Source organism: Arthrobacter sp. AOP36-A1-22 (assembly GCF_052377615.1).
Lineage (GTDB): Bacteria > Actinomycetota > Actinomycetes > Actinomycetales > Micrococcaceae > Arthrobacter_H.
In genome coordinates this window covers 1-57,500 of sequence record NZ_JBQSWX010000020.1, presented here as the reverse complement: position 1 = coordinate 57,500, position 57,500 = coordinate 1, and the positions used below count along the sequence as shown (strand labels likewise).

53 protein-coding genes, 2 tRNA genes, 1 pseudogene and 1 riboswitch (1 of these 57 running past the window's edge) are annotated in these 57,500 nt (G+C 64.7%); of the genes and pseudogenes, 29 read left to right on the top strand and 27 right to left on the bottom strand.

Going from position 1 to position 57,500, the window contains the following annotated elements; all coding sequences use genetic code 11:
• Nucleotides 1-103, top strand: partial view of an ABC transporter ATP-binding protein gene (locus tag ACT3S2_RS12095; protein WP_441356572.1) — the 3' end only. Its footprint begins 749 nt before the window's first position; 103 of the gene's 852 nt are visible here — the last part of the coding sequence; its start codon lies off the left edge, out of view; it ends in the stop codon at nt 101-103.
• Nucleotides 104-274: 171 nt separating this feature from the next.
• On the opposite strand, the gene mobF is transcribed toward ACT3S2_RS12095, so the two are convergent.
• The gene (gene mobF, locus ACT3S2_RS12090; RefSeq protein WP_441442611.1) at nt 275-3,730 is read right to left on the bottom strand and encodes a MobF family relaxase; all 3,456 of its coding nucleotides are present in this window, start codon (nt 3,728-3,730) and stop codon (nt 275-277) included.
• 219 nt (nt 3,731-3,949) lie between these two features.
• On the opposite strand from mobF, the gene ACT3S2_RS12085 reads away from it, so the two are divergent.
• On the top strand, nt 3,950-4,357 hold the full coding sequence (locus ACT3S2_RS12085; RefSeq protein ID WP_444554470.1) for a RidA family protein: 408 nt from the start codon (nt 3,950-3,952) through the stop codon (nt 4,355-4,357).
• Nucleotides 4,358-4,393: 36 nt separating this feature from the next.
• Here ACT3S2_RS12085 and ACT3S2_RS12080 read toward each other — a convergent pair whose 3' ends face one another.
• Both ACT3S2_RS12080 and ACT3S2_RS12075 read right to left on the bottom strand, forming a co-directional pair.
• On the bottom strand, nt 4,394-4,876 hold the full coding sequence (locus tag ACT3S2_RS12080; protein ID WP_441442608.1) for a GNAT family N-acetyltransferase: 483 nt from the start codon (nt 4,874-4,876) through the stop codon (nt 4,394-4,396).
• A gap of 18 nt (nt 4,877-4,894) precedes the next feature.
• The gene (locus tag ACT3S2_RS12075) at nt 4,895-5,590 is read right to left on the bottom strand and encodes a hypothetical protein (protein WP_441356576.1); all 696 of its coding nucleotides are present in this window, start codon (nt 5,588-5,590) and stop codon (nt 4,895-4,897) included.
• A gap of 421 nt (nt 5,591-6,011) precedes the next feature.
• Between ACT3S2_RS12075 and ACT3S2_RS12070 the strand changes: the two are divergent.
• A pseudogene (locus ACT3S2_RS12070) lies at nt 6,012-7,052 on the top strand (recombinase family protein); the annotation flags it as partial.
• A gap of 360 nt (nt 7,053-7,412) precedes the next feature.
• Here the strand turns inward: ACT3S2_RS12070 and ACT3S2_RS12065 are convergent.
• The 12 genes from ACT3S2_RS12065 to dnaA form a co-directional block, all read right to left on the bottom strand.
• Nucleotides 7,413-7,613, bottom strand: coding sequence for a hypothetical protein (locus ACT3S2_RS12065; RefSeq protein WP_441356577.1), 201 nt, complete (start codon nt 7,611-7,613; stop codon nt 7,413-7,415).
• Between the two features lie 43 nt (nt 7,614-7,656).
• Nucleotides 7,657-7,729: transfer RNA gene (locus tag ACT3S2_RS12060), tRNA-Ala, on the bottom strand.
• A 10-nt stretch (nt 7,730-7,739) separates the two neighbouring features.
• Complete coding sequence (locus tag ACT3S2_RS12055; protein ID WP_444554469.1) at nt 7,740-7,856, bottom strand: DLW-39 family protein; 117 nt, start codon at nt 7,854-7,856, stop codon at nt 7,740-7,742.
• Between the two features lie 37 nt (nt 7,857-7,893).
• Nucleotides 7,894-7,967, bottom strand: a tRNA-Ile gene (locus tag ACT3S2_RS12050).
• Nucleotides 7,968-8,077: 110 nt separating this feature from the next.
• Entirely contained in the window at nt 8,078-8,629 is a 552-nt protein-coding gene (locus ACT3S2_RS12045) for a DUF3566 domain-containing protein (protein WP_444554468.1), read from the bottom strand.
• Entirely contained in the window at nt 8,626-11,316 is a 2,691-nt protein-coding gene (gyrA, locus tag ACT3S2_RS12040; RefSeq protein ID WP_444554467.1) for a DNA gyrase subunit A, read from the bottom strand. Before gyrA ends, ACT3S2_RS12045 begins: the two co-directional genes overlap by 4 nt.
• 49 nt (nt 11,317-11,365) lie before the next feature.
• Nucleotides 11,366-13,561, bottom strand: a complete 2,196-nt coding sequence (gene gyrB / locus ACT3S2_RS12035) for a DNA topoisomerase (ATP-hydrolyzing) subunit B (protein WP_444554466.1) — start codon at nt 13,559-13,561, stop codon at nt 11,366-11,368.
• Nucleotides 13,562-13,822: 261 nt separating this feature from the next.
• Entirely contained in the window at nt 13,823-14,380 is a 558-nt protein-coding gene (locus ACT3S2_RS12030; RefSeq protein WP_444554465.1) for a DUF721 domain-containing protein, read from the bottom strand.
• Entirely contained in the window at nt 14,377-15,564 is a 1,188-nt protein-coding gene (gene recF, locus ACT3S2_RS12025) for a DNA replication/repair protein RecF (protein ID WP_444554464.1), read from the bottom strand. The genes ACT3S2_RS12030 and recF overlap by 4 nt, the downstream gene beginning before the upstream one ends.
• A gap of 15 nt (nt 15,565-15,579) precedes the next feature.
• Entirely contained in the window at nt 15,580-16,467 is an 888-nt protein-coding gene (gene gnd / locus ACT3S2_RS12020) for a phosphogluconate dehydrogenase (NAD(+)-dependent, decarboxylating) (protein WP_444554463.1), read from the bottom strand.
• Nucleotides 16,468-16,510: 43 nt separating this feature from the next.
• Nucleotides 16,511-17,632: a DNA polymerase III subunit beta gene (dnaN, locus tag ACT3S2_RS12015; RefSeq protein ID WP_444554462.1), complete on the bottom strand. Its 1,122-nt coding sequence runs from the start codon at nt 17,630-17,632 to the stop codon at nt 16,511-16,513.
• Between the two features lie 405 nt (nt 17,633-18,037).
• A complete protein-coding gene (gene dnaA / locus ACT3S2_RS12010) occupies nt 18,038-19,453 on the bottom strand; it encodes a chromosomal replication initiator protein DnaA (protein ID WP_444554461.1) in 1,416 nt (471 codons plus the stop codon).
• A 519-nt stretch (nt 19,454-19,972) separates the two neighbouring features.
• Here dnaA and rpmH point away from each other — a divergent pair.
• The 8 genes from rpmH to ACT3S2_RS11970 all read left to right on the top strand — a co-directional run bounded on the left by rpmH (nt 19,973) and on the right by ACT3S2_RS11970 (nt 26,014).
• Nucleotides 19,973-20,110, top strand: a complete 138-nt coding sequence (rpmH, locus tag ACT3S2_RS12005; protein ID WP_444554460.1) for a 50S ribosomal protein L34 — start codon at nt 19,973-19,975, stop codon at nt 20,108-20,110.
• A 70-nt stretch (nt 20,111-20,180) separates the two neighbouring features.
• A complete protein-coding gene (gene rnpA / locus ACT3S2_RS12000; RefSeq protein ID WP_444554459.1) occupies nt 20,181-20,576 on the top strand; it encodes a ribonuclease P protein component in 396 nt (131 codons plus the stop codon).
• Nucleotides 20,563-20,940, top strand: a complete 378-nt coding sequence (yidD, locus tag ACT3S2_RS11995) for a membrane protein insertion efficiency factor YidD (RefSeq protein WP_444554493.1) — start codon at nt 20,563-20,565, stop codon at nt 20,938-20,940. The genes rnpA and yidD overlap by 14 nt, the downstream gene beginning before the upstream one ends.
• Nucleotides 20,941-20,946: 6 nt before the next feature.
• Complete coding sequence (gene yidC / locus ACT3S2_RS11990) at nt 20,947-21,906, top strand: membrane protein insertase YidC (RefSeq protein ID WP_444554458.1); 960 nt, start codon at nt 20,947-20,949, stop codon at nt 21,904-21,906.
• 69 nt (nt 21,907-21,975) lie between these two features.
• Nucleotides 21,976-22,482, top strand: a complete 507-nt coding sequence (locus ACT3S2_RS11985) for a Jag family protein (RefSeq protein ID WP_444554492.1) — start codon at nt 21,976-21,978, stop codon at nt 22,480-22,482.
• Between the two features lie 45 nt (nt 22,483-22,527).
• Nucleotides 22,528-23,178, top strand: coding sequence for a 16S rRNA (guanine(527)-N(7))-methyltransferase RsmG (rsmG, locus tag ACT3S2_RS11980; protein ID WP_444554457.1), 651 nt, complete (start codon nt 22,528-22,530; stop codon nt 23,176-23,178).
• A 228-nt stretch (nt 23,179-23,406) separates the two neighbouring features.
• The gene (locus tag ACT3S2_RS11975; RefSeq protein WP_444554491.1) at nt 23,407-24,360 is read left to right on the top strand and encodes a ParA family protein; all 954 of its coding nucleotides are present in this window, start codon (nt 23,407-23,409) and stop codon (nt 24,358-24,360) included.
• 535 nt (nt 24,361-24,895) lie between these two features.
• Entirely contained in the window at nt 24,896-26,014 is a 1,119-nt protein-coding gene (locus ACT3S2_RS11970) for a ParB/RepB/Spo0J family partition protein (RefSeq protein WP_444554456.1), read from the top strand.
• Between the two features lie 1,214 nt (nt 26,015-27,228).
• Here the strand turns inward: ACT3S2_RS11970 and trxA are convergent.
• The 5 genes from trxA to ACT3S2_RS11945 all read right to left on the bottom strand — a co-directional run bounded on the left by trxA (nt 27,229) and on the right by ACT3S2_RS11945 (nt 32,623).
• Nucleotides 27,229-27,552 carry a thioredoxin gene (trxA, locus tag ACT3S2_RS11965; protein ID WP_444554455.1) on the bottom strand — a complete coding sequence of 108 codons (324 nt, stop codon included), beginning with the start codon at nt 27,550-27,552 and terminating at the stop codon, nt 27,229-27,231.
• Nucleotides 27,553-27,580: 28 nt separating this feature from the next.
• Nucleotides 27,581-28,561, bottom strand: coding sequence for a thioredoxin-disulfide reductase (gene trxB, locus ACT3S2_RS11960; protein ID WP_444554454.1), 981 nt, complete (start codon nt 28,559-28,561; stop codon nt 27,581-27,583).
• A gap of 114 nt (nt 28,562-28,675) precedes the next feature.
• Nucleotides 28,676-30,304 (bottom strand): ABC transporter substrate-binding protein, encoded by a 1,629-nt coding sequence (locus ACT3S2_RS11955; protein ID WP_444554453.1) that lies wholly within the window; start codon nt 30,302-30,304, stop codon nt 28,676-28,678.
• A 98-nt stretch (nt 30,305-30,402) separates the two neighbouring features.
• Nucleotides 30,403-32,106, bottom strand: a complete 1,704-nt coding sequence (gene murJ / locus ACT3S2_RS11950; RefSeq protein WP_444554452.1) for a murein biosynthesis integral membrane protein MurJ — start codon at nt 32,104-32,106, stop codon at nt 30,403-30,405.
• A complete protein-coding gene (locus ACT3S2_RS11945) occupies nt 32,096-32,623 on the bottom strand; it encodes an NUDIX hydrolase (protein ID WP_444554451.1) in 528 nt (175 codons plus the stop codon). Before ACT3S2_RS11945 ends, murJ begins: the two co-directional genes overlap by 11 nt.
• 97 nt (nt 32,624-32,720) lie before the next feature.
• On the opposite strand from ACT3S2_RS11945, the gene ACT3S2_RS11940 reads away from it, so the two are divergent.
• The 4 genes from ACT3S2_RS11940 to ACT3S2_RS11925 all read left to right on the top strand — a co-directional run bounded on the left by ACT3S2_RS11940 (nt 32,721) and on the right by ACT3S2_RS11925 (nt 37,351).
• Nucleotides 32,721-34,184, top strand: a complete 1,464-nt coding sequence (locus ACT3S2_RS11940; RefSeq protein ID WP_444554450.1) for a CCA tRNA nucleotidyltransferase — start codon at nt 32,721-32,723, stop codon at nt 34,182-34,184.
• Entirely contained in the window at nt 34,177-34,767 is a 591-nt protein-coding gene (locus ACT3S2_RS11935) for a histidine phosphatase family protein (RefSeq protein ID WP_444554449.1), read from the top strand. Before ACT3S2_RS11940 ends, ACT3S2_RS11935 begins: the two co-directional genes overlap by 8 nt.
• A gap of 365 nt (nt 34,768-35,132) precedes the next feature.
• Nucleotides 35,133-35,285, top strand: coding sequence for a hypothetical protein (locus ACT3S2_RS11930; protein WP_444554448.1), 153 nt, complete (start codon nt 35,133-35,135; stop codon nt 35,283-35,285).
• Between the two features lie 404 nt (nt 35,286-35,689).
• Nucleotides 35,690-37,351 (top strand): formate--tetrahydrofolate ligase, encoded by a 1,662-nt coding sequence (locus ACT3S2_RS11925; RefSeq protein ID WP_444554490.1) that lies wholly within the window; start codon nt 35,690-35,692, stop codon nt 37,349-37,351.
• Between the two features lie 67 nt (nt 37,352-37,418).
• Here the strand turns inward: ACT3S2_RS11925 and ACT3S2_RS11920 are convergent, their stop codons facing one another.
• From ACT3S2_RS11920 to ACT3S2_RS11890, 7 genes are all read right to left on the bottom strand, one after another.
• Entirely contained in the window at nt 37,419-38,504 is a 1,086-nt protein-coding gene (locus ACT3S2_RS11920) for an inositol-3-phosphate synthase (protein ID WP_444554447.1), read from the bottom strand.
• Between the two features lie 101 nt (nt 38,505-38,605).
• On the bottom strand, nt 38,606-39,850 hold the full coding sequence (locus ACT3S2_RS11915) for a DUF6716 putative glycosyltransferase (RefSeq protein ID WP_444554446.1): 1,245 nt from the start codon (nt 39,848-39,850) through the stop codon (nt 38,606-38,608).
• A complete protein-coding gene (locus tag ACT3S2_RS11910) occupies nt 39,847-40,881 on the bottom strand; it encodes a hypothetical protein (RefSeq protein ID WP_444554445.1) in 1,035 nt (344 codons plus the stop codon). Before ACT3S2_RS11910 ends, ACT3S2_RS11915 begins: the two co-directional genes overlap by 4 nt.
• Nucleotides 40,882-40,900: 19 nt before the next feature.
• On the bottom strand, nt 40,901-42,292 hold the full coding sequence (locus tag ACT3S2_RS11905; RefSeq protein ID WP_444561748.1) for a polysialyltransferase family glycosyltransferase: 1,392 nt from the start codon (nt 42,290-42,292) through the stop codon (nt 40,901-40,903).
• Nucleotides 42,289-43,290, bottom strand: coding sequence for a glycosyltransferase family 2 protein (locus tag ACT3S2_RS11900; protein WP_444554443.1), 1,002 nt, complete (start codon nt 43,288-43,290; stop codon nt 42,289-42,291). Before ACT3S2_RS11900 ends, ACT3S2_RS11905 begins: the two co-directional genes overlap by 4 nt.
• 15 nt (nt 43,291-43,305) lie before the next feature.
• Nucleotides 43,306-44,202 carry an N-acetylneuraminate synthase family protein gene (locus tag ACT3S2_RS11895; RefSeq protein ID WP_444554442.1) on the bottom strand — a complete coding sequence of 299 codons (897 nt, stop codon included), beginning with the start codon at nt 44,200-44,202 and terminating at the stop codon, nt 43,306-43,308.
• A gap of 26 nt (nt 44,203-44,228) precedes the next feature.
• Nucleotides 44,229-45,440: a cytidylyltransferase domain-containing protein gene (locus ACT3S2_RS11890; RefSeq protein ID WP_444554441.1), complete on the bottom strand. Its 1,212-nt coding sequence runs from the start codon at nt 45,438-45,440 to the stop codon at nt 44,229-44,231.
• Nucleotides 45,441-45,558: 118 nt separating this feature from the next.
• On the opposite strand from ACT3S2_RS11890, the gene ACT3S2_RS11885 reads away from it, so the two are divergent.
• From ACT3S2_RS11885 to ACT3S2_RS11820, 14 genes are all read left to right on the top strand, one after another.
• Entirely contained in the window at nt 45,559-47,088 is a 1,530-nt protein-coding gene (locus ACT3S2_RS11885) for a glycosyltransferase family 87 protein (protein WP_444554440.1), read from the top strand.
• 9 nt (nt 47,089-47,097) lie between these two features.
• A complete protein-coding gene (locus tag ACT3S2_RS11880; RefSeq protein WP_444554439.1) occupies nt 47,098-48,399 on the top strand; it encodes a sensor histidine kinase in 1,302 nt (433 codons plus the stop codon).
• Nucleotides 48,392-49,027, top strand: a complete 636-nt coding sequence (locus tag ACT3S2_RS11875) for a response regulator (RefSeq protein WP_444554438.1) — start codon at nt 48,392-48,394, stop codon at nt 49,025-49,027. Before ACT3S2_RS11880 ends, ACT3S2_RS11875 begins: the two co-directional genes overlap by 8 nt.
• A 124-nt stretch (nt 49,028-49,151) precedes the next feature.
• Nucleotides 49,152-50,105, top strand: coding sequence for an ABC transporter ATP-binding protein (locus tag ACT3S2_RS11870; RefSeq protein ID WP_444554437.1), 954 nt, complete (start codon nt 49,152-49,154; stop codon nt 50,103-50,105).
• On the top strand, nt 50,102-50,959 hold the full coding sequence (locus ACT3S2_RS11865) for an ABC transporter permease (RefSeq protein WP_444554436.1): 858 nt from the start codon (nt 50,102-50,104) through the stop codon (nt 50,957-50,959). Before ACT3S2_RS11870 ends, ACT3S2_RS11865 begins: the two co-directional genes overlap by 4 nt.
• A 130-nt stretch (nt 50,960-51,089) precedes the next feature.
• Nucleotides 51,090-52,394 carry a sensor histidine kinase gene (locus ACT3S2_RS11860; protein ID WP_444554435.1) on the top strand — a complete coding sequence of 435 codons (1,305 nt, stop codon included), beginning with the start codon at nt 51,090-51,092 and terminating at the stop codon, nt 52,392-52,394.
• The gene (locus ACT3S2_RS11855; RefSeq protein ID WP_444554434.1) at nt 52,391-53,167 is read left to right on the top strand and encodes a response regulator; all 777 of its coding nucleotides are present in this window, start codon (nt 52,391-52,393) and stop codon (nt 53,165-53,167) included. The genes ACT3S2_RS11860 and ACT3S2_RS11855 overlap by 4 nt, the downstream gene beginning before the upstream one ends.
• Nucleotides 53,168-53,170: 3 nt before the next feature.
• A complete protein-coding gene (locus tag ACT3S2_RS11850) occupies nt 53,171-53,356 on the top strand; it encodes a hypothetical protein (protein ID WP_444554433.1) in 186 nt (61 codons plus the stop codon).
• Nucleotides 53,357-53,381: 25 nt separating this feature from the next.
• Entirely contained in the window at nt 53,382-54,704 is a 1,323-nt protein-coding gene (locus ACT3S2_RS11845) for a M18 family aminopeptidase (protein ID WP_444554432.1), read from the top strand.
• A gap of 195 nt (nt 54,705-54,899) precedes the next feature.
• Nucleotides 54,900-55,205, top strand: a complete 306-nt coding sequence (gene rpsF / locus ACT3S2_RS11840) for a 30S ribosomal protein S6 (RefSeq protein WP_444554431.1) — start codon at nt 54,900-54,902, stop codon at nt 55,203-55,205.
• A 41-nt stretch (nt 55,206-55,246) separates the two neighbouring features.
• Nucleotides 55,247-55,822: a single-stranded DNA-binding protein gene (locus tag ACT3S2_RS11835; protein WP_444554430.1), complete on the top strand. Its 576-nt coding sequence runs from the start codon at nt 55,247-55,249 to the stop codon at nt 55,820-55,822.
• Between the two features lie 68 nt (nt 55,823-55,890).
• Nucleotides 55,891-56,130, top strand: coding sequence for a 30S ribosomal protein S18 (gene rpsR / locus ACT3S2_RS11830; RefSeq protein WP_007269381.1), 240 nt, complete (start codon nt 55,891-55,893; stop codon nt 56,128-56,130).
• Between the two features lie 15 nt (nt 56,131-56,145).
• Nucleotides 56,146-56,601, top strand: a complete 456-nt coding sequence (gene rplI, locus ACT3S2_RS11825) for a 50S ribosomal protein L9 (RefSeq protein ID WP_444554429.1) — start codon at nt 56,146-56,148, stop codon at nt 56,599-56,601.
• 215 nt (nt 56,602-56,816) lie between these two features.
• Nucleotides 56,817-56,931, top strand: a riboswitch (SAM riboswitch).
• A gap of 52 nt (nt 56,932-56,983) precedes the next feature.
• Nucleotides 56,984-57,490 carry a flavin reductase family protein gene (locus ACT3S2_RS11820; RefSeq protein ID WP_444554428.1) on the top strand — a complete coding sequence of 169 codons (507 nt, stop codon included), beginning with the start codon at nt 56,984-56,986 and terminating at the stop codon, nt 57,488-57,490.
• Nucleotides 57,491-57,500 lie beyond the last annotated feature (10 nt).

Genomic DNA, 57,500 nt, shown 5'->3' with positions numbered 1-57,500 from the left:
ACTGCTCCGCGATGTGTTCGGCATCGAGGCACGCATCCTTCACGACCCGGAACTCACAGCCCCTGTCATCGTCCCCCTCACCAGCGTCGCGAACACGCGATGACAATGAGAGCTGGTCGCGCCGTCCTTGCTCGCGGCGCGCGCCGACGGCTGCATCCGGTCGGTAGTTAGCCCCCGAGACCGGGAGATCAGCGTTGCGAACGGATTACTCGGGGTTGATAATCGCCTGCGGAAGCGCCCCAGAAGTATAAGAACACTCATGCCACGGCTCGGCTCACCGGCCCAGGCTTGGCCCACCACGGCGTGGATCGGTGGAGGCAAATCGGGAGGCGCGTAGTTGGCGCTCGCGCTCGGCAAGCATGCGGGCAGCCTCGCGCTTAGCCTCCTCCGATGCACGAGTCTGCCTAATCCGTTCGACCGCCTCGGCCGGGGTCAGCGTGCAAAGCGCATCTGCTTCGGCACGGGCGTGCTGAGCGGTGCGGGTCGCGTCTTCGACCAGGCGTGCGGGGCGCGCGTTGACGTACGCGCCGGGGTTCTGCCGCACGGTCTCTTCTCCGAAGATGCGGGCGTAGACGCCCAGGCTGGGCCACGGGTTCGGTTCCAGCGCGGCATGCAACGCCTGCGCAGCGGTCGCGTGCTGTTGCTCGGCTTCGATCACGCGCGGGTCGGCATCGATCCGGGGACGGGTGACGCGCTCGACCCACGCATTCTCCCCCTCGTTCCATCGGGGCAGATCACCCCACGCTCTCTTGAGCACCCGCTCCACGTCTCGGGCGACACCTCGCGCGGCGTCGTGTTCGGCAGTCGCGCGACGCTTCTTGAGCCTCCCCACGATCCACGCCTTCTCGTGGGCGGTCTTCTCAGCGGCATCGGCGGCTTGCCAATTGGTGAACGCTTCCCGTGCCTGCGCGGTCAGCGGCTCGGCGACCTCAGAACGTACGAGTTCAACCTGCTGCTTAGCTTCCTTGTTCGCCTGGACTACATGGTCGCGTTCGGCGCGCTGCCGCGTGTATAGGTCGTCCAGGGCTTCGGCGGCTTGCTGCCACTGTGCCGCTCGAGCCTCGGCTTGTTCGGCACGTCGAATCAGCGCAACTACTTCGGTGCTGACGAGTTTCGCGGGGCCGTCATCCACGAGACCGCGCACGGCTTCTGCTGCTTGCTGTGTGGCGTGGGGGAGTCCTCGGTCTGCGCGGTCGCGTTCGAGTGCGTCAATGAACTGCTCACGCGCGGCGGGCAGACTCTCGGCGATGATGTGTAGCTGGTTCTCGCTGGTGCCTCGGGTCATGCCGACGTACACGGCGGCTCCGCTCATCGCGTCGCTAAGGATCGTGTGCGACCCCTTGGCGGTGACGCCCTGCACCCCGTACGCGGTCGAAGCATAAGCAAGATGCGCATGCCCGGCGACATACGCGGCAGGCAGGCGCACGGAGTGCTCGCGTTTGCGGTCACTGCTTCCTTCGGCCGCCCACACGGTGCCGTCAACCTCGACGTGCTGCACGATCCACAGTTGCCGGTTCGCGACCCCCAGGATGGTGTCGTTCTTCCGCGTCTGGATCAGATCACCGCAACTAATGGGGAGGCCGTCGCTGCCTGTCATAGGCGCGGCGTCGTCCACGGCCCCAGCACCTGCGCGTTGGTCGCGGATGTGCTCGTTCAGGCGGGCGGCTTCGTCGTTGGTGGCGACCGTGACCGCCTCCCCATCCTTCCGGTTGCGGGCGATGTGCTCGTGCAGGTGCTCGGCGTCGGCGTGTAGGCGGATCAGGCCGAGCGCGGCAAGTTGGTCGAAGACCTTGCCGGGATCGTTCCGTTCCCGCAACCGCACCGACAGTTCGGCGTAGGCGGGATCGGTGAAGCGGTGGACTTCGGCCATGTCGATGGTGCGGCCGCGAATCTGCGCGGCCATATCGAGCACCCCGCCTCTGCCGACGGCTGGCAGTTGCGCCCGGTCACCCACAAGCGCAACCGTCGCGCCCGACTCGGCGGCAACGGTGAACAGGGCGATGGCACTGTCCTGGTCGAGCATGCCCGCCTCGTCCACGACAATCCGCTCACCCGCTCGGAGGCATGCCGCATCGGGTGGGCCGGTATAGGTGCGTCCGGTCTCAGGATCGGTGTCGCCGGGTTCCAGGCGTGTCCATACGCCATCGGCGTTCCAGCGGTAGCCATGCGCGTGGACGAGCGCCGCCACCGAATCCGCAGGAACCCCGAGCGTCTGGTGTGCGACGTCGGCGGCCTTCTTCGTCGGCGCAACCACCCGCGTTGCTCGACTTTCCCGCTCGGCAGCTTGGATGGCCGTGGCAAGCATGGTCGTCTTCCCACTGCCCGCTGCCCCTTCCACGACCACCAGCGGATCAGCCGATGCGAGTGCTGCTGCCGCTTCCGTCTGCCCGACGTCGAGGCCGGCGGCCTGCGCCAACTGGCGCACGTCCGGCACTGCCGGCTCGATCTTGGGTATGCGGGCGGTGAGGAGGTCGCGCAGTTCGGTTTCGGCTTGCATGACGCGCACGCTCGTCAGATGCGCCACATGCTCCAGCGCAGGCTTGTCCGGTGGGAGGATCGAGAAGCAATCCTCCAACGCCAACCGCGACGCCGCCGTGATGAACTCTCGTATCTCGGCAGGAGATGCTTGCACGCCGTACTGGGTCATGATCCGCGCCGCGTGCTCAGTCACCGTGTGCGCCGTCCACGCGGAACTGGAAGCGGCGCAACGATCCAGCGCGCGGGATGCAACCTCCTGCACACTCAACTCGTCCAATCGCACCGATGCGCGCGGCGCTGGCCGTTGCAATGTTGCGGGGTCGTATCCGGCCTCGCGCAGCTCCGTCACCCAGCCGGTTTCCTCGGCGAGGGAGGTGGGTTTCTTCGCAGGCCGCTGGTAGGCCCATGCTTCGGCTTGCAGCCGGGTGGCGACGACCGGCCCCATGCTTTCGCCGGGGTGCGCGTGATCCCATTCGGTTTCGAGGCGTTCGAGGTTCTCGCCTACTTGCTTGCCGCGCTTCGACATGAGCGCGTTGAACGGCTGCAACTGGGCCACCTCGCCGGTCACGGGGTCGAGAGTCAGGCCGTGCCGGTCAAGCACAGCATGCAGTTCGGGGCTGGCGGCGATCACCGCGGTGCCCAGGGCGCGGATCGCGCTCTGCTGCTTGAACAGCGCGGCGGTGAACAGGCCCCGCCATTTCCCGGCCGCCCATACCCTTGTGCCGATCTGCATGTGAATGTGCCGGTGCGGATCACCCGCTCTGCTCGTTCTGTGGGTGATGCCGACGACGTGCATCTGCTCGACGGGCACGACCTCCTGCGCCCCCAGCGACCCCACGCGAGTCACGGAGTGGAGGGCGAGCCAGCGCCGAATCTCCGCCAAAGCGTCCTGCTGGGCGGCATCGAGAGCGTCGGAGACCTCCGGGTGCAGAGCGGCGGCGATCGACAGCGACTTGGGCGTGTTGATGACCATCTCCATGAACCGGGGCGACGCCTTGCGATCCGACCCCGCACCCCGAGGTCTTCCCATCGACTCACCCGTGAGCGGGTTCACCCAGTCCACCCACCCCGCATACGCGGCAGGGTCAAGGGCCAGCTCAGCGGTCACCGCGCCCGATCCGTCGAGCGCCGCGAACTGCGCGACGGTCGTCTCCGCGCCGAGGTAGTAGTCGTCGGCGCGGGAGCGGTCGGACTCGACATAGCGCAGCGCATCAGCCCCGGTGCCCCGGAACGGGATCACGCCGCCATGCATCCCGACCACCGCCCTTCCGCCGCCTCATTGGGCATCTAGCGTATCAGCAACTACGGCACTTAGGATACGTTCATTCTGAGATTGGGGCGAGAGAATGGGTGCTGGGGTGGAAGGCGGGGTACATAGGTGGCGCGTGCGGAGCGTGCTCGGCAAGGTCGGCGGCACGGGGTCAGGTGGCGCGGACATGACGGCGGCGACTGTCCTGAGAGAATGAGGGGCATGCCGAGTTCCGTTCAGTTGATCCTCGCTTCCGACCTCTCAGACGTCGCCGAGTACGCGTATGCGGCCACAGCACCGAAGGACTCTCGGTTGATCTTCCTCGCCGGATCGTGCCCGCTTGACGAGCACGGTACCACCGTCGCGGTCGGCGATTACGCGGGCCAGGCTGCCGCATGTATCGAAACGATGAAGCGTGCTCTCGCCGCTTCTGGCGCGACGATCCAGGATGTCATCAGCACTCGCGTGCTGGTCGCATCTTCTTCGCAGAGCAATCTTGTTACGGCCTGGGAGGTCGTGCGCGATGCCTTCGGAGAACACGACGTGCCGAGCACGTTGATGGGCGTGACGGTGTTGGGCTACGACGACCAGCTGGTCGAGATCGAAGCGGTTGCCGCCGTCATTGACTGACTGCGAAGCCCGCCGGTAGGTGGCGAAAAGCTTGCGTCAGAGTTCCATGAGCAGGCAGCCCGGCACACCGTTCGGGGCAGGTCGGAAGCCGTGCCGGGCGTAGAGTCTCGCGGCGGGGTTGCCGTCCTCGACGGAGAGGCTGATCGCCGCGACGCCACGGGATCGAGCTGTCTCGGAGATTCGATGCAGGAGCAGTCCACCAATGCCTTGGCCTCGATGCGCGGCGCTGACCCAGATGCTCAGCTCCGGGATGGTGTCCGCGACGAATCCGTAGCCGGGGTCTTGGGCGGTGAAGTAACGTAGCCAGACCACTGCGACGACCATTCTGTCGGCGTCCTCAGAGACGAGGCCGAAGTCCTCATCTCTTGGCCACTCGTCGTAGTAGTGGCGGAACTGCGGGGTGTCCTCGACCTCACGCATGGTGAAACGCGGGCCGTTCCAGTTCAGGTTGTCGAGCGTCGCCCGCGCGAGCAGCCCACGGTCTGCCGCCGTCGCTTCTCTCACGAAATCAAAGGTCATGCTCTGCGTTTCGTCCAACTATCCCGCGCGTCCGCGTCGTCCAGGCGGGAGCAACCCCTTCGAGCGGGCGCGGGCGACCCAGCCTTGTGCGGTGGAGAGGGGTACGCGGCTGATTTCTGCCATCTTCGCGGTCGGGTTTGTCTCCCCGTCGTCTACGAGGCGGGTGTGTTGGAGGGCGACGACTTCGTAGAAGTCCGCGATCCGCTTCGGGTTCCCCAACGGCTGCATGACCTCTGAGGAGTGGAGAATGCGACCCGAGGGCATGGTGAGTGTGCCGCCCTCGAAGCGGGTGGCTCCGGTGACGGTGAACTGGCGGCGGTTGATCGCCGCCTCAATCCGGGAGGTCGGCAAGTTCCGAAGGATCGGGCTGGCCACCGGGTCGCCCGCCAGCTCGGGCAGGTAGACGATCCCCGTGATCCGCACTTCACCCATTGGCTCTTGGTGCATGAGGTATTGGCGTTGCAGGCGTAGCAGCACGCGGGTACGGGACTGGGTGTGCTCGATGAGGAACCAGCGACCGTCGCGACCATCGTTATACCCGCTCAGGTTCCCGTCCGACCCCGGCGTGGGGTATGTCCGCTTGTCGTACTTGAGCGCGGCATCGATGGCTACCGAGTCGGCAGAAGAGGCGATCACGGGAGGATCAGGCATCACCCAGCCTGCTGGCAGGTCTTCGGGGACCAGCAGCGGCATGTCCTCCACGTCTTGACTCATGCCTCTGATCGTAGTGGAACCACCACTTCATCTCAAACAATGGCCGTTACGCGAGGAGTGTGCTACCTTGGTTCTGGCGTATCTGCTTTTGTATGAGATTGGTGGTGAGTGGCCTGACCCCAGCCCCGACCCGTGAGCGCCCACCACACGCGGCGCAAAGCCGGGCTGCGCTCGGGGCAGGGGCGGGGAGCGATCCGGGGCAGCTCCGTCTCCGCACGATCCGCCGTGCCGAACCCGACATGGGGAAGCTCGTGGAGTGGGTGCTGAACATCACCCAGGCGCGTTGGGAGGCTTACCGGGCCGGGGAACCTGACCCTTACGACCTCCCGATGCCTGCGAATCTGAGCCTGATGTCAGATGCGCGCGGCAGAGTAGAAGAGCATGAAGAACCCGAGCTGTTGCACCGACGAAAGAGCACCGCATGACCACCACCGCTCCCACAGTCATCCCGACCAACGCGCAAGCGGACGATCGGCCGGTGCTGCTGGCTGTGTCCTATCTCCGCGTCTCGACCCGTGAGCAGGCTGAGCGGGGCGGAACCGAGGAGGGGTTCTCGATCCCCGCGCAGCGAGAGGCCAACGCGAGGAAGGCCAACGAACTGGGCGCGCGGGTTGTGCGGGAGTTCGTGGATGCCGGGGAGTCTGCGAGGTCTGCGGATCGGGATGGGTTGCAGGAGATGTTGGCGTTCATCGCCGCCACCCGGATCACGTTCTGCATCGTCCACAAGCTCGACCGGCTCGCCCGCAACCGTTCGGACGATGTGAAAATCCACGAAGCACTCATAGGCGCAGGCGTCACCCTGGTGTCGGCGACCGAGAGCATCGATCAGACGCCGTCGGGGATGCTCGTGCACGGCATCATGTCGAGTATTGCGGAGTTCTACAGCCGCAACCTCGCCACCGAAGTCACCAAGGGCCTCACCCAGAAGGTCGCCCAGGGCGGCACCCCGATGCGCGCCCCCATCGGCTATTTGAACGTCCGCAAGACGGACGACAACGGGCGGGAGGTTCGCACGGTCGAGGTCGATCCCGAACGAGCACCGCTCATCACCTGGGCGTTCGAGCACTACGCCGAAGGCGAGACCTCCGTCACCGGCCTCCTCCGCGACCTCACCGCACGGGGGCTACTCACGGTGCCGACGCCGAAGCGTCCGTCGAAGCCGTTGGGGAAGAACACGCTCTACAAGCTCCTGACGAACCCGTACTACGCGGGAGTGATCCGCTACAAAGGTGCGCTGCATCCGGGCGCGCATGATCCCATCGTGGAGCCTGCGCTGTTCGACAAGGTGCAGTCGCTGCTCCGGGCGCGGACGGCGAAGATGACCCGGCACGTCCAGCACGCCCACCACCTCAAGGGCCTGCTGCACTGCGGCACCTGTGGGTCGCGGATGCTGCTCGACTTCGCCACCAACCCACGCGGTGTCACCTACGCCTACTTCATCTGCTCCGGCCGCGCTGCGAAGAAGACGACCTGTACCAGACGCGCGGTTCCCGTCGCGGTCGCGGAACGTCTCGTCGCGGACTCCTACGCGAGCATCACGATTAGTGACACCACCTACCAACGAATCGCGGCCGACGTTGATGCGGCATTCGACAAGCGCAACACCAGCCAAGACCAGAAACTTGCCGATCTGACGGCGAACCGAGCCAGGTTGGAATCCGAGTCCGACAAGCTCCTCGCCGCGCACTTCGCCGACGCCATCGACCTCGACACGTTGAAAAGGCACCAAGACCGCATCCGCGCGGGCCTCGCCGATGTGAACCGCCGACTCGCTGAACACAGCGAGCACCACACCGGCGGGCGCGCCTTCCTCCACGACTCGCTACGGCTGCTCACCGACGCGCACCGTGCCTACACGCGCTCCGGAGACGCTGACAGGCGACTCGCGAACCAAGCGTTCTACACGCGCCTCGACATCACCGACGACGAACAGCTCCGTCCCACGCTGGCCGAACCTTTCGCGACGATCTTCCGCGAAGCGCACCAGGGCGGCGACGAAGGCAAGGAAGCGAAACGGGAACACACAACATCTTTCGATGTCGCGTGTTCCCGTAAGACACTTTGGGTGGAGGTAAGGGGACTCGAACCCCTAACCCCCTGCTTGCAAAGCAGGTGCGCTACCAATTGCGCCATACCCCCGTGACGGGAATCAATCGAGTTGATCCGTCGATGCCTTCCACACGGATTTCTCCGATTCGGAGGCCTTCCATCTACGGTAGACGACCACGGAGGCGGCGGCCACGACTGCGACCAATAATTTCCGCATGCATTCTCCACAGTTCCTGGAAGATGGAGGGATTCCGTGGGCGTACCAGGACTTGAACCTGGGACCTCTTCGTTATCAGCGAAGCGCTCTAACCGCCTGAGCTATACGCCCTCATTGTCCCTTCAGGACGAGATATGACTTTACCGGACCGGTCGCCGGGAAAACAAATCGGCTTCCGCGGCGTGGTGGACACGACGCCGCGGAAGCCGATCAGTACCCGATCAGTCGTCGGTGAGGGTGACCCCGATTCCACCGACCAGGGTGGAGGAAATGTTATAAAGCACGGCAGCGAGCATCGACATGGCCGTGAGCAGCACCACGTTCACAACGGCGATGATGGTCGCGAAGGAGGCAACCTGGCCCAGGGAAACTAGCTCCTTGAGGTCGAATCCTGACTCCGAACCGATCACCTCCCCGAGAAGATCGTTCACTCGATCAAAGATGCCGGTCAGATCCAGGACGGTCCACAGTACGACGGCCGCCACGACGGTGACGATCCCCAACGCCACCGACAACAAGAACGCCATCTTCAGGATCGACCAGGGATCGACCTTGCTGATGAGCAGTCGGGCCTTACGGACCTTCGCTTTGGGCGCCGGCCGCACGAGCTGCTGGGTCCCCTTCTTCTGGGCGGGGCTCCTGCCTGCGGCTGACTGGCCCGAAGGACGCTGGCCACCGGAGGCAGGTCGTTGCGTGGGAGCGGTCGGGCGTCCCTGCTGTCCGCCGGGCTTTTGCCGCGGCGCCGCTGGGCGCGGGTTGTTCGGGGTGCTCACGCATTACCTCCGTCGATTTCGGTCTCATCAGCAGCCTGGGTGGCTTCCACGGACTCCGCGGCAACGGAGCCGGTTTCACCATCGGCCGGTGCCCCGTCCACTACCGGTGCCCTCTGCTGAGAATCTTCAGGATCCAACGGTACTTCATCCTCGTCCTCATCGACTCCCAGCCCACGCTCAGCATTCTTGGCCACTGCGATGATCCGGTCCTTCTTATCCGGCTTCGCGAAGATGACCCCCATGGTGTCGCGTCCCTTGGCCGGCACCTGCGTGACCTTGGACCTGACGACCTTCCCGCGCTGCATGACCACGAGCACTTCGTCGGTTTCCTCGACGATGAGGGCCCCGGCCAGGACTCCGCGTTCGTCGGCCAACTTAGCCACCTTGATGCCGATGCCGCCCCGCGTCTGCACACGGTATTCCTGCACAGAGGTCCGCTTGGCGTAGCCTCCCTCCGTGACGGTGAAGACATAGGAGTCTTCTCCCACGACGCCCGCGGTCAGCAAGACGTCGTCATCACGGAACTTCATGCCGGTGACTCCCGACGTGTTCCTGCCCATCGGACGCAACGCTTCGTCGGTGGCTGTGAACCGCACGGACTGTCCGTGGCGTGAAACGAGCATCAGATCATCGGTTTCCGAGATCAGCTGCGCCGACACCAGCTCGTCGCCTTCCCGCAGGTTCACGGCGATCACCCCGGCGGAACGGTTCGTGTCGTAGTCGGTCAGTCGACTCTTCTTCACCAGTCCCCGGCGGGTTGCCAACACCAGATAGGGCGACTGCTCGTAATCGCGCAGGTCCAGGACCTGGGCAATATGCTCATCCGGTTGGAAAGCCATCACGTTCGCCACGTGCTGGCCCTTGGCATCGCGACCGCCCTCGGCCAGCTCGTAGCACTTCGCCCGGTACACGCGCCCGTGGTTGGTGAAGAAAAGCAGCCAGTTGTGCGTGGTGGTGACGAAGAAGTGCTCGACCACGTCGTCCCCACGCAACTGGGCGCCCCGGATCCCCTTGCCACCACGGTTTTGCGAGCGGTAGTTGTCGCTTCGGGTCCGCTTGATGTAGCCGCCGCGGGTGATGGTGACCACCATTTCCTCTTCGGGGATGAGGTCTTCCATCGACATGTCACCGTCATAGCCGGCGACGATCTGCGTACGACGGTCATCCCCGTGGCGCTGGACGATTCCGTCGAGCTCCTCGGAAATGATCTCGCGCTGACGCACCGGATCGGCCAGAATGATCTTGTATTCGGTGATCTCGGCCTCCAGCTTCGCGTGCTGGTCCTGGATCTTCTGGCGCTCCAGGGCTGCTAGTCGACGCAGCTGCATGTCCAGAATGGCCTGGGCTTGGAGGTCGTCGATATCGAGCAGGTCCTTCAGGCCGTTACGCGCGTCCTCGACGGTCGGAGACCGGCGGATGAGGGCAATGACCTCGTCCAAGGCGTCCAGCGCCTTGAGAAGTCCCCGCAAAATATGGGCCTGCTCTTCGGCCTTGCGCAGCCGGAACTGTGTTCGCCGGACGATGACATCGATCTGGTGGTTGACCCAGTGACGGATGAAGGCATCCAAGGACAAGGTACGCGGTACGCCGTCCACGATGGCCAGCATGTTTGCCGAGAAGTTCCCCTGCAGCTCCGTGTGCTTATAGAGGTTGTTCAACACCACCTTGGCGACGGCATCACGTTTGAGGACGATCACCAGACGCTGGCCGGTCCTGCCGGACGTCTCGTCACGGAGATCTGCGATGCCACCCATCTTGCCGTCCCTGACGAGCTCGGCGATCTTGATGGAAAGGTTGTCCGGGTTGGCCTGGTACGGCAATTCGGTGATGACCAGGCAGGTCCGCCCCTGCAGCTCCTCGACATTGACCACGGCACGCATGGTCACCGAGCCACGTCCGGTCCTATAGGCATCCTCGATACCGCGGCGGCCCAGGATGAGTGCCCCGGTGGGGAAGTCCGGTCCCTTGATGTGTTGCATCAAGGCTTCAAGCAGCTCTTCCTTCGTCGCCTCCGGATTCTGCAGGTACCACTGCGCACCGGCGGCCACTTCACGCAGGTTATGCGGAGGGATGTTGGTGGCCATTCCGACGGCAATGCCGGAGGAGCCGTTGACCAACAGGTTCGGGAACCGTGCCGGCAGAATCGTCGGCTCCTGGTTCTTCCCGTCGTAGTTGTCCTGGAAGTCGACGGTCTCCTCGTCGATTTCGCGAACCATCTCCATGGCCAGGGGAGCCATCTTGGTTTCCGTGTACCTCGGGGCCGCGGCACCATCATTGCCCGGGGAGCCGAAGTTCCCCTGTCCCAGGGCCAACGGGTAGCGCAAGGTCCAGTCCTGGATAAGCCGGACCAGGGCATCGTAGATCGCGGTGTCACCGTGGGGATGGTACTGACCCATGACCTCGCCGACCACACGCGCGCACTTGTTGTAGGACCGTTCCGGGCGGTAGCCGCCGTCGAACATCGCGTACAGGACGCGGCGGTGGACCGGCTTGAGCCCATCCCTGACGTCGGGCAGGGCACGGCCGACGATCACGGCCATCGCGTAGTCGAGATACGACCGTTGCATCTCGGTCTGCAGGTCGATGGGTTCGACCCTGTCGATGGTGGCCGCGGCCAGGGGCTGGTCCGGCTGCACGACGTCCTCGTGCTCCGGGTCGTGGGGGTTTTCTGGCGTCTCGTCGCTCATCGGTTTCTTCCTCTATTCAAAGCTGCGTCGGAACGTGGGGACGGTTTCCTCAGATATCGAGGAAGCGCACGTCCTTGGCGTTCTGCTGGATGAAGTTACGGCGGGATTCAACGTCCTCGCCCATGAGCACCGCGAAGATCTGATCCGCTGCGGCGGCGTCTTCCATGGTGATCTGACGCAGGGTCCGGTGGTCCGGGTCCATGGTGGTGTCCCAGAGCTCGGAGTAGTCCATTTCGCCCAGGCCCTTATAGCGTTGGATGGCGTTGTCCTTGGGGAGGCGCTTATTGGCCGCCGCACCAGCGGTCAGGGAGGCATCCCGCTCGGCATCCGAGAAGACGTATTCATGAGCCGAGTTGGACCACTTGATCCGGTACAGCGGTGGCTGCGCCAAGTACACGTAGCCATTTTCGATCAGCGGACGCATGTACCGGAAGACCAGGGTCAGCAGCAGCGTGGTGATGTGCTGGCCGTCCACATCGGCATCGGCCATCAACACGATCTTGTGGTACCGGAGCTTGGCCATATCGAATTCCTCGCCGATGCCCGTTCCGAAGGCCGTGATCATCGATTGGACCTCGGCATTTCCCAAGGCCCGGTCCAGGCGTGCACGCTCCACGTTCAGGATCTTCCCGCGCAACGGCAGGATGGCCTGGGTCCGGGGATCACGACCGCGTTTGGCCGAACCACCGGCGGAATCACCCTCCACGATGTAGACCTCGCACTCGGAGGGGTTCTTCGAGGAGCAATCCGAGAGCTTGCCCGGCATCCCGAATGACTCCAGCGGGGATTTGCGACGGGCATTGTCCCGGGCCTTCCGAGCCGCCATACGGGCCTGGGCGGCAAAAAGGGACTTCCTGATGATGTCCTTGGCCGTCGAGGGGTTGCGCTCGAGCCAGTCTCCAAGTTCGTCGTTGACCACACCCTGGACGAACCCCTTGGCCATGGAGTTGCCCAGCTTGGTCTTGGTCTGGCCCTCGAACTGCGGTTCTCCCAGCTTGATGGAGATCACCGCCGTGAGGCCTTCCCGGATGTCGTCACCGGTGAGGTTGTCATCCTTGTCCTTGAGGATGCCTTTTTCCTTGGCGTAGCGGTTGATCAGCGAGGTCATCGCCGCCCGGAAGCCCTCTTCGTGCGTTCCGCCCTCATGGGTGTTGATCGTGTTGGCGTAGGTATGGACGGATTCCGAATAGGCGGTCGTCCACTGCATCGCGACCTCAACGGAAATCATCCGTTCCGTGTCTTCGCTTTCGAAGGCGATGACGTCAGGGTGGACGAGGTCGGCCTTCTTCGACGTGTTGAGGTACTCCACATAGTCGAGCAACCCGTTTTGGTAGCAGTAGTCGACGAACCGGTGCTTGGGTTCCTCGGCCTCGTGGGCCCGTTCCTCAGTGTCGTCCTCGGCGATCTCATCGGCCGAATCATCGAGCGTGCGCTCATCGGTCAGGGAAATACGCAGACCCTTATTCAAGAAGGCCATCTGCTGGAAACGTATGCGGATGGTCTCGAAGTCGAACTCGGTGGTATCGAAGATCCCCGCATCCGGATAGAACGTGATCGTCGTTCCGGTCTTTTCGGTTTCCTCGCCCTTGACCAGTTCGCCCTGGGGCTTCCCGCCATCAGCGAATGACATCCGGTAGACGTTGCCCTGCCGATGAATCTCGGCGTCGACGCGGCTGGAAAGGGCATTGACGACCGAGACACCCACCCCGTGCAGACCGCCGGAAACGGCATAGCCGCCTCCACCGAACTTGCCACCGGCGTGCAGAATGGTCATGACGACCTCGACGGTCGGCCGTCCTTCGGTCGGGTGCATGTCCACGGGGATGCCACGTCCGTTGTCTTCGACCCGGACACCGCCGTCCTCCTGCAGGGCCACCTTGATGGTGTCGCAGTATCCAGCCAGAGCTTCGTCGACGGAGTTGTCGACCACCTCATAGACCAGGTGATGCAAGCCGCGCGGCCCCGTCGAGCCGATGTACATGCCGGGCCGTTTACGAACGGCCTCCAGGCCTTCCAGGACCGTGATGTCGCTGGCTCCGTAAGCGTGTTCGACCCGGTGGGAATTCTCGTGTGGTTCCTGCTCCACTACTGATTCCGGTTCTACGGCCGGACCGGGTTCCTGGGCCGCTATCGGCTCCTGTGGTGCTGTGGAATTCTCGTCCTCGGGGGTGGTGTTCTCAGTATCCACAGGCGGTGCAGACTCCTTGTGCGTTCTCGGAGGACGCCGATCCGGTAGATCGGGCATCCATGAACCGGCGCCCTGACCGTGGACGGGCGGGCACCGTAACTACAATTCTACCGTGTTTCTCAGCCGTGGTGGGGTAAATCAGCCCCCAATTGCCTCTCATTGGCAAAAAAACCGGCCTAGAAGCCTCTCCAGTGCCCTTGAGTGAGGCCCTATGTGCCGATGGGGCTCCCAGTGCCTCTGTAGCCGGTTCCCTGTCGGTAACTTCCGGGGGCGGTCGGTCTTCCATGACCGAAAAGCTTCTTCCTGGATGATCCGCAGCTATCCGTAGGTGTCCCGGGGCCCACGGCCAGCAACCCGGCGCATCCCCTTTTTCCAGCTGGGGGCCGAAGGGCCAAGGACTTGGATGACGGTGACCACTCCGGGCCCAAGCTTCTCGTCGAAGGTCTTGAGCAGGCTGTGGCTCAGGAGCCGGACCTGGGTCGCCCACGCAGTCGAATCACATCTGACCACGACGGTCGTGTCCTCGAAGCTTTCCGGCGTGCAGTGGGCATTGATTTGCGGTCCCACCAATTCGGTCCACCGGGACATCACCGATCCAACGGCCACCGGGGATGTCCACCCCCTATCACGGACCATTCGTCCGAACACCGTCCCGATGCCCTGTGGATCCCGGCCGTCCTCGTAGGAGACACCAGTGGGTGAACGGCGCCGCATCTCCCGGGCCTGCGCGCTACGTTCTCCTGCCCGCCGGGCCCTGGCTGCATCTATCCTGACTTCTCCCCGGGCCACGGCATTCTGACGCATGCGATTCAACATGGTCCGGGCAGCATCGAATTCCGCCGGCCCTTCCCCGGGGGTCTTATCGGCCGGGCTCATGCCGATACCGTTCCTGGACCCACGGTCAGCACCCGCCCACCCAACTCATCCGGGACGTCGCCGACGACCGCGGCCGTCACGATGACCTGTTCGGCGTCGGCGACCACCGCCGCCAATTTTTGTCGCCGTGAAAGGTCGAGCTCGGCGAACACGTCATCAAGGATGAGGATCGGCTTCGCACCGGGTCGCGCGTCGTCTTCACACAGGGCACGGTAGACCGCCAATCGAAGCGACAGGGCGAGGGACCACGTTTCACCATGGGAGGCATATCCCTTGGCCGGCGCCTGTCCAAGACCGAGAACCAGATCATCCCGATGTGGTCCAACCAGAGTCAGTCCCCGTTCGAGTTCCTTCTTGCGCTGGGACCCCAAGGACGCCAGGAAGGCCTCGTGGAGCTCCTCCAGATCGAGCTCGGCCAGCGGGCTGCGTTCCCCGGCGGCCAGCGGTTGCTCCCCGTTGTTGTCTTCGGCGGGGAGGACACCACCAACCGTGGACGTATAAATAACCGTGGCGGGTTTCGAGCCGTCCGTCAGCCCCGCATAGGCATCCGAAATATGTCCTTCGATGGTGGCCACGACATCCAACCGACCGCGCAACAGTTTTGCCCCGGCCGATGCCAGATGCTGATCCCACACGGCAAGCGTGGCTTCATGGGAGGTGGACAATCGTCCAGACGAACGGGCCGATTTCAGCAGGGCATTGCGTTGTTTAAGGACGCGTTCGTAGTCGGACCTCGTGGCGGCTTGATGGGGCTGCAAGGCAACCAGGACATCATCGAGATAGCGCCGGCGTTCCGAGGGATCCCCCTTGACCAATGCCAGGTCTTCGGGCGCGAACAGCACGGTTCTCACTATGCCCAGGATCTCGCGGGCCCTGACGGGGTTGGCCCGGTTGATTCTCGCCCGATTGGTCTTCCCCGCCGTGATTTCCAGTTCAAGCCCCACCGCCTGCTCCCCCCGATGGATCCGGGCCCGAACCAGAGCCTGGTCGGCATCGAAATGAATCAAGGGAGCATCATTGGACACCCGGTGTGAGGACAACGAAGCCAAATAGCCCAAGGCTTCGGCAATATTGGTCTTCCCCACGCCATTGGGACCAGCGAAGACCGTCGTGCCCGGAGCGAGTTCGAGGTCGATTTGGCGATAGGAACGGAAGTCGGTCAGGGAAACATGAGAAACGTACAACTGCTGATGTCCCGCTTATTCGCCCGGCCGGCGCACCGCGTGTCCGCCGAACTGGTTCCGCAGGGCGGCAACCATCTTCATTGCCGGTGCATCTTCTTGCCGCGAGGCAAACCGGGCAAAGACCGAAGCCGTAATGGCGGGGGCAGGAACCGCATTGGCGATGGCCTCTTCAACGGTCCAACGGCCTTCTCCTGAATCCTCTACATAGCCGGCGATGTCCTTGAGTTCCGGGTCTTCCTTCAAGGCCTTGACCAGCAGATCCAGCAACCACGAACGGATGACCGTTCCTTGCTGCCAGGCACCGAACGTTCCGGGGACGTCTTTGATGATCTCCTTCGCGGCAAGGAGCTCATAGCCTTCGGCGTAAGCCTGCATGATGCCGTATTCAATGCCGTTGTGGACCATTTTCGCGTAATGCCCAGCGCCGATGTCGCCGACGTGGACGAAACTCTCGGATCTGGTTCCCTCCGGCCTCAACGCATCAAAGAGCGGAAGAAGTTCCTCGATGTCCTCCGGAGCACCGCCGGCCATGAGCCCGTAGCCGTTCTCCAGGCCCCAGACGCCACCTGAAACGCCGCAATCCACAAAGCGTATGCCGCTTTTGGCCAGGTCGGTGCCATGGCGGATGTCGTCGCTGAATCGGGTGTTTCCGCCGTCAACGACCAGATCGTCCTCCCCCAGTTTTCCCGCGAGCTCCGAGACAACCGCATCGGTGACGGCCCCTGAGGGAACCATGATCCACAGGACTTTACGATCCGGCAGCAGGGCCAGTAGTTCATCGACGGATCCGACATCGGTCACGTCGGGGTTCCGATCGTACCCAGTGACGTCGATTCCACCCTGGCGAAGGCGGGCCCGCATGTTGTAGCCCATCTTGCCCAAGCCGATCATTCCGATGTGCATGGCATCCTCCTCGATAGTGGAATCCCCGGTCGGTGGATTGGCCTTAGTTTGGAAGTCGTACCGGCATGACCAGGTAGCGGTAGTCGTCCTCGTCGTTTCCGTCGAGTGCCTTTTGGGCGGTCATCATCGCCGGTTTGGGGGCGGTGGTGAACGAGAACCGAACGAACTCCGTGTTGAAGGCATTCAAGCCCTCGCTCAGGTACGCGGGATTGAACGCCACCGTGATCTCTTCGCCTTCAAGCTGGGCCTCGATGGCTTCTTCGGCCTGTGCGTCTTCGCCCGTACCGGCATCAAGGGCCAGCTGGGAATCGGTGAAGGCCAGTCGAACGGGTGTATTCCGTTCTGCAACGACGGCGACGCGACGCACTGCTTCAACCAACTCGTGGGTGCGGACCGTCGCATGGATGGGGGTGTTCTCCGGGAACAACGACCTGATCTTCGGGTAATCGCCGTCGACCAGGAGTGAAGTCGTGCGTCGGCTACCGCTTTCGAAACCAATGAGGTCGCTGTTCTCTCCGAGGGCGATCTGCAACTCCCCGGCACCGCCAAGGGTCTTGGCGACTTCGTTGAGCGTCTTGGCCTTCACCAGGGCCGAGGTTGAGATGCCGGGAGTTGTGGGCTTCCAATGAACCTCACGCATGGCCAGACGGTAACGGTCGGTGGCCAGGAAAGTGATCAGGTCATCCTCGATCTCCATCTTCACACCCGTGAGGATCGGCAGTGTGTCGTCCTTTGAGGCGGCGACGATGACTTGGGCGATGGCCTCGGAGAAGGCTGCCCCGTCCACGACACCGGCGATTTCCGGCAGGACCGGTAGTTCGGGGTAGTCGGCCACGGGCATGGTCGCCAGGTGGAAACGGCTACGGCCACAAGTGACGGTGACCTTGGAGCCTTCCGTTTCGATGGTGACGGTCGACTGGGGCAGGCTTCGGCAGATCTCAGCCAGCAGTTTGCCTGAAACAAGAATGGTGCCGGGAGTGGAGACTTCCGCCGCGATCTCCAAATGAGCAGAAATTTCGTAATCGAAACCGGCGAAGGAGACCACCGAGTCTCCCGCATTGATGAGGATCCCCGAGAGGACCGGCGAGGGAGGCCGCTGTGACAGCGAACGGGCGGTCCAGGACACGGCATCTGCCAGAACGTCCCTTTCAACACTGAACTTCACGTAGTGATCCGCCTTTCACAGCTTTTGGTGACAACTTTCCGGTGCAAGCTTAGCCCGAGTCATCAACGTGGGCATACTGCCCCGGTGGGATCTGTGCTCAGCAGGCCAGAGTGGTCGGGAACGGGAACTTGTTATCTGGATTCTTCTAGAAAGAGGGATTAGTAGTGTTAATAACCCTTGTGGATACTGTGGATAACCATGTCCCGCGTGTTCGTCTCGGGCTTTAAGGCTGTTCACAACTTGTGGGTTCCCATCGTGTGAAGTCCAACGGGCCGGTGGATAAAAACTATTGGTATTTCGGGGGTCCACAGGAATCCTGTAGTTATCCGCAGAAGAACCTAGTCGTCCACTTAATTATCCACAGACTTATCCACAAGCGTTCATATCGCTGGAAACTCGGGCTTCCTAGCCCTCGCGCTGTTGTTGCTTGATGCGGTTGGTCAGTTCGGTCACCTGATTGAAGATCGCCCTGCGCTCTGCCATGAGTTCCCTGATCTTGCGGTCCGCGTGGATCACGGTCGTATGGTCACGCCCTCCGAGTTCCGCCCCGATTTTTGGAAGCGACATGTCGGTGAGCTCACGCAGTAGATACATCGCGATCTGTCGCGCGGTCACCAGGGTGCGTGTCCTGGATTTGCTGTTGAGTTCCTCGATGCTGAGATTGAAGTAGTCAGCGGTCTGGGCGATGATCGCGGCCGGCGTGATCTCCTGGGCTCCCTCGTCCGTGATCAGGTCCTTGAGTACTTGCTCGGCCAATGTCAGGTCCACGGTCTGGTTGTTCAAGGAGGCAAAAGCCGTCACGCGGATCAGGGCGCCTTCGAGCTCGCGGATGTTCGTTGAAATCTTCGAGGCGATGTACTCCATGACATCGTCCGGCGCCGAAAGTCCCTCTGCGGTGGCCTTTTTGCGCAGGATAGCGATCCTGGTTTCCAACTCAGGGGGCTGGATGTCGGTCAACAGTCCCCATTCGAAACGCGAGCGCATCCGGTCTTCAAAACCCGCCAGTTGTTTCGGCGGTAGATCCGAGGTGATGACGACTTGCTTATTGTGGTTGTGCAACGCGTTGAATGTGTGGAAGAACTCCTCCTGTGTCGCATCCTTGTTCGCCAGGAACTGGATGTCGTCGATCAGGAGGATATCGACGTTGCGGTACGTCTGCTTGAAGCTGGCGCCCTCGTCGTCGCGGATGGAGTTGATGAAGTCGTTGGTGAACTCTTCGGAGTTCACATATCTGACCCTGATGCCGTTGTACAGATGTCGGGCGTAGTGGCCGATGGCGTGGAGCAAGTGGGTCTTGCCCAACCCGGAATCCCCATATATGAACAGCGGGTTATATGCCTTGGCGGGTGCTTCAGCGACCGCCACGGCGGCGGCGTGGGCGAAGCGGTTCGATGAGCCGATCACGAAGGTATCGAAGATGTATTTGGGGTTCAGGCGACCGAACTCCTGGGAATTCGAGGGCGGGGAAGGTTGGGGACGGTGGTCGCTCATCCGTTCCTTGGCCACCGGAGCCGGCTCGGGCTTGCTGGGCTCCGGCTCCGTGTCCGGGACCAGATCGGCATCAATGCTGAAGGCACAGAGGATGTCATCCTGGAAGACCTGGCGTAGTGCCGCGTCGAGGGAATTCTTCAGTTGGGTTTGGAGAACTTCGCGGGTCAATTCATTGGGCACGGCCAACAGCAGGGTGGTGCCGATCAAGCCGAGCGGCCGGGCATGCACCACGAATCCGCGCTGGCGGGGGGTGACCCGATCGTCTTGTTCGAGTATCCGAACGACTTGACGCCAGGAGCTGCCGACACTGTTGGATTCGTCTGTGCTCATTGCGATCTCCCCCTTCAAGGTGGGCCGGTCCGGTGATAGGTTTCCGCTGGCCCGCACCCTAAGCGAAAGACGACCAACGAGTTTCGATTCTAGCCGTCATCCACAGCGTTATTCACAGTCCGTGGATAACTGCGAAGTATTGGCGAGCAGCCGCGCAAGTCCAATGAATTGCTGCGGATAACTACCATGAGCGCGATCGAGGACGATGGCCGGTAGCGGGAAATCACCCAAATGCCTTGTTCGTTGTCCACAACTGTGGATTAATGAAGACGAAGTTATTCACAGCCCGGTAGTCGGATGTCCGAGGTATCCGCCGCGTGCCGGTTTGACCTTGCTACCACGCGTCGCCTATCGTAGTTTAGTCCTGTGTGTGTGCTTTGGGACCCTGCAATCCGTCCGCTTACGCGGGATTCGGGCCAGGCAACCCAATGTGCCACATGAAATACGAGCGTCAGCCTGTTCTTCCCCCTTGTAGCAACGGGTTAAGGCGCATCCTTTGATCGTCTTGGAGTTACTACTGTGAGCAAGCGGACTTTTCAGCCGAATAACCGCCGTCGTGCCAAGAAGCACGGCTTCCGTCTTCGTATGCGCACCCGTGCAGGTCGCGCCATCATGTCAGCACGCCGGTCCAAGGGCCGCACCGAGCTGTCTGCATAGCATCGAGCCATTCCTGCGGACCGCGCGTGGGTGACGTGAGCATGTTCCCCGACGGAGTCGGATACTGACCATGTTGCCCATGAGACACCGTCTGCGCGCAGCCGCGGAATTCTCTGCCACCGTACGTTCCGGCGCCCGTTCTGGGCGCCGGAACGTCGTGCTATATGCACGCTTGCGGCCTGAGGCCGATCATGCCGAACCCACGCGGTTCGGTTTTATCGTGTCCAAGGCCGTCGGGAACGCGGTGACCCGCAATCTCGTTAAAAGGAGGTTGAGGGCCGTCGCGGCACAGGAACTTCCCTCACTGGCGTCAGGATACGACGTCGTGGTGCGAGCCCTTCCCGCTTCGGCTCAGGCCACATGGGCGGGTTTATCCGCGGATGCGCGCCGAGCGTTGGACAATTCGTGCCAGCAAGCAGCCGAGCTGAAGACGGAGAGCAGAAGAAGGAGGCATTCGGTTGGCTGAAGTCCCTTCAGATGCTGGTCCCGGACCCCTTCGCTGGCTCTGGGATCTTCCCCGGAACCTCTTGATCCTCTTGATCATGGGGTATCGGAAGGCAATCTCGCCCTTATACGGGGACGTCTGTCGATACTTTCCCAGTTGCTCGGCGTACGGCCTGGAAGCGGTCACCGCACATGGAGCCGTCAAGGGCAGCGCGTTGGCTTTTTGGCGCGTCCTTCGCTGCAATCCATGGAGTCACGGCGGCATCGATCATGTCCCTGCAGGATCCAGGATTTGGCCAGAAGGCAGAACCCCCAAGATCATGGTGTTGAATCATCCGCCGATTCCCGCCGACGATGATGCCGCGGATGCGGCTCGAGGAGCATAACCGGAAATGAACTTCCTAGACACACTTCTGTGGCCATTCACCCAAGTGGTCTCATGGATCCTTCGGGCCTTCCACGCGATCTTTACTTTCGTGGGCATGGATCCCGATTCGGGGTGGACCTGGACGTTGTCCATCATCTGCCTGGTGTTGCTCATTCGTACTGCACTGATCCCTGTGTTCGTAAAACAGATCAAGGCCCAGCGGGCGATGCAGGTCCTCCAACCCGATCTGAAGAAGCTGCAGGCTAAATATAAGGGTAAGAAGGACCAGCTCTCGCAGCAGGCCATGATTGCCGAACAGCGGGAGCTGTTCAAGAAGCACAAGACGAACCCGTTGGCTTCCTGCTTGCCGATTCTGGTGCAGATGCCGTTCTTCTTCGCCCTCTTCCGAACACTGAACAACGCTTCGCATGCCAGTGATCAAGGGGAAAGCGTCGGGGCATTGTCCGTCAACCTGGTGCGTAGCTTTGACGGGTCGACTATTTTTGGCGCCGGCCTGTCGGAAACCTTCCTCGGAACGGTGAATTCTGGGGCCCCGAAAGTCTCCGTCATCATCACTGCGATCGTGATGATCATCGCGATGTCTGCGAGCCAGTTCACGACGCAGCGACAGATCATGACCAAGAACATGACGAAGGAAGCCCTCCAGGGCCCCTTCATGCAGCAGCAGAAGATGATGATGTACATCCTGCCGCTGGTGTTCGGCATCGGCGGCATCAACTTCCCCATCGGTGTACTGATCTACTGGACCGCCACGAACGTCTGGACGCTGGGGCAGCAGTTCTACGTGATCCGCAACAACCCGACACCCGGCTCCCAAGCGGCACGCGAACTCAATGAACGTCGTGCAGCTAAGGGTCTTCCGCCTCTCGGGCAGAAGAAGACCGACGAAGTGGTCGAAGCCGAGGTCATCGAGCCCAAGGGACAGCGCGAGCAACCGCAGCGCAAGAACAGGAAGAAGAAGTAGACGATGAGTGCCGACGATGTGAACGCCACCGACACGGTCGAGAACACCGTGGATGAGACGAAGCCTTCCATGCAGGCGATGGACCAGACCGCAGATGCGCCGAACCGTGCTGAGGAAGAGGGGGACATCGCCGCGGACTATCTCGAGGAATTGCTCGATATCGCCGATCTGGATGGTGATCTCGACATCGAGATCAGGAATGGTCGGACCTATATCTCCATCGTCAGTGAAGAAGCCGAAGACGAATCCCTGAAGGACCTGATCGGTCGTGACGGGGAAGGCCTAGAAGCCCTCCAGGAACTGTCCCGTCTCGCAGTTCTCTCGGCGACGGGCAATCGTTCACGGCTCGTTCTGGATATTGCCGGATACCGCGATGGTCGGGCAGGCGAATTGAAGAAGATCGCCGAAGAGGCCGTGGCGAGCGCCCGCGAAAGCGGTGAGGACATTGCGCTGGATCCTATGAGCGCTTATGAACGAAAGTTGGTTCATGACGCGGTCGCCGATCTCGGATTGCAAAGTGAATCCGAGGGCGAAGGAAGCCGCCGACATATCGTTGTATCACTGGGCGACGCCTAACCCTACGGCGAGTTCGACCTTACCGAAGCCAGGAACAGGAGCGTTGTGATTCAGGAAGTACAGCCCAGTGAAGCGGAATTGAGGGCGGCGCAGGCCATATTCGGAGATCGTTTGCCTTTGGCCGAAAGGTACGTTCAGCACCTTGCCACCACCGGGATGGAACGTGGCCTCCTCGGCCCGCGGGAAGTGCCTCGTCTCTGGAGTAGACACGTGTTGAATTGCGCGGTGGTCGCCGAGCTCATTGCTGAAGGGGCAGAGGTTGCCGATGTGGGAAGTGGCGCAGGGTTGCCCGGCCTGACCTTCGCGATTGCTCGTCCCGACCTGTCGTTGACTTTGATCGAACCCCTTGAGCGGCGTTGTATCTGGCTGAACGAAGTAGTGGAGGACCTCGGGTTGGAAAACGTCACCGTGTACCGTTCCCGGGCCGAACAGGCGGTGGAGCACATCAACGCGGATGTGGTCACCGCTCGCGCCGTGTCTGCATTGGGCAACCTGGCCGGGCTCACGATCCCCCTGCTGCATGGACGGGGCGAGGTGTTGGCGATCAAGGGTCGTAGTGCAGCGGAGGAAGTCGATAAGGCAGCCAAGGTCCTGCGAAAACTTGGCGCCAGGGAAACTGAAGTCCTGACCGTGGGAGATTCGTTGCTGGAGGAAACCACGACCGTAGTGAGGATCAACGTCGGTACCGCGTCCTGACCGGTAGGCTGTACTGGTGGCGAACTCGTCATGGATGTGGTGAGGAGAAGCGACCATGAATGGCACGGAGGTCTTAACAGGCCCCACCGAGTGGCTTCAGCACTCGACCGGCACACTGCCACCAGTAGAGCAATCGTATTCGGTTGTTTCTTACGTTTCACGTGAAACGTGGTTCTGCCGGTATGGAGCTAGCCGTGCACTTCACGCCCAGCCCTGGAGGACGGCAGCATCAAGCAGCAAGAAGAATTTCAGTCGGAAGCGAAGGCACCGGTTCGGAACATGATGGACAGCATCGACGAGAGCACCCCGCTGGCAAGCCAGCTGGCCAACGAAACCAAGCGTCGCGAGAAGCTCAGCGGGACGACCTTGCCCAAGCCCGATAGCACGCGGTACCTGACGGTCAGCAACCAAAAGGGTGGCGTCGGTAAAACCACTACGACCGTGAACATCGCTGCGGCGTTGGCGAAGGCCGGCATGAATGTCCTGGTGGTTGATATCGATCCACAGGGCAATGCCTCCACTGCCTTGGGAATTGATCACCACGCCGAAGTGGACAGTATTTACGACGTGCTGATCAACGATGTTCCGCTGGGTGATGTCTTGGCGCCATGTCCGCAGTTCCCCAATCTCTTGGTGGCCCCGGCGACGATCCACCTGGCTGGCGCGGAGATCGAGTTGGTATCGCTCGTGGCCCGGGAGCAACGACTTCGCAGGGCCTTGGACCAGTACGCCAAAATGCTGGAAGATCAAGGGGCCGAACGAATCGACTATGTCTTCGTGGACTGCCCTCCCAGTCTTGGGTTGCTGACGGTCAATGCCTTCGTTGCCGCGCAGGAAGTGCTTATTCCGATCCAATGCGAGTACTACGCACTCGAGGGCCTGAGCCAGCTGCTCAGCAACATTGAACTGATCCAAAAGCACTTGAACTCAGATCTGGTTGTTTCCACGATACTTTTGACGATGTACGACGGCCGGACCAACCTGGCATCACAGGTTGCGGATGAGGTGAGGGAGCACTTCCCGAACCAGGTCCTCCAGGCATTGATTCCCCGGAGTGTCAGGATTTCAGAGGCTCCGAGCTATCAGCAGACGGTCGTCACTTATGACCCGAGCTCAACGGGTGCGCTGTCCTATCTGGAGGCAGCCGCGGAGATCGCCGAACGGGGCGTCAGCGGCTCCTGAAGCTCTTGGTTGCCAGTAGACTCTTGGTAGGTAATTTTGCGCGCACCCGGGCGCGCTGGCAAGGTCGAGAGGACGACGAATGGTTGAGAAGCGGCGCGGTTTGGGACGTGGGCTTGGTGCCCTGATCTCTGGTAGTCCGTCAAACGAGGAAGAAGAGCCCTCTCAGGTTGATAATGGGCTTTCTTCGTCGTCAGAGGGCATTCCTAAGGCGTCTTCACCTGCGGAGACGAGTCATGATGCAGGCCGGCCGAATGGTGCTCTTTCAGCAGTGAACATCGAGAGTGAATCCGATTCCAAGGGATCCAAGGGTTCGTCCACTTCTTCTGTTTCACGTGAAACACCACCAACAAAGAGGAAGAGTAGTTCCTCCAGCCAGGCGACCAGTCCGGGGAAGACCTCTTATGCATCCTCGACACCTGATGATATCGATAAGGGGGCGGCAACACCGCCGAAGACCCCTAAGGAGGCACAGAAGTCGTCGACGCGTCCCAGTTCTACAACGAAGCAGCCTTCACGGAGGAGTCGTCCGGTTGATATGTTCTTCAGCTCAGAGCAGGGAGGGACTGAAGAAGGAAAGCCGGGCGATGAGATCGCTGATTCTGATCGCAAGCCAGCCACACCCAGGAACCGCCGTGTAGCTGTTCCGAACGTGCTCGGTAACGTGCGGACCTCGCGTGATCCAGCAACCGATCCCTCCGATCAGGCGGTAGGGTCCAGAGGACCAAATACCGATGAGGAAGCTGAATCTCGGAAGGGTGTTGCTGACGATAAGTCCTCGACGGCAGGTGAGTCTCGATCTTCAGAGGACGATGTTTCACGTGAAACGCTGGTCGCGGTACCCGGGGCGACGTTCGCGGAAGTGTCTGTCGCGAGCATCCACCCGAACCGTAAGCAGCCACGTACCGTCTTTGATGATGATGACATGGCTGAACTCGTGCACTCGATTCGCGAAGTCGGACTTCTGCAGCCGATCGTGCTGCGTCCATCGGATGAAGGTGGAGATCAACTCTATGAGCTCGTCATGGGTGAACGGCGTTGGCGTGCTGTCCAGGAAGCCGGCCTGACGACCATCCCGGCAATCGTGCGGGAGACGTCGGATACCGCACTACTGCGAGATGCGCTGTTGGAGAACCTACACCGTGCGCAGTTGAATCCCCTGGAGGAGGCGGCGGCTTATCAACAACTCATGCAGGAGTTCGACTGTACTCAGGATGAATTGTCTGAGCGTATTGGTCGTTCCCGGCCACAGATCTCCAACACTATTCGTCTGATGCGACTGCCTGCCCTGGTTCAGCGACGGGTTGCTGCCGGTGTGCTATCCGCAGGTCATGCTCGTGCCCTCCTCGGACTTGAAGATGTCGCGGATATGGAGCGACTAGCGCAGCGTATCGTCAACGAGGGTCTCTCGGTCCGGGCGACGGAAGAGATCGTAGCGATGAATGATGGTCTGCGGCGCAAGCCGAAGGAAAAGGCTCCGCGTTCGACTGCACGGCACGAAAGACTCGATTATTTGGCCAATTCGTTGTCAGATCATCTGGAAACCAATGTCAAGATCAGCCTCGGAGCAAAAAAGGGTCGCGTCAGCATCGAATTCGGCTCGGTCGATGATCTGAATCGAATCATGGGAGTCATAGCGCCATCTGCTGAGCAGTAGTGTTCGTCAGTCGAGCGGGTGGGTTTCACGTGAAACCCACCCGCTTCTTTTATCCCCGCCCGGCCGTAGTTCCGAAAAACTTGTAGACAGTCCCCTGTCAGAGTAGGCACGGAGTCGGAAAAGGGAACCAAGTGAGCGCTCTCGTCCGACAAAATCCATAAATCCTATGTTTCACGTGAAGCGCGACCGTATTCGGGAGCCCGGTAGTAGCTATTGCCTGGGTGCGTTCAAAGGACGCGGGGTATCAGTTGAAGCCAAATCAATGATCTTGGCGTCGTGTACGGCCGATTCACTGACGCGACCATCCGAGCCGTTGACGCAACGATGTTCCACGTGAAACGTGGACTGCAGCCTCACGCCTTTGATGTGGTGGTGGGCTGGACTACGACCGTACTCTTGAGACTCGATTAGTTATCAATGTCCCCATCGACGCGACTGGTTCGACCCGAGTTATTGAGTGCCTGATTCGCACGTCGCCTGGGCGTGAGCGACCGCCGGAGACTTCGTTATCCCCAGAATATTAACAATGTGCATATCTTGTGGATAAGTTATGACGCTTGCACGAGATTCATGCTTGGAGGATGTTCCACGTGAAACGATGGTTCGAGGTGGATGGTCGCTCGACGGGTTCGGATGAGGGCCCTGGATCGTGGAATCAGTGAAATTCATCCATTGCATCTCTCGTGACCGGACCGACCAGGAATCCATAGAAAGTTGGTTCGGTGAGCGCGTTGATGAGAAATCATTTACTGAAAAGGAGAGAAGAGACAAACGCAACTGATCCCGTTGGTATCGAGGGTCTTTGGGCCCGGTCTTGAGGGATCCAGTGCTGGTCCCGCGTCTGTTGGGTCCCCCGGACAGGCTGGGAACACCGGGATACTGCGTCAGATAGTGATGCATTGAGCGCGGTGGATGTCCTATGGCACCGTCGTCGGCTGCTGTTGACGGAGCAGGGCGTCTGAGGGGGTAGTTTGACCATGGCGCGAACGGAGTTTCCTGGAGCCAGGGGGACGGCGCCCGGCGGAGCCCCCGGCGTGAGCAGTGGTCCGAAGGGGTCCAGTGACGTGGTGGGGAAGCTTCTCGCCGTCCTCCGAGCATCCGCGGGAAGGACCCGCGGTCCGCACCGGGCATAAAAACGGGGCCGCCTTCCATGTTGCATGGTAGGCGGCCCCGTTTCGGTCGTGGAGTGCCGGCGCATTGCCGGCTGCGTCCTTCTAGAGGAAGGCCGCGAACTCCTGCTCAAGCGCCTGCTTGGGCTTGGCACCAATGGAACTGGCCACGTGTTCGCCCTTGTCGAAGACATAGACCGCCGGGATGCTGGTGATGCCGTACTTTGCGGCAATTCCGGGGTTGTCATCGACGTTGACCTTGACCACGTCGACCTTATCGGCGTGCTCTGCGGCGATCTGGTCGAGAATGGGCGACAGCTGGCGGCAGGGCCCACACCATTCGGCCCAGAAGTCCACGATGACGGGCTTCGGTGCATCCAGCACGTCGGCCTGGAAGGAGCTGTCTGTAACGTCCTTTGCCTGACTCATGATTGGTCGTCCTTTCCGAGGGGGAGTTCTAGTTGGAAACTGCTGCGGCTTGCTCTGTCGGGACAGGCAGACCTGAGAGATAGTGTTCGACGTCCAGTGCTGCCACACAGCCCGAGCCGGCGGCAGTGACGGCCTGACGGTAGGTCGGGTCGATGACGTCACCGGCGGCGAAGACGCCTGGCAGGCGCGTCTTTGACGTCCGGCCCTCCACGGCAATGGTGCCTTCCGCCGTGACGGGCAACTGGTCCTTGACCAGTTCGGTCCGCGGATCGTTGCCGATGGCAACGAATACGCCGGTCACCTCGAGCTCGGACTCACTGCCGTCCAGGAGATTGCGGAGTTTCAGGCCGGTGACCTTTTCGGCGCCCAGCACATCATCGACTGCGGAGTTCCACACGAATTCGATCTTCGGGTGGGCCAAGGCGCGGTCCGCCATGATCCGTGAAGCCCGCAACTCATCGCGCCGGTGGATCACGGTGACCTTCGAAGCGAACTTCGTAAGGAAGAGCGCCTCCTCCATGGCGGAGTCGCCTCCGCCCACGACGGCGATCTCCTGTTCACGGAAGAAGAAGCCGTCGCAGGTGGCACACCATGACACACCGTGTCCGGAAAGCCGCTTCTCGTTCGGCAAGCCCAATTCACGATAGGCCGAACCGGTGGAGATGATGACGGCGCGGGCGCGGTAGACCTCGCCACTGGCCAGGATGACGGTTTTGATGTCACCCTCCAAGTCGACGGTGGAGACGTCTTCGTACTGGATCTCCGCGCCGAAGCGCTCGGCTTGGGCCTGCATGTTGTCCATGAGGTCCGGTCCGAGGATTGCCTCACGGAATCCGGGGAAGTTCTCGACGTCAGTGGTGTTCATCAGCTCGCCACCGGCGGTGACGGATCCGGCCACCACGAGCGGGGCCAGATTGGCCCGTGCCGTGTAGACGGCTGCCGTGTACCCGGCGGGTCCTGAACCGATGATGATGACGTCGCGAACGGCATCGGGTGTATCTGTTGCCACGCGGTGTGTCCCTCCCTCTCAGCCCGTGGGGTCTCGCAGGTGCGATGCACGGGGTTTTGATGATCTCTTGCCCTGCACAACGAAGCGGTGCAGGGCTCTATTCCCTCGGTGGTGCTAGGACACCTTGATCTCCGCGACCTGCAGCCCGTAGGGGCGGGAGCTATTGGATGTCGTGGCCAAACGGGGAAGCTCGTTGATGTTCAAGAACACGTATTTGCCGGTCACCTTCTGGTCATCGTCCCCGGCGACGGGAACGGTGACCGTGGGGCCGGTGAAGGATCCCGAGGTGACTTCAGTGGCCGAGCCCAGGTCGTCGGAATCACCGACGCTGATCTGGAAGGCCCCGCCGGTGCCATTGAGCCCCGACAATTCGACCTCGGAGATCGTGGCCTCCTCCTTCAGCTCGACCACCAGGATCATGTTGGAGGCGAAGCCGCCAAACTGCGGGGTGGTGAAGGAATAGGAACGGTACAAACTGCCCTGGTTGCCATCGATGGCGTTGGACAATGTGGAGTCCGTTTCGGAGTTCAACTCCTGGTTGCCGGGGACGACCCGGGAAATCCCGGTGACCTCGGGGGTGGCCGCCGCCTCGGGGGTCGCTTCCTGGGACTCGGCCTTCTTGGAGGAAGCCTCCTGCGAGGAGGCTGCCTGGCTGGTTTCCGCGGCCGTCTTGGGAGCGTCGTTGGAGCCCAACGTGTTGAAGGCGATCACGACCGCGACGACCAGCACCACCACCAGCAAGGCACCGACAAGCAGGCGGCTGAGGCCACCTCCTGCGGCCTTCTCCTCCGGGTCCCCCTCGTCGGCCTCTTCATCGGGGGCGGAGAAGTGACGGGCTCCGGCGGGGAAGACCGCTGCGGGACGTTCGTAGTGTTCCGCTTCGACCGGTTGGCTCTCGTGATCTGCCGTTCCGGCGGCCGCGGCACCCGCTGCCGCCAGGCTGGCGTCGCCGGCATCGTCACCCTGGGGAGCGGGAGTCGAAACATCATCTGCGGGGGTGCCCCAGAGGGAGACCTTCTCCGTTTCACCGGTGGCGTCGTCGTCGGCGGGATCGGGTGAGTCCGTCGGGGACGCGGGGGACGTGGGTGGTATCTGCGGCCGCGGCGGGACATTGGCTGCCGCCGTCGGTGGGGCGGAATCCGTGGGCTCGTGGTCCTCCGCGTCGGTGGCGGCTGCTTCGTCGGCGGCCGCAGCGAACCCTTCGGCCTCTTCGTCCGCCTCGGGGGATGCCGAATCCTTCCGACCACGCCCCCAACGGCTGGTGAACCCGGTCAGCTTCTTGGCGACCCGGCCTCCGACATTGCGCTCTTCATTGGCCTGGAGTTCTTCCCAGTATTCTTCTTCGTCGTCGTAGACTTCCGGTTCCGCGCTGCGCGTGACCCCGAAGATCTCCGAACCCAGCGTGTCGGTGTAGAAGGGTTCGATGAAGGGGGCATCGCGTTGGATGACCAGGTCGAGCAGATCGGCCGGGCTGGCGGTGTTCGTGATGAGGTAGGTGCTGCCGTCGGAGATGCCCAGGTCCAGGACCTGCATGGTCCCGTAACGCTCGCCCGTCGCGATCTCCCGGGCGCTGGTCGCCACCTGGCTCGCGTTCTCCGGTGAAGCCACGAGGATGCTCACCGAACGGTTCAGCACCTGATCCATCCCGCCCAGGACCGCGTCGCCGTCGGCGGAGGTCAAAACCAGTTCGGTGACCTTGTACCGGCCCCCAAGAACGGCTCCGACATCGATGGGCTGCGACACTATTTACTCCCGGGTTTGGTGGTGTGTAGCTGGGCACGCTGCTGCTGTGCTTCGACCATGTTACCGGTGTCCGCGCCCGGCGGGCGGGACATTGTGTCCTAGCGGCGCAACCTTCTGCCCAGGTCCGGGATGCGTTTGGCTGCCCCGCCGATGAAATCGTCCAGTTCCGGCACGTTGGCGGCCTTCAACAACAGCAGGTACACCACGGCCATCACGCTGCCGACGACGGCGATGCTGATCAGGGCGGAGAAGATTGAATCCCAGGCGAATCCGCTGGTGTATCCGCCCATGAACCAGAGCACCAGGGCCCCGACGGCCCCCGAAATGGCGGAGTACCAGCCGATCCGGATATACGTGTTCACGACCTCCCTGGTGCCGTAGTCGCCGTAGCGGCGCACGACCAGGACATGGGCGATCACGGCGGAAATGATGTTCGTGACCCCGTAGAGCAGTGCGATCCCCAAGGCGATCTTGGCCGCCGGCAGGGCCGCGGCCAGGGCGTAGGCGATGAGCACGCCGACGACGGCCATCGAGGATTGGATGATCATCGGCGTCTTGGTGTCCTCCTCGGCGAAGAAGACCCGGATGAGGAAGAAGTGGATGCTCTTGAAGGGCAGACCCAGCGCCGTCAGGAGCAGCAGCTGCCCGATCGCGGCGCCGGCCACCACCGAATACTTCCCGCCGCCGGCGAAGAGCAGGCCCAGGGGTCCGGCCAGCACGATGAAGGCGACCGTGGCGAACACGACGGGCACCGCCGTCGTGCGGAGTCCCTGGGAAAGGGCGGGAGCGACCTTCTCCCGCTTATTGTCGGCGAAGGCCCGTGAGAGTTCATTGAACAGGACGGTGGCCAGCGACAAGGCGAAGATGGAGTGCGGTAGGACGGTGACCAGCTGCATCGCGTTCAGCGCTTGTTCGCCCGGAACGCCCGCCCGTTCCCCCGGGGGCAGGGAGCTGCGCGCGTTCGCCGCGCTGGAAACCAGCCGGGCGTAGATCAACGATGCGACGTTGCCCATGGTCATCGAACCCAGCGTCCAGATCGCCAGCTTCCCGACATGGCGCAACCCCATGCCCCGCCAGTTGAACTTGGGACGGATCCGCAGACCTGAACGGGCCAGCGGAATGAACAGCACGAGCGCCTGGACCACGATGCCCAGGGTCGAACCGCCGGCGATCCAGAGGGTCTGCATCGATGTCCAGTTCGCCAACTGGTCCGGATCGCCGTCGTACTTGCCGAAGGACATCATGAACCCGATGATGACCAGGATCTGCACGACGTTGTTGGCGACCGGCGCCCACATGTAGGCGCCGAAGCGTCCGTGGGCGTTCAGGGCCTGTCCGACGACGGCGTAGACGCCGTAGAAGAAGATCTGCGGTAGGCACCAATAGGCGAACGCGGTGCCCAGGGTGAGCATCGGCTCCGACCAGTCCTTGGTCAGGATGGTGATGATGGGGCCGGCCCCGAGGGTCAACAGCACGGTGAAGGCACCCATGACGACCATGGTCAGCGTGATGAGCCGGCTCGTGTAGTCCGAGCCCTTGTCCGCGGCCCGCGAGGCCTTGATCAGCTGCGGGACCAGCACGACGTTGAAGATGCCTCCTGCCAGCAGCATGAAGATGATGTTGGGGATGACGTTGGCTTTTTCGAAGATGTCCGCCACCATGGCATTCGATCCGATGGCGAAGGCCAACAGGGCCGTCCGGGCGAAGCCCAGACCCCGGGACACAATGGTCCCCGAGGCCATGAGGTGATAAGCCTTGGCGTTCGAACCAGCTTTCCGGTCCGTGGTGGTCTCAGTTGCCATGTTGAGCGAGGACGTCCCGGGCCAATTCCGCGATGCGGCGCTCGTTGGGGAAGGAGAGCTTCCTGCCGAGTTCGGCGATCGGGATCCACGCGACATCCACTGCCTCGTGATCGGGATCGTTGTCGACGGTCAGCTCTCCACCGGTGGCTTCGAGCAGGAAATGGTGGACCGTCTTGTGCACGCGGTAGTTCGTCACGGTGAACCAGTAGTCGATGCTGCCCAGCGGGGCGAGGATCCGTCCGGCGATGCCGGTTTCCTCGTCCACTTCCCGCACGGCGGCCGCTTCATTGGTCTCCTCGCCCTCGGGGTGGCCCTTGGGCAGGCACCATTCAAGCCGGCCACCCCGGTTGTAGCGGGCGATGATTGCCACCGGGAGTCCGGGCAGCGCCGTATCGACGATGACTCCGCCGGAGGAGATTTCCTCGACGGTGGGAAGGGAATGCTGGCCCGGCTGCGCAGACGCCATGGAGGCGTTCAGCGGTGTGCGCTTCGGAGCGCGAGGTACTGGATGGGCCATGGAAACCACTCTATCCATCTTTGCTGTGCACATGTGCCCGCCCCGCGTACGCCGCGCGTCAGGCGCCGGCGGAAAAATCTGACAAGCTTAACGGACTATGCAGCAGCTACCCGCACCATCCGCCCTCAGGACGCTCCTTCCCCCCGTCGTCTTCGAACTGGCCGACCGTTTCACCGCGGCCGGCCACGCCCTGTCCCTGGTTGGGGGCCCGGTCAGGGACCTGTTCCTGGGCCGCGTCTCACCGGACCTGGATTTCACGACCGACGCAGATCCGGACCAGACCCTGGCCGTGGTCGCCGGATGGGCGGACGCCACCTGGGAGGTCGGCCGGGCCTTTGGCACCATCGCCCTGCGCCGTGCCGAACACACGATCGAGGTCACGACCTACCGGGCGGACGCCTATGACCCGGCTTCCCGCAAGCCGGTGGTGGCCTTCGGAACCTCGCTCCAGGAGGACCTGTACCGTCGGGACTTCACCATGAACTCGATGGCGCTGCGCCTGCCCGAGCTGGAACTGGTGGACCCCTACGGGGGTTTCAAGGACCTGGAACAGGGGCTGATCCGCACCCCCGGAACCCCGGCGTCGTCCTTTTCCGATGACCCCCTGAGGATGATGCGGGCCGCGAGGTTCGCCGCCCAGCTGGGGGTCACGGTGGACCCCGAGGTCGAAGCCGCGATGACCGATATGGCGGCACGGATCGACATCATCTCCGCCGAACGGGTCCGCGACGAGCTCATCAAGCTGATGACCGGCCGCCACCCGCGGGAGGGCGTCGACCTGCTGGTGCGCACCGGATTGGCCGACCACGTGCTGCCCGAGGTCTCCGCTCTGCGCCTGGAGGTCGACGAACACCACCGGCATAAGGATGTCTACCAACACTCCCTCCAGGTCCTGGACCAAGCAGCCTCGCTGGAGACCGGAGCGGAGGGCGAGGTGCCCGGACCCGACTTCGTACTGCGCTTCGCCGCGCTGCTGCACGATATCGGCAAACCGGCGACCCGACGCTTCGAACCCAACGGGGCGGTCAGCTTCCGCCACCACGATGCCGTCGGCGCCAAACTGGCCAAGAAGCGGATGCGCGCGCTGCGCTTCGACAACGACACCATCAAGTCGGTGGCCCGCCTGGTGGAACTGCATATGCGGTTCTATGGGTATGGGGACGCCGGCTGGACGGACTCTGCGGTGCGCCGCTACGTCACCGATGCCGGATCGGTGCTGCCACGCCTGTTGCGGCTGACCCGCTCGGACGTGACCACCCGCAACCGACGCAAGGCCGAATACCTGGCCTTCGCCTGCGACGACCTGGAACGCCGGATCGAGGAATTGGCCGAGCAGGAACAGATGGACGCCATTCGTCCCGACCTCGACGGTGGACGGATCATGGAACTGCTGGGGATCGGGCCCGGCCCTGAGGTCGGGCGGGCCTATAAGTTTCTGTTGGACCTGAGGTTGGACCATGGCCCGATGGGGCCCGAGGCCGCGTCGAAGGCGCTGGTCGAGTGGTGGTCCGGGCAGGGACCCGAGCAGGAAACGGACGAGAAGAGGATGAACGATGAGTGAATTGCCGCGCCTATGGCTGGTCCGCCACGGGGAAACCGAATGGTCGCGCAGCGGCCAGTACACCGGGCTGACGGATCTTCCGCTGACGCCCCATGGCGAGGAGCAAGCCCGGGTCGCCGGCGCGAAACTGACCAGCATCCAGCAGGCCGGTACCTCCTTCGACCTGGTGATGACCAGCCCGTCCCAACGCGCCTGGCATACCGCCGAACTCGCAGGATTCCCCGGTGCCGAAGTCGTGGACTACGCCCATGAGTGGGACTACGGGGACTACGAAGGCGTCCGCTCGGCCGAGGTGCGCGAAAGGAACCCCAGCTACCTGATCTGGGATGACGGGGTCCCGGCCGGGGAAACCATCGAGCAGGTCGGGGTCCGCGCCGAGAGGATCGTGCAACGGGTGCGCAGCGAGCTGGCGGATGGCGGGAACGCCGTGCTCTTTTCCCACGGCCACTTCTCCCGCATCCTCGCGGCGACCTGGTTGGGGCTCGGAGCAGGACAGGGACGCCACTTCCTGCTGGGCACCGCGGAAGTCTGCCGGTTGGGCTGGGATAAGAAGACCCCCGCCGTCGAGGCCTGGGGACTGTAACCGCCCGCCGACGAACCCGGCGTGTCGTCGCCGACGCGCCGGGGTCCAGCACGAATCACAGAAAATTTCCGGCCCGGGCTGGCGCTCGAGGCCGATCCCGGGTTAGTTTGTTAACGGTGATTGAGAGATCTCAATGAGATGTTTCGACCCGTGGACCTATTGACCGCCGATGCGCTCGGCCCGTTCACCGAAGGAGGTGGGAATCGTGATGATCATCCAGAACACGCAGGCAGTGGCTACCACTGCGCACGCTGCCGGACCCCGTCATCGTGCCCTGATCCCCGCCCCCGGAACGGCGAACCGCTAGACACCAGCGCAGCTGTTCCAGGCCTCCCCACCCCGAGGTTTCGAACGAAGGAACAGCGATGTCCGCGCAATCCAGCACCACCGGCCCTTCCGGCCCCCGCTCCGCCGAACTCTTCGTCACCGGCCCCGACGTCCTCCGCGCCCGGCCCCTGATGAACGACTCGGCTGCCCGCCAGCCCACCCGCCCCGATGTGTACCGGGGAGGTGAATGACGTGCAGAACAGACGTAGGAAGCCCCTGGGCCCGCAATGGTTGAACACCTTGTATAACCCCGAGCCCAGGACCCGCCTCGAATCCCAGCTCCCCCCGGAAATGCTTTTCCGCTTTCGCTAAGTCGGTACGCCGCCGGTTCATCCGGCCAGATCAGCGACCGACCCCCAGGAGGAAGAGCATGAACGGGTTATCCGCCCCCACCGCAAAGCCCGCCGGCTTCACCGGCGGGCTTTGCCGCTTAAAACGTGGCCCGCGATCCCGGGACGGCGCCATGGATCGCTGGTAGCTTGGGGGTCACCGGCGTGACAAGGTGGTCCGCCGGACGACATGACGGCCGATGGCCGGGAAGGTCCGTGAGCAGATGAGCAGTACCGCCGAGCAACCCGATAGTGCCCCGGAGGCCATGAACGACCTGGCCATTTCCCAGCGGGCGACGTTGAAGCCGATCGAAGAGATCGCCGCAGCGGCCGGCATTCCGGCGGAGGCGCTGGAGAACTACGGGAGGTACAAGGCCAAGATCAATCGGGCCGGGTTGCCCGAGGCCAGCTCGGGTCCGGGACGGGTGGTCCTGGTCAGCGGGATGTCCCCCACCCCGGCCGGGGAAGGCAAGTCCACGGTCACCGTCGGTCTCGGTGACGCCCTGGCCGCCACCGGAACCCGCACGATGATCGCCTTGCGGGAACCGTCGCTGGGGCCGATCTTCGGGATGAAGGGCGGGGCGGCCGGCGGTGGATATTCGCAGGTGCTGCCGATGGAGGACATCAACATGCACTTCACCGGTGACTTCCACGCCATCACCAGTGCCAACAACCTGCTGATGGCCTTGGTCGACAACCACATCCAGCAGGGCAACGAGCTGGGCATCGACCCGCGGCGCATGACCTTCAAACGCGTGATGGACGTCAACGACCGGGCCCTGCGCAGCATCGTCATCGGTCTCGGTGGACCCACCGAGGGAATGCCCCGGCAGGACGGTTTCGACATCACCGTCGCCTCCGAGGTCATGGCGGTCTTCTGCCTGGCCACCGACCTCGACGACCTGCGCGAGCGGCTGGGACGGATGACGATCGGGTACACCTTCGACCGCCGGCCGGTCAGCGTGTCCGAACTCGACGTCCAGGGGGCGCTGACGTTGCTACTCAAGGACGCCATCGAACCCAACCTCGTCCAGACCATCGCCGGGACCCCCGCACTGGTCCACGGCGGCCCCTTCGCGAACATCGCCCACGGCTGCAATTCGGCCATCGCCACCAACACCGCCCGCCGGCTGGCCGACGTGGTGGTCACCGAGGCGGGTTTCGGCGCCGATCTGGGGGCCGAGAAGTTCATGGACATCAAGGCGCGCTATGCGGATTGCCCGCCGTCCGCCGTGGTGCTGGTGGCCACCATCCGGGCGTTGAAGATGCATGGGGGAGTCCCCAAGGATGGGCTGGGACCGGAAAACGTGGAGGCCGTGCGCGGGGGGCTGCCGAACCTGGCCCGGCATGTGCGCAACATCGGACGGTTCGGGCTGGCCCCGGTCGTGGCGATCAACCAGTTCGCCACGGATACGCAGGCCGAACTCGACGCCGTGCTCCACTGGTGCGCCGCCGAAGGGGTCGAGGCGGCAGTGGCCGACGTCTGGGGCCGTGGTGGCGAGGGGGCCGGGGAACTGGCCGCCAAGGTGCTGGCCGCCGTGGAAGGGCCCTCGGACTTCCACCACCTCTATGACCTGGAGCTGCCGGTGGAGGAGAAGATCCGCACCATCGTGCGCGATATCTACGGTGGTGCCGACGTCGAATTCTCGGCCAGCGCGCGCCGGCAACTGGCCGGGATCGTGGAGAACGGGTGGGATTCGCTGCCGGTGTGCATGGCCAAGACCCAGTATTCGTTCTCCGACGACGCGAAACTGCTGGGCGCCCCCGAGGGGTTCACCCTCCAGGTGCGTGAGTTGATCCCCAAAACCGGGGCCGGGTTCATCGTGGCGCTGACCGGGGCCGTCATGACCATGCCGGGTCTGCCCAAGGTCCCGGCGGCGATGCGCATGGATGTGGACGGGAACGGGAATGCCGTAGGACTCTTCTGAGCAGACGACGACGGCGGCCGGCCCCTGTTCAAGGGGCCGGCCGCCGTCGCATTCTGGGCCGTGGTTCCTAGCGCTCGATGTCGCCGCGGATGAACGCCTCGACGCTCTCGTGGGCCGCCTCGTCGTTGAACTGCTCCGGCGGGGACTTCATGAAGTAGGAGGACGCCGAGAGCAGCGGGCCGCCGATGCCGCGATCCAGTGCGATCTTGGCGGCACGGATGGCGTCGATGATCACTCCGGCGGAGTTCGGCGAATCCCAGACCTCGAGCTTGTACTCCAGCGAGACGGGGGCGTCACCGAAGTTGCGGCCTTCCAGGCGCACATACGCCCACTTGCGGTCATCGAGCCAGGCCACATAGTCCGAGGGGCCGATGTGCACGTCGTCGGCGCCGAGCTGTGCCGAGGTGTTGGAGGTGACGGCCTGGGTCTTGGAGACCTTCTTGGATTCGAGGCGTTCACGCTCGAGCATGTTCTTGAAGTCCATGTTGCCGCCGACGTTGAGCTGGTACGTCCGGTCCAGTGTCACACCGCGGTCCTCGAAGAGCTTGGCCATCACGCGGTGGGTGATGGTGGCCCCGATCTGGGACTTGATGTCGTCTCCGACGATCGGCACCCCGGCCGCGGTGAACTTATCGGCCCATTCCTTGGTCCCGGCGATGAAGACGGGCAGGGCGTTGACGAAGCCGACGCCGGCATCGATGGCGCACTGGGCGTAGAACTTCGCTGCCTGCTCGGAACCGACCGGAAGATAGCAGACCAGCACATCGGCGCCGGATTCCTTCAGCGCGGCGACGACGTCGACCGGGGCGGCGTCGGACTCCTTGATGGTCTCGCGGTAGTACTTGCCCAGGCCGTCCAGGGTGTGCCCGCGCTGGACGGTGACGCCGGTGGTGGGCACGTCGGCGATCTTGATGGTGTTGTTCTCGCTGGCGGTGGTGGCCTCGGCGAGATCCAGTCCGACCTTCTTCGCGTCGACGTCGAAGGCGGCGACGATCGAGACGTCCTGGACATGGTATTTGCCGAACTGGACGTGCATCAGACCGGGAATCTTCGTCTCCGGGTCCGCATCCTTATAGTATTCAACGCCCTGGATGAGCGAGGTGGCGCAGTTCCCCACACCAATGATTGCGACCCGAATGGGGTTTCCCGACACAGTGACTCCTACAGCAGAACGGTTCTTGGGCGGCCGAAGGCCACAACGATTCTAAGTGACGCGGCGGCCCGGTTATTCCCGGGTGGTTTGCCCCGGGTCCTTCAGCGGCCGTTCGGGGGGTCGGCGCGGGCCGGGAACCGCCGGTGGGGCAGGCCACGGACCAGGCGCAGGAGGGGCCGTGGAAGCCTGGTGCGCAACCGGTGGTGCAGGGCCATCCGACCGGTGCGGGCCAGGGCCTCCGGGGAGGTCGTCAAGGCGCCTGCCCGGGCGCGCCGGGCCAGTTGTTCCAAGGCCCCGGAGGCCACCGCGTCGGGCGGGTGGAAGTAGTGCTCGGCCAGCCAGGTGGGCTCCGGCCGCAGCACCTTCAACTCCTCCACGTCCTGCAACGACCCGGTCAGCCCGCTGCCGTCGAACACCAGGTTGTAGAGTGCTCGGTTTAGACCGAAATCGGTCAGGACGACGGCGGGAAGACCCCGGTCCACCGCCTCCAGGACGGCGGTGGAGGAAACCGTCACGACCAGGGTCCCCGGCCGCAGCACCGCGGCCATGGCCCCGGTCGCGAACGTGACCTCATCCCCGGCCACCGCGCCGTCGGCGGTCAATCCGGCCCAGAGCCGGTCGTAGGGGTGGGCCTCGCGGTGGGTCTGCGGTTCGCCGTCGCGGGCCCGCAATTTCACGATGACCTCCACCCCGGGGTTCGCCCGGTGCGTGCGGGCCAGTGCCTTCAGGATCCGTTCACGGTCGGTCCGGTGGAACGGGAACTTGGCCTGGGCGGCGAAGACCACCGAGTCCACCGGCGTCGCATCCCTGACCGGTTCCCCGCGCGAGACCAGGAAGGGCAGTCGGGTGGCCAGGACCGGCTGGTCGCTGCCCAACCGGGACAGCACCCCGGAGAAATCCCGGGCCTCGGCCAGTCCATGGGCCAGGAAGAGGTCCCCCAGGGCGCGGAAGTCCATGGCCTTCTCCGTGGCCGGGTAGGCGACCCCGGGCAGGGCGGAGACCAGTGCGGTGTTCCTGCGGCACCCCCGCCGGCGGGAGGCGACCCGGTGGAATAGCTCCTGGACCACCGGGCCCGTGGCGGCACCCAACACCACATCGGCGGAGTCGAGCAGGGGCCCGAGGCGATGCAACGGGAGGACGGTGGTGGGCCCTGCCCCGTCCAGGAAGGTCCCGGCGACCGCGCCGGCCCGCTGTTCGGTCGTCGGCAGGAGGGGGGTGCGGGCCAGGACCACCCGGCGGTCCCAGCCGGGGCCGAGGGCATCGACGCTCGCGCAGGCGAACTTGAAGTACGAATCGCTATCGGCCACGGCGAGGATGCGGGGCGGGGCCTGCGGCGGGATGCTCACGAGCCCGGCTCCTCCACGGACGTCCCCAGGTGGGCGCGCAGGGCGGGGGAGGCGGCATCGGTCCACCAGTGTCCGGGGATCGGCTGTCCGGTGATTGCTACCTGCCGCGGACGCAACAGCAGGCGCAACGAGGGCAGCACCGTGGAAGGCAGGGCGGTGACCCGCTGCCCCCGGCGCAGGCCGCGCAGGCGCATTTCCACCGGGATGGTGTTCGGGTGCACGGTGATCAGCGGGTGCCGGGCCAGTTCGGCCAGGAACCCCGGGTCCTCGCGACGGTGCGGGAAATAACCGACCGGTCCGTCGCCGGTCTGGTCCAGGACCCAGGACAGGTACGGGGCGCGACCGATCAGTCCGTCGGCGGCCAGGGCCGACCCGACGACGATCGTGGGCTCGAGGAACCGTTCGGTCACCGGTTGGGTGCCCAGCCATTCGAACCGGTGATGCTCCAGATGCCCGCCGAGCTGACGGAAGGCCTGTTCGACCCCGTGGCTGATCGGCAGGGCGGTGCAGGCCAGCAGCCGCCCCTGGCGGGCCAGGGCGCGGAGGCGATACCAGCTGGCCACCCCCAGGGCGTTGCGGGAGCTGCTCCGGGGGCCGCGGGAGCGCACCAGCGGGACCGGGCGGTCCCCGGTGAGCAACTGCAGCAGTTTCACCGTCGCCAACCCGTCGTCGATGATCACGAACTCCTCGGCATGCACCGGACCCATGAGGCGACGCTGGATCCTTCCGGAGAACGCATCACCGGTGACCCACCGGTCGGCCGGTCGGTCCGGGGCCGGGGGTTCCTGTGGGCCCGGACCGCTGAAACCGACCCCCGGGGGCGCCTGCGCCATCAGGGCGCGCACGGTGGTGTCCATGCCGGCGGTGCCTCCGCGCGGGTGGATGGTGGAGTGCCGGCCCAGCAGTCCCGCCCCGTGGGCCTCGATGGCGCTGAGCAGTTGCAGCGGGGATTCCACCCAGACGTCGGCCCGCCCGAAGCGCGGCCGCTGGACCTGGGGCACCAACGCCACCCGGCGGGCCCGACCGTTCATTCCCGCGCCCTCGGGCAGCTCAACCGCGGGCGACACAGGAGGCCACGGTGGACAGTCGGCGCGGCATCGACCGCAGACCCCGGCCCAGCCGCCGGTGCACCCGGGCGGGAAGGCGCCGCGTCAGTCGGGCCGCCAGCCCCGGGGCCGGCCGTCCGGCGGGCAGGGCCCCGGGAAGATCCAGGCGGGTCAACCGGCGGCGTTTGAAGTACTTGGCGAAGCGGGCGTGGTGTCCGGCTAGGAATTCCCGGGTGGTGGCCTCCTCCGCGGCCAGCCGCTGCGGCTGCATGCAGTATCCGACGGCGGTGACCAGCCGGGTCAGCGACCCCTCGGAGCCCAGGGGGTCGTCACCGGGCAGCGGCAGGCCCCGGCGGTGGAGCGCGTCGATGAGGGTGACGGGGATCCGGTTGGAGTTCTCGTACGGGCTGAGGCGTTCGAGCATCATCTCGGTCCCCACGGCAGCGGTTTCGGTGCCGAAGAGGGCGCGGATGGTCAGCAGCGCCGTGGAGAAGCAGCTGATGACGACGTCGGGGCGCAGCAGGGCGACGGCCGTTTCGGCCAGCACCGGTTCCTGGAGTGGGGTGAACTGCAGACCCAGTGCGGCGGCATCTTCTTCGAGCTGGCGTCCGGAGGCGGGGCCGGCGGCCGGGTGGGGTTTGAAGATCACCGCCGTCGCACCATGGCGTTCGGCTTCGCGCAGCATCTCGCGATGCAGGACACGTTCCTCCTCATCGTCCATGAGCCCCAGGTGGGCGAGGTACTGGCCGAGCACCAACGCGGTCTTCGGCCGGCCGTTGGCTGCCGGGCGGGGATCGTGCACCATGGTGGAGCGGGCGAGCCCGGCGATGAGGTCCGCCAGCGGTTGCGGGGGCACCGGGATCAGTGGCGGGGCGAATTCGCGCAACAGCAACGGCTGCAGTCCGGGCACCAGATCGAGGTAGAGCAGCCCGTCGAGCCGCTGGTGGATCGAGGCCGGGAGCAGGTTGCGGGTGGGACCGTAGGTCATCAGTCCGTCCGAGTGGACCAGGAAGAGTGAATCGTGGAAGATCCGCAGGATCGCCCGGGCCGGATTGGCCTGGATCGAATCGACGACCAGTTGCACGTCCTCCGCCCCGAGGCCGAGGCCACGTCGGAGGAGCCGCTGCCACAGGTACAGTTCCTCCTCGCGCGGATTGAACTGGGCCGGCCGACGCGGCAACAGCAGTTCGCCGAAGTCCTCGACCCGGTCGAACCGGGAGGCCAGGTCACCGAAGCCCGGGGAGTCGGCGATGCTGCCGGTCAGCTCGGGCTGCTGGGATCCGTCGATGAGCAGCAGCACGCGTTCGCCCCGCGGTGCCGGAAGCGCCCCGGCATCGATCATCGCGGCCAGCGAGGCCACCTGGAACAGCGTGGACGCGGTGAGTAGTTGGATCATCGGGCTCCTTCCGGGGGAGGGGTGGTCGACGTGTTGGCGGGAAGCAGGGGCAGCAGCAGGGCCCGTCGTCGGGCCTCGAGCCCGTCGAGGGCCGCCATGAGCATCCCGCGGGGGGCTGCCGCCATCGTGCGGGTGATCGCCGCCTCCAGCTCCGACTTCACCGCCGCGGTCATTCCGGCGCTGCGGGAGAGGTGGTGGCAGCAGACCGCCATGAACTGCCGGATCACCTTGGGCCAGTAGGTCGGGGAGTCGCGATCGGCGGCCACGACCTCGAAGGCCAGGGCGAAGGCCCGAGCGAAGTCGAGCTGCCGGCGGTCCTGGATCTGCGTCAGCGAGGTGGCCACCCCGCGCCGATAGAGCACCCCGGGGGATTCGATGACGGCGAAGGACTCGGCGTTCAGGTGCAGGCGCCAGATCCACGGGCGGTCCTCGGCGGTGAACAATCCGTCGGGAAAGTGCAGCAGGCCGGCGTCGGCCAGCCGCCGATGAAATATTCCCGCCCACGCATACGGGTAGTCGACCAGGGTGGTCCCGGTCTCCGGAAGGATCGAGGCCCGGGGGTCCAGGACCGTGTCCCTGCGGGCCTGCGGGGCCCGGTGGATGGTGCGGCGCCCGTCGGTGACGCGGATGTGGTCGACCCGCAGGAAGTCCACGTCCAGCCGGTCCCGGGCTGCCAGACAGGCAGGCAGATGGCCCGGGGCCAGCCAGTCGTCGCCGTCCAGGAAGGCCACCGTGGTGCCGGTGGCGGCCTCGAGGCCCTGGTTGCGGGCGGTGGCCAGGCCCCGGGCCTCCTGGTTGCGCAGGATCTCCAGTCCGGGGAGCCGGTCGGCGAAGGCCTCCACCAGTTCCCCGGTCCCGTCACGGGAACCGTCGTCGACGACGATGACCTCCAGGGCCCGTGGATCGTCGAACTGGTGCTCCAGGCTGGTCATCGTGTCGCGGATGAAGGGGGCCTGGTCCTTCGCCGGCACGACGATGCTGAGCAAGGGGGTGGTCATCTCGTCGTCCCGGGACTACGCGTCGACGCGGCGCAGGCGGGAGAGCGGGGCGAGCTCGCCGGGGAAGACCTTCTTGACGCCGTCGCCCATGGCCTCCTGCAGGATCCGTATATCGCGGATGAGCGATTCGAAGCCCTTCGGTTCCAGGGAGGAGGCCTGGTCGGAGCCCCACATGGTCCGGTCCAGGGTGATGTGTCGTTCGACCGTCACCGCCCCGAGGGCGACGGCGGCCAACGAGATCTGCAGACCGCGTTCGTGCCCGGAATAGCCGACCGGGACCCCGTAGCGTTCCTGCAATGTCGGGATCATGCGCAGGTTCGCTTCCTCCGGGGGCAGCGGGTAGGTGGAGGTGGCATGCATCAGGACCAGGTTCCCGGTGCCCAGCGTCTCCACGGCAGTGTCGATCTGTTCGATCGTGGACATGCCCGTGGACAGGATGATCGGCTTGCCCGTCTCGCGCAGGGCACGCAGCAGCTCCAGGTCGGTCACCGAGGCCGAGGCCACCTTATGGGTTGCGGCGCCCTGCTCCTCCATGAACTCGACCGAGGGGACGTCCCAGGGAGAGGCGAAGGCCTCCAGGCCCTGGCTGCGGGCATAGGAGATGATGTCGCGGTACTGGGCGGCGTCGAACTCGACCTTGTACCGGTAGTCCAGGTAGGTCATCTCCCCCCACGGGGTGGAGCGGATCTTATCGCGCATGTCGTGCGGGGTGGAGATCTCCGGGGTGCGCTTCTGGAACTTCACGGCGTTGGCGCCGGCGGCCGCGGAGAGGTCGATCAGCTGCTTGGCGACGTCCACATCGCCGTTGTGGTTGATCCCGATCTCGCCGATGACGTAGACCGGTTGGCTGGCCCCGATCCTTTCGGTGCCGATGTTCACGGGGGCGTCCTGCGTGATGGCTTCGGTGGTCATGATGGTTCCCTTTCGTTGGAGGTGTTTCAGGGGGTGGAGACCAACAGCCGTGCGGCCATTGGACGGTGGGGGGTTTCGAGGATGCGTTCGCAGACCTCACGGACGGCTCCCCGGCCGCCGGGCTTCTGGAGCACGAGGCGGGCGGCGGCCAGGGCTTCGGGGCGGGCGTCGGCGACGGCGATCGGCCAGCCGACGGAATCCATGGCGGCCACGTCGTTCACGTCGTTGCCGACATAGGCCACCCGGGCCGGGTCCAGGCCGTGCTCATCGATCCAGGCGCGGAGCCGGCCGGCCTTGTCCTGCACGCCGTGCACGACGTCGACGCCGAGCTTGGCGGCGCGGGTGGCGACCACGGGGTTGGTTTCGGTGGACAGGATGAGCATCGGCCTCCCCGCCCGGCGCAACCGGGCGATGCCCATCCCGTCGGAGCGGGACACGGTGACGGACTCGGAGCCGTCGGAGGCCAGCAGGGCCGCATCGTTGGTGTGGACGCCGTCGAAGTCGGTCACCAGGGCGTCCACGTCGATGCCCGGAAGCGGCGGGCCGGAGGCCCGGCCGGCGCGCCGGGCCGCCAACGCGCAGACCAGGTCCAGGTCCTCGGGGGAATCGACTTCGGGGGCGTCGGAGGCCGGAACGACCTGGAACTTCAGCCTCCCGAAGAAGCGGTGGTTGGCCTGGCGGAATCCGGTGGTGCGCATCGCGTAGAAGGCGCCGGTCTCGCGGTATTGGGGGATCCGATCCTGGCGTCGTGGGCGGTGTCCGGCGTCGTGGCCCACGGCGGTCACGGCCCCCTGTTCCGTCGACCAGATGAACGAATGGTCCTCGGTGACGCTGAAACAGACATCCGCCTCGTTCTGCAGCACCGAGGCCACGGCGGCCTCCAGATGGGCCGGGTTGATGAACGGGGAGGTGCACTGCAGCAGCACGACGACGTCGGGAAGGTGCTCGAGGGTGTCCAGGGCGTGGCCGAGGGCCGATTCGCTGCTGGCCCCGTCGGAAGCCAGGGCCGCCGGACGGTCGATGACGCGGGCCCCCCGGGCGTGGGCCTCGTTGCGGATCTGCGAATGGTCGGTGCTGACCACGACGTCGGTGACCGACGGGGCGGCCAGCGCGGCGTCGATGGCGCGGGCCAACAACGACGTGCCGCCCACCGGGCGCAGGTTCTTCAACGGGAGGCCCTTCGATCCGCCGCGGGCTGGGATGACGACCAGGACGTTTTCACTCTGTGGCTGCTGCATGGTTTCGACGCTAGGCAGTGGAGGTGTCGTGGGACCCACCAGCGGGTTAACGCCGGATGTGGTGTGCGATACATCCGGGGGCGATCTGCTGTACGGCCGCGCCGGATAGGCTGATTCCATGAGCGAGAAGCCCAGGCCCCCGGCCCGCCACTTCACGGACCGGGGAACCTCCACGTCCCGGGGGACGCGGCGTGGCCCGCTGCGGATCACCGTGCCCAGCCGCAATGATCCGTTGCTGCGCCGGCTGACCGAGGTCATCGGCGGCCCGTTGGGGCGTTTCACCTCCCCGGGGCGGGTGTCTCCGGGGTTCTTCACCATCGAACGCGTGCTAGTGGTCCTGACGATCGTCGCGGCGATCGTGGCCATTCTGGCCAAGAACATGTGCCGCACCCTGGGGTGGGGTGGTTCCAACGCGTATATCTGGGCCTGCTATTCGGATTGGTCCGCCCTCTTCGCCTCCCGCGGATTCGACACCAATGCCTTCGCCCCCTTCGCCGACGGGGCCCACTTCGAATATCCGGTGCTCATGTCGGCGGTGGCTTCCTTCGCGGCCCTGCTGGTGGTGCCCGGGGACTACGACCGGACGCTGGCCTTCTTTGACGTGAACCTGCTGATGGTGGTGGTCCTCTGGTTCATCATCGTCATCGCCACCGCCCGGGCCGCAGGCCGGCGGCCCTGGGATGCCGTGATGGTCGCCCTGGCCCCGGGAATGATCCTGGCCTCGACCATCAACTGGGATGTGTGGGCCGTCGCGTTCCTGGCCCTGGCCCTGCTGGCCTTCGCCCGGGAGAAGCCGCTGGTGGCCGGGATCCTCATCGGTCTGGGTGCCTCGATGAAGGTGTACCCGATCCTCTTCCTGGGCGTCGTGCTGGTGTTGGCCCTGCGCACCGGACGATGGCGCCCGCTGCTGATGGTCGCTGCCGGCACCGCGGGGTCATGGCTGGTGGTGAACCTGCCGTTCATGATCGCCAACTTCGGGGCCTGGAGCTACTTCCTGGAATTCACGCGGGATCGCGGGGCGGGGCTGTCCTCGCTCTGGCATGCCTGGAACGTCACCGCCGGCGTGCTGCCCGGGGCCCCCGAATTCACCCCCGAGGTCATCAACTCCGCCGCGTTCTGGCTCTTCGCCGCCAGCTGCGCGGGAATCGCCGTGCTGGGGCTGCTGGCGTCCCGGCGGCCGCGGGTGGCCTCGCTGCTCTTCCTCGTCGTCGCCGCCTTCGTGTTGTTCAACAAGGTCTATTCGCCCCAGTTCGTGGTCTGGCTCATCCCGCTGGCTGCCCTGGCCTGGCCGCGGTGGCGTGACTTCCTGGTCTGGCAGGTGGTCGAAGCCCTGCACTTCTGGGCGATCTGGATGTACCTGTATTCGTCCAGCGCCGACATCAAGGAGCAGAACACCTTCCCCGAGGCGTTCTACGTGTTGGCCGTGGCCGCCCATATGCTGGCCACCGCCTATCTGATGTACAAGGTGGCCCGCAGCATCTGGGATCCGCAGACCGATCCGGTCCGACGGGTCGGCCAGGACGACCCGCAGGCAGGACCCTACGCCGGGGCCGAACGCGATCCGCTGCCCGCCTTCCGGTGGATCGGCAGGCCGCCGCGGCGGCAGGTCCACCAAACGGTGGAACCACCGGCAGACCTCTCGCCCTAGGCTGGAACCGTGAACGAACCGAATCAACCCCCCGCCCCGCCGGGCTCCGAGGCCGCAGCACTGCGGCAGACTCCCGGTGGCATGGTGTTGCGCGTGCTGCGGGTATCCCTGCATGTGGGCTTCGCCTTGTTGCTGATGGTGGGCATCGTGCGGGTCCTGGTCACCGATACGACCCCCGCCACGCGGTTGGCTTCGATCCTGCTGGCCGGGGTCCTGGCCGTCATCTATCTGTGGGGTACCACCTGGGAAAACCGATACGCCCACGGCCTCGCCCCGGATCCGAGCCGGTTCTCGCGCAGCTGGCTGCTGATCGTCGTCGTGCTGTGGTTGGCGTTGATGGCCCTGCACCCCGATTTCAGTTGGCTCGCCTTCCCGCTGTTCTTCCTGCAGATGCATCTGCTGCGCACCCGCACCGCCCTGCTGGCCATCGTCGGGCTGACCCTGGTGGTCATCGGCGCCCAATGGGCCCATGCCGGGTCGGTGATGGTCGCCGGGATCGTCGGTCCGGTCTTCGGGGCGGCGTTCTCCGTCGTCATGGGTTTCGCCTACCAGGCCCTCTACACCGAGGGCGTGAACCAACGTCGGGCCCTGGATGAGCTGCGCCGTACCCGGGCCGCGCTGGCCGGGGAGCAGCACCGCGCCGGAGTCCTGGCCGAACGCGAACGACTCGCCCGCGATATCCACGACACCCTCGCCCAGGGGTTTTCCAGCATTGTGCTGGTCTCCCGTTCGGCCCGTGCCGCCCTGGACTCCGGGGATACTGAACTGGCCGGCCAGCGTCTCGAAACGGTGGCCACCACCGCCTCGGACAACCTGGGCGAGGCCCGCGACTTCGTCCGGGGGCTCTCCGCCGGAACCGCCGAAGCCGCCGCCGGGGCCCTGGCCGGACGCTTCGCCCGGCTCTGCGCCTCCACCGAACGCACCGCACGGGCCGCCGGGGACGCACTGGAATGCCGATTCCGGGAGGACGGCGAGGCGCAGGCACTGAGCCCCGACGTCGCCGGGGCCCTGCTGCGCGCCGGACAATCCTGTCTGGCCAACGTCCTGGCCCACGCCCGGGCCTCTCGGGCCATCCTCAGCCTGGGCTACCTGGCCGGGGAGGTCACCCTGGATGTGTACGACGACGGGATCGGCTTTGATCCCGACACGCTGCCTGCCACGCCGCGCGATGACGGGACGGGATTCGGCCTTTCTGGACTCAGGGCGCGGATCGGCGCCCTCGACGGAACCGTGGAGGTTGAATCGGCGCCCGGGGAGGGCACCGTGGTGGCCGTGCGGATCCCCTGCGAAACGGAGGATGGACATGGATGAACTGAACCTGCTGCTGGTGGATGACCATCCGGTGGTCCGGGCCGGGCTGAAGGCGGTATTGACCGAGCAGGCGGGACTACGCGTCGTGGCGGAGGCCGCCGACGGTGCGGCGGCGATCGCCCAGTTGAACCGGTTGGAAACCCTCGGCGAACACGTGGACGTGGTGCTGATGGACCTGCAGATGGACGGCATGGACGGGGTCGAGGCCACCGGCAGGATCCGCTCGGCCGGCGGACCGCCCGTCCTCATCCTCACGACCTATGATTCAGACTCCGATATCCGGACCGCCCTCGATGCGGGAGCGGCCGGCTACCTGCTCAAGGATGCCCCGCTGGCACGGCTGACCGCCGCGGTCCGGGATGCCGCCCGGGGGCGGCGGGTCCTCTCCGAAGAGGTGGCCGCCCGGATGGACCCCGCGGCCCGGAACGCGGCCACCGATTTGAGCCCGCGCGAACTCGAACTGCTCGGTCTGCTCTCCCGGGGGCTCGTCAACCGGCAGATCGCCCGGGAACTGTTCATCTCCGAATCAACGGTCAAAACCCACCTGATCCACATCTACTCCAAGCTCGGGGTCGATACGCGGACCGCGGCCATCGACCAGGCCCGCACCCTGCGCCTCATTCGCTGAGCCCCCGCACGACCGGTCCCGCCACAGGACCACCGGCCCGTCGTCCTGAAGTCGTACACCGGCGGGGTCGAAGATCATCCGTAGGGGCGGCGACGCCACCGGGACGGGTGCGTAGCGTGGAAGCATGATCCAGGCAACCTCTCTCGCCAAGAACTATGGCTCGAAACGCGCGGTGGACGACGTGTCCTTCACCGTCCAGCCCGGTAAGGTCACGGGCTTCCTCGGCCCCAACGGCGCCGGCAAATCCACCACGATGCGCATGATCGTCGGTCTCGACCGCCCCACGGGCGGCAACGTGACCGTCAACGGCAAACGCTATGCGGAGCACGCGGCCCCGCTGCGTGAGGTCGGGGCGCTGCTGGAGGCCAAGGCCGTGCACAAATCGCGCTCGGCCCGCAACCACCTGCGCACCTTGGCCGCGACCCACGGCATCGGCAACCGCCGCGTGGACGAGGTCATCGAATTCACCGGACTGGCCCCCGTGGCCCGGAAGAAGGTCGGTGGGTTCTCGCTGGGCATGGGTCAGCGCCTCGGCATCGCCGCCGCCCTGCTGGGGGATCCCCACACCCTGATCCTTGATGAGCCGGTCAACGGGTTGGACCCCGAAGGCGTCCTGTGGGTCAGGAACATGGCCAAGGGCCTGGCCGCCGAGGGCCGCACCGTCTTCCTCTCCTCACATCTGATGAGCGAAATGGCGCAGACCGCCGACCACCTGATCGTCATCGGCCGCGGCAAGCTGCTGGCCGACGCCCCCATGGCCGACGTCCTCTCCGGGGCCGGCGGCGCCCGCACCAAGGTGCGCACCGACACCCCCGACGAACTGGTCAGATCGCTGGCAGCACCGGAAGTCACGGTCACCACCACGGGCCCCGATGCCCTCGAAATCCAGGGCATCACCCCCCGCGACATCGCCCGCCGGGCGCTGGACACCAACGTGCTGGTCTACGAACTCACCCCGCTGCAGGCCTCCCTCGAGGACGTCTACATGGACATGACCCGCGACGACGTCGAATACCACTCGGGCCCGGTCACCGGGGCCGAGCAAGAACGTGAAACCGGAAGGCGGGCCAGCAAATGAGCACCGACACCCACCAGGCCCCCGCGGCCCAGCAGCCCCGCACCACCGAGGGCAAGGGAACCTCCTTCGGCAGGGCCGTACGCTCCGAGACCATCAAATTCACCTCGGTGCCCTCCTCCCTCATCCTCCTGCTGACCACGCTGGTCATCATGATCGGCATCGCCGCAGTGGCAGCCTGGGGCATCGGCTCCTCGCAGGAGGCCCTCAGCGGTGATCCCGAAGCCGCGGCGGCCATGGGAGATATGGAAGAGCTCGGCAACTCGATTGCCTCCTCGGGGATCATGTTCTCCCAGCTCATCGTCGGCTCCATCGGCGTGCTGGTCATGAGTTCCGAATTCACCACCGGCATGGCCCGGGCCACCTTCGCCGCCATCCCGAAACGAACCCCTGTTGTCCTGGCCAAGACCCTGCTGGTTGCGGTGGTGTCCCTCGTGCTCACCGTGGTCTCGACGTTGCTGGCGGCCCTGGTCATCATGCCGATCCTGTCCAATTATTCGCTGGAACAGGATCTCTCCAGCGAGACGTTCCAGCGCTACCTCTGGATCGGTGCCGCTTATGTGGCCGTCATTGCCCTGCTCGGCATGTCGCTGGGTGGTCTGCTGCGCAACTCGGCCGGGGCGATCGTCACGCTCGTCGGGATCGTCTTCGTCCTACCAAATGTCCTGGCCCTGATTACCAACGACTTCATCCAGGACACCAGCCGTTTCCTGCCGGATGCCTCCTTCGCCAACCTCGTCGGCGCCACGCCCGCCGACGGCGCGCTGGAGCAGTGGCAGTCCGGCGTGGTCCTGGGCCTCTGGGCCGTGATCCCGATCGTGGCCACCATGCTGGTCATCCGGCGCCGCGACGTCTAGTCGCCATCGCCGGCCGGGGCCCCGGCCGGCATCTTGATCCACCGCGGGTGGTGGCGGAACGAACGGCCGCCGCCACCCGCGGTTTTCCCGGACCCACCCACCCGTTGAGACCGAAAGCTAAGCTGGGATCATGAGCACAGCACCGCCGGGGGAGGTCCCGGAGACACCGGCGCAGACCTTTGCCGAGCTCACCGATCAGCGGCGGGGCCCGCTGCGCCGTTTCATGCGTTCGCACCGTACGTGCGTTGATGTGGCGCTGGCCGTCGCCTATTTCCTGGTCACCGCGGCCTCTGGGCTGGAATCGGCGGTCAACGGCCGCTGGGCGCCCTGGGTGGGCGTGCTCCTCATTTCTGTCCTGCTCGTCTTCCGGCGGCGCTGGCCGATGGCCGTGTTGGGGGTGGTCTTCCTCCTGGCAGTCGGCATGCAGCTGATGGACCCCTTCTTCTCGGCGACCAGCATCGCCGTCTGGCTCGTCCTCTACACGACGGCCACGCTATATACCGCCCGGCGTATGTTCACGATGGCTGCGCTGCTCAGCGCCATGCAACTCCTCGTGCAGTTCGTCGTTGTCCTGCCGGCCTTCCAAGTACCCGAGGCGGCCACCCGGTTCCTGGTCGAAGACACCCCCCCAGCGGAAACGTTCGTCTGGATGATGGCTGCGCTGACCGTCCTGTCGAACTTCTCCGTCGTGGGCATCGGTGCCACGGTCCGCAATAAGAGGCTGCATGAAGCCGAACTGGCCAACTGGGGTTCCCGGGTCCAACGCCTGGCCCAGGTGGCCGAACGCAACCGCATCGCCCGGGAAATGCATGACGTGGTCGCCCACTCGCTCTCGGTGATGATCGCCCTCTCCGACGGGGCCCGGGTCGTGCTGCAGCGCGACCCCGAACGCGCCGCCGGGGTGTTGGACGAACTCTCCTCCACCGGACGCGGGGCCCTGGCGGATATGCGCCGTGTCATCGGAGTGCTCCGCGACGGGTCCAACGCCCCCTTGGCGCCCCAACCGGCGTCGTCCTCACTGAGTGACATGCTCGAAGGGTTCCGGGTTGCCGGGCTCCCGCTGCAGATCAAACACTCCGGTTCCGCGCTCCCCGTCGACGCCGCGTTCCAACTAACGATCCACCGGATCGTGCAGGAGTCGCTGACCAATGTGCTGCGCTACGGGCGGGGGGTGACCCGCGTGAACGTGGACCTTTCCCGGGACGAAGACACCGTACGGATCAAGGTCACCGACAACGGCCAGCTCCCCGGGACCACCCGCGATGCCATCGGCAGCGGCCAGGGCCTCAAGGGCATGGGCGAACGCGCCGCCATCTACGACGGGTCCGTCTATGCCGGCCCCGGACCCCGCGGAGGCTGGGTCGTCCACGCCATCCTCACCGTTCCCGAACAGGCCATCGAACACCAGTCATCCCAGGGGGAAACCACACGATGAACGAACACCCCATGCCACCGGGCCCCGCGGAACCGCGACCGGGGGACCCCATCCGCATCCTGCTGGTCGATGACCAGCCACTGCTGCGCATGGGATTCCGGCTCATCCTGGAGGGTGAAGACGACCTCTCCATCGCCGGGGAGGCCTCCGATGGCGAGGAGGGGGTGGCCCTCGCGCTGGAAACCATCCCCGACGTCGTGCTCATGGACGTGCGCATGCCCAAGGTGGACGGGATCGAGGCCACCCGTCGCATCGCCGAACAGGTCCCGTCCGCGAAGATCATCATCCTGACCACCTTCGACCTGGACGAATATGCCTTCGCCGGTCTGCGGGCCGGCGCCTCGGCGTTCCTGCTCAAGGACGTGGCCCCGGCCGAACTGGTCAATGCCGTCCGGCTGGTGGCCAGCGGCGATGCCGTGGTGGCCCCGCGTATCACGGCCCGGCTGCTGGAAACCTATGTGCGACGGCCCGATGGTGCCCCGTCGGAGAGCACGACGCCGCAGGGGGCCGAAACCGCCGCGTCGGCCACGGGACATCCCGAACGTGATCCCCTCCTGCAGGATCTGACCCCCCGTGAACTTGAGGTGCTCGGGGCCATCTCCGAGGGGCTCTCGAATGCGGAGATCGCCCACCGGTTCTTCCTCTCGGAGGCCACGGTGAAGACCCATGTGCGGCGGATCCTGACGAAACTGCATCTGCGTGACCGCGTCCAGGCCGTCGTCTACGCCTACGAGACCGGCCTGGTGGTTCCGAGCCAGGGCCTGGACTACTAGGTCATGAACATAGAATTCCTGCGGAACCCGTGGTTCATGCTGGCCGTGGTGCTGATCGCCTCGGGGGCCTTTCTCGTCGCGGTGCTCCACCAGCCGGTGGCCGGACCGGTGGTGATGGGCGTCGGCGTGCTGGCGGTGGCATTTGCCGTTTACCGCCACGGCGGGTGGAATGGCAGGAACCGCGGTTGAGTTGCGGACCACACAACACCTAAGGATGGGTATGGCCACGTCGGAAGCACAGGAACACGCCAAGGACCTGGGGGCGTTCGTCACGGCATCGCCGTCCAGCTTCCATGCCGCGACCGAGGTCGCCCGCCGGCTCGACGGCGCCGGGTTCACCCGGCGGGCCGAAACTCAGGACTGGGACGACACCCCCGGCGGCTACTACACGGTGCGTGACGGGGCGGTCATCGCCTGGTTCGTTCCCGCAGGAACCACCGCCACCACCGGATTCCACATCCTAGGTTCCCATACCGACTCCCCCGGGTTCAAGCTCAAACCCAAGCCGACGACCGGCCGCGAAGGCTGGCTCCAGGCAGGCGTCGAGGTCTACGGGGGACCGCTGCTGAATTCGTGGCTCGATCGCGAACTGATCCTCTCCGGCCGCGTGGTCACCTCCGACGGGGCCGAACACCTGGTGAAGACCGGCCCCCTGCTGCGTTTCCCGCAGCTGGCCATCCACCTGGACCGGGCGGTCAATGACGGGCTCGCCCTGGATAAGCAGCAGCACATGAACCCGGTCTGGGGGCTCGGGGACCCGAGCCAGGCCGATCTGCTGGCCCTGCTGGCCGAGGACGCAGACGTCGACCCGGACACGATCACCGGATACGACATCGTCACCACCATTGCCCAGGAGCCTGCGGTCTTCGGCAGCCGGGGCGAGTTCCTGGCCTCCCAGCGGTTGGACAACCTCTCCTCGGTGCACGCCTCCCTGCTGGCGCTGATCGGTCACGCCGAACAGTCGGGGGCGGGGACGGAATCCTTCTCCGGGAACGACGGCGGGCCCGGACATATCGCGGTGATGGCGGCCTTCGACCACGAGGAGGTCGGCTCGGCCTCCCGTTCGGGGGCCAGCGGGCCCTTCCTGCAGGATGTGCTCGAACGCATCGTCGACGCGGCAGGCGGCGGGGTCCAGGAACGGGCCCGGGCCTTCGCCGACTCGGTGTGCATCTCCGCCGATGCCGGCCACGCCGTGCACCCCAACTATCCCGAGCGCCACGATCCGGCCAACCGCCCGGTCCTGGGTGGCGGCCCGTTGCTGAAGATCAACGCCAACCAGCGCTACACCACCGATGCGGTCGGGGCCGGGCTCTGGGCGGGCCTCTGCCGGGCGGCCGACGTTCCCTACCAGGAGTTCGTCTCCAACAACGTCATGCCCTGCGGGTCGACCATCGGACCGCTGACCGCGACCAGGTTGGGCATCCGCACCGTCGACGTCGGCATCGCCTTGCTCTCGATGCACTCGGCCCGTGAAATGTGTGCGGTCGAGGATCCGTTGGCCCTGGCCCGCGTGACCCGGGGGTTCTTCGCCGGCTGAGCCGCCGCCGTCCACAGGCCCCAGGGGCCCCCTGCGCTTCGCCGCAGGCGCGGGTTAGGGTGGTGGAACCGGCATCGGGTATGATGTGTCAGGCTGTTTGTGCCGTTTCTGACCCCTGAAACGACTTCGGCCAACGCACAGAACCTCCTGTTACGGAAAGACCGTGACCGTTTAGCCCAAAGGAGGTGGGTTCACATGCGTGCATACGAACTGATGGTACTGATCGACCCCGAGGTCGACGAACGTACCGTGGAACCGACTCTTGGCAAGTTCCTTGATGTCGTCCGCAACGATGGTGGCACCGTCGACAATGTTGATATCTGGGGCCGCCGCCGGCTGGCCTACGAGATCAAGAAGAAGGCAGAAGCCATCTACGCGGTGGTTACCTTCACCGCTACCCCGGCCACTTCCGCGGAACTTGACCGCCAGCTCTCGCTCAACGAGACGATCCTGCGCACCAAGATCACCCGCCCGGAAGACCAGAAGGTCGTCGCAGAGTAGTCTGCGTCGACTTTTCGTAGAAACCGACTCAAGGAGGCACCATGGCAGGCGAAACCGTCATCACGGTCATCGGAAATCTCACCGCTGACCCGGAATTGCGTTTCACCCCGTCCGGTTCTGCAGTGGCGAACTTCACCATTGCCTCGACCCCGCGGACCTTCGACCGCCAGACCAGTGAGTGGAAGGACGGCGAAACGCTGTTCCTTCGCGCATCGGTGTGGCGCGATGCTGCCGAAAATGTCGCCGAGACGCTGACCAAGGGCATGCGCGTCGTCGCCCAGGGTCGGTTGAAGTCGCGTTCCTTCGAAACCAAGGAAGGCGAGAAGCGCACCGTCATGGAGCTGGATGCCGACGAGATCGGCCCCTCGCTTCGCTACGCTTCCGCCAAGGTCACCCGCACCCAGCGCAACAACTCGGGTGGTGGCGGCTTCGGCGGCGGTAATGCCGGAGGAAACTTCGGTGGCGGAAACCAGAGCGGCAACGCTGGATTCGGTGGGGGCAACCCCGGCGGAAACCAGGGCGGCACCTGGAACGCTCCGGCTCAGGACCCCTGGGCCTCCTCCTCCAATAACGGTGGATGGGGCAATGCCGGCGGGTCCGACGAACCACCCTTCTAAAGCAACACCTCTTATTCACCATCCCGCGGAAAAATTCTGCGGGCTCCACCAGATAAAGGAGCTCCACGATGGCTAAGGCTGAACTCCGTAAGCCCAAACCAAAGTCCAATCCCTTGAAGGCCGCTGACATCACCGTCATCGACTACAAGGACGTAGCATTGCTGCGCAAGTTCATTTCCGACCGCGGAAAGATCCGTGCCCGTCGCGTGACAGGCGTCTCCGTCCAGGAGCAGCGCAAGATCGCCCAGGCCATCAAGAACGCGCGCGAAGTTGCCCTGCTGCCTTACTCCGGCGCCGGCCGCGGCTAGGAAAGGGATAACACCATGGCAAAGCTGATTCTGACCCACGAAGTAACCGGTCTTGGTACCGCTGGCGAGGTCGTCGAGGTGAAGGATGGTTACGCACGTAACTACCTGCTGCCCCGCGGTTTCGCGCTGCTCTGGAGCAAGGGTGGTGAGAAGCAGGTCGAGTCCATCAAGGCCGCCCGCACTGCTCGCGCCATCGCATCCCTCGAGGATGCCCAGGCATTGGCCCAGAACTTGTCCGCCCAGGCGGTCAAGATCACGGTCAAGGCCGGCCAGGGTGGTCGCCTCTTCGGCACCGTCAAGACCGCCGATATCGCCAACGCAGTCGAGGCCGCCGGCCTCGGCTCGATCGACAAGCGCACGGTGGAAATCCCCGAGCACATCAAGTCGACCGGCAACTACCAGGCAACCGTCCGTCTGCACGAGGACGTCTCCGCGACCATCGACCTGCAGGTCGTCGCCGCGAAGAAGTAGCCACCACCGCGAACCGGCTACCCTCCCCACGGGAGGTGGAGCCGACCACGGTGGACCCGAGGGGCCCTGCGCGTAAGCGCAGGGCCCCTCGGTCGTTAAGGCCCGACATCGTCGGCGGCCCATGTGCCTCCGGCTGTGGCCCCCGGGAGGCGATCTTGCGAAATATTGCGGAGATCTTTGACCCCGGGGACCCACCGGCCCTAGCGTGGACCATGAATCAAGAGCGCCACCTTCCAAGCCCTGGCTGGGTGGCCGGCAACCCTCTCACGGTAGTGGGGTGCTCCAGGTGATGATTCGGCCGTCCGGCTCCCCGGGCGGCAAGTACCGCACCCCGTGTGGATCCCGGGATCCACCGGTGTGCCATACGCCGGAAGCAGAGCAGATGACACTGTCCCATGATCTTCAACCCGACGCACTCCGCCAGGCCTTCGCGCGCCACCCTTCGGGAATCGCCGCCCTGTGCGCGATCATCGATGGCGAGGCCCAGGGCCTGGTCGCCTCCTCCTTCACCGTCGGGGTCTCCATGGACCCTCCGTTGGTGATGTTCGCGGTGCAGAACAGCTCCCGGACCTGGCCCATCGTGCGGGCCGCGGGCCGGATCGGCGTGTCGGTTCTCGGCGAGGCCCATGAGCGGGTCTGCCGGCAGATCGCCTCCAAATCGGGTGACCGGTTTGCCGGGTTGCGGCTGGACTCCACCGATGAAGGGGCCCTGTTCCTGAACGAGGCCTCCCTGTGGTTGGACTGCAGCGTGGAACGCGAATTCCCCGCCGGGGACCACCATGTGGTCCTCCTGCGGGTCCACGGCCATGCCGGACACGACGGGGCCCATGACCCGTTGGTCTTCCACGGTTCGGCCTTCCGCACGTTGCAGGCGGAGGCCCTGGTCTAGGACCGCTGGG

Coding starts and splice junctions, on each gene's coding strand:
- trxA (WP_444554455.1), bottom strand. CDS start 27,552: ATGAGTCAGGCAAAGGACGTTACAGACAGCTCCTTCCAGGCCGACGTG.
- ACT3S2_RS11925 (WP_444554490.1), top strand. CDS start 35,690: ATGAACGACCTGGCCATTTCCCAGCGGGCGACGTTGAAGCCGATCGAA.
- ACT3S2_RS11860 (WP_444554435.1), top strand. CDS start 51,090: ATGAGCACAGCACCGCCGGGGGAGGTCCCGGAGACACCGGCGCAGACC.
- yidC (WP_444554458.1), top strand. CDS start 20,947: ATGAACTTCCTAGACACACTTCTGTGGCCATTCACCCAAGTGGTCTCA.
- ACT3S2_RS11855 (WP_444554434.1), top strand. CDS start 52,391: ATGAACGAACACCCCATGCCACCGGGCCCCGCGGAACCGCGACCGGGG.
- gyrB (WP_444554466.1), bottom strand. CDS start 13,561: ATGCCCGATCTACCGGATCGGCGTCCTCCGAGAACGCACAAGGAGTCT.
- dnaA (WP_444554461.1), bottom strand. CDS start 19,453: ATGAGCACAGACGAATCCAACAGTGTCGGCAGCTCCTGGCGTCAAGTC.
- rpsF (WP_444554431.1), top strand. CDS start 54,900: ATGCGTGCATACGAACTGATGGTACTGATCGACCCCGAGGTCGACGAA.
- mobF (WP_441442611.1), bottom strand. CDS start 3,730: ATGCATGGCGGCGTGATCCCGTTCCGGGGCACCGGGGCTGATGCGCTG.
- rplI (WP_444554429.1), top strand. CDS start 56,146: ATGGCAAAGCTGATTCTGACCCACGAAGTAACCGGTCTTGGTACCGCT.
- ACT3S2_RS11870 (WP_444554437.1), top strand. CDS start 49,152: ATGATCCAGGCAACCTCTCTCGCCAAGAACTATGGCTCGAAACGCGCG.
- gnd (WP_444554463.1), bottom strand. CDS start 16,467: ATGCACATCGGAATGATCGGCTTGGGCAAGATGGGCTACAACATGCGG.
- ACT3S2_RS11905 (WP_444561748.1), bottom strand. CDS start 42,292: ATGATCCAACTACTCACCGCGTCCACGCTGTTCCAGGTGGCCTCGCTG.
- ACT3S2_RS11875 (WP_444554438.1), top strand. CDS start 48,392: ATGGATGAACTGAACCTGCTGCTGGTGGATGACCATCCGGTGGTCCGG.
- murJ (WP_444554452.1), bottom strand. CDS start 32,106: ATGGCAACTGAGACCACCACGGACCGGAAAGCTGGTTCGAACGCCAAG.
- rnpA (WP_444554459.1), top strand. CDS start 20,181: ATGTTGCCCATGAGACACCGTCTGCGCGCAGCCGCGGAATTCTCTGCC.
- ACT3S2_RS11930 (WP_444554448.1), top strand. CDS start 35,133: ATGTCCGCGCAATCCAGCACCACCGGCCCTTCCGGCCCCCGCTCCGCC.
- rpsR (WP_007269381.1), top strand. CDS start 55,891: ATGGCTAAGGCTGAACTCCGTAAGCCCAAACCAAAGTCCAATCCCTTG.
- ACT3S2_RS11820 (WP_444554428.1), top strand. CDS start 56,984: ATGACACTGTCCCATGATCTTCAACCCGACGCACTCCGCCAGGCCTTC.
- gyrA (WP_444554467.1), bottom strand. CDS start 11,316: ATGAGCGACGAGACGCCAGAAAACCCCCACGACCCGGAGCACGAGGAC.
- ACT3S2_RS11890 (WP_444554441.1), bottom strand. CDS start 45,440: ATGCAGCAGCCACAGAGTGAAAACGTCCTGGTCGTCATCCCAGCCCGC.
- ACT3S2_RS11940 (WP_444554450.1), top strand. CDS start 32,721: ATGCAGCAGCTACCCGCACCATCCGCCCTCAGGACGCTCCTTCCCCCC.
- ACT3S2_RS11900 (WP_444554443.1), bottom strand. CDS start 43,290: ATGACCACCCCCTTGCTCAGCATCGTCGTGCCGGCGAAGGACCAGGCC.
- ACT3S2_RS11885 (WP_444554440.1), top strand. CDS start 45,559: ATGAGCGAGAAGCCCAGGCCCCCGGCCCGCCACTTCACGGACCGGGGA.
- ACT3S2_RS12075 (WP_441356576.1), bottom strand. CDS start 5,590: ATGAGTCAAGACGTGGAGGACATGCCGCTGCTGGTCCCCGAAGACCTG.
- ACT3S2_RS12030 (WP_444554465.1), bottom strand. CDS start 14,380: ATGAGCCCGGCCGATAAGACCCCCGGGGAAGGGCCGGCGGAATTCGAT.
- ACT3S2_RS12055 (WP_444554469.1), bottom strand. CDS start 7,856: ATGCGGAAATTATTGGTCGCAGTCGTGGCCGCCGCCTCCGTGGTCGTC.
- ACT3S2_RS11910 (WP_444554445.1), bottom strand. CDS start 40,881: ATGAACGGTCGGGCCCGCCGGGTGGCGTTGGTGCCCCAGGTCCAGCGG.
- ACT3S2_RS11895 (WP_444554442.1), bottom strand. CDS start 44,202: ATGACCACCGAAGCCATCACGCAGGACGCCCCCGTGAACATCGGCACC.
- ACT3S2_RS11845 (WP_444554432.1), top strand. CDS start 53,382: ATGGGTATGGCCACGTCGGAAGCACAGGAACACGCCAAGGACCTGGGG.
- ACT3S2_RS11935 (WP_444554449.1), top strand. CDS start 34,177: ATGAGTGAATTGCCGCGCCTATGGCTGGTCCGCCACGGGGAAACCGAA.
- ACT3S2_RS11970 (WP_444554456.1), top strand. CDS start 24,896: ATGTTCTTCAGCTCAGAGCAGGGAGGGACTGAAGAAGGAAAGCCGGGC.
- ACT3S2_RS11865 (WP_444554436.1), top strand. CDS start 50,102: ATGAGCACCGACACCCACCAGGCCCCCGCGGCCCAGCAGCCCCGCACC.
- ACT3S2_RS11835 (WP_444554430.1), top strand. CDS start 55,247: ATGGCAGGCGAAACCGTCATCACGGTCATCGGAAATCTCACCGCTGAC.
- ACT3S2_RS11850 (WP_444554433.1), top strand. CDS start 53,171: ATGAACATAGAATTCCTGCGGAACCCGTGGTTCATGCTGGCCGTGGTG.
- ACT3S2_RS11985 (WP_444554492.1), top strand. CDS start 21,976: ATGCAGGCGATGGACCAGACCGCAGATGCGCCGAACCGTGCTGAGGAA.
- ACT3S2_RS12080 (WP_441442608.1), bottom strand. CDS start 4,876: ATGACCTTTGATTTCGTGAGAGAAGCGACGGCGGCAGACCGTGGGCTG.
- ACT3S2_RS11945 (WP_444554451.1), bottom strand. CDS start 32,623: ATGGCCCATCCAGTACCTCGCGCTCCGAAGCGCACACCGCTGAACGCC.
- ACT3S2_RS12085 (WP_444554470.1), top strand. CDS start 3,950: ATGCCGAGTTCCGTTCAGTTGATCCTCGCTTCCGACCTCTCAGACGTC.